29 protein-coding genes and 5 pseudogenes are annotated in these 41,839 nt (G+C 55.6%); 29 read left to right on the top strand and 5 right to left on the bottom strand.

Annotation, left to right across the window (positions count from 1 at the left end):
• The 6 genes and pseudogenes from GGD53_RS29145 to GGD53_RS29125 form a co-directional block, all read left to right on the top strand.
• Positions 1–201, top strand: a pseudogene (locus GGD53_RS29145) (transposase); the annotation flags it as partial.
• An 857-nt stretch (positions 202–1,058) separates the two neighbouring features.
• Positions 1,059–2,570: a tyrosinase family protein gene (locus GGD53_RS29140; protein WP_029875549.1), complete on the top strand. Its 1,512-nt coding sequence runs from the start codon at positions 1,059–1,061 to the stop codon at positions 2,568–2,570.
• Positions 2,571–2,601: 31 nt separating this feature from the next.
• Positions 2,602–3,057: a hypothetical protein gene (locus tag GGD53_RS29135; RefSeq protein WP_011053334.1), complete on the top strand. Its 456-nt coding sequence runs from the start codon at positions 2,602–2,604 to the stop codon at positions 3,055–3,057.
• Between the two features lie 482 nt (positions 3,058–3,539).
• Positions 3,540–5,069: a hypothetical protein gene (locus tag GGD53_RS29130; RefSeq protein WP_064812014.1), complete on the top strand. Its 1,530-nt coding sequence runs from the start codon at positions 3,540–3,542 to the stop codon at positions 5,067–5,069.
• A 65-nt stretch (positions 5,070–5,134) separates the two neighbouring features.
• Positions 5,135–5,352: pseudogene (locus tag GGD53_RS32055) on the top strand (IS21 family transposase); the annotation flags it as partial.
• A 378-nt stretch (positions 5,353–5,730) separates the two neighbouring features.
• A complete protein-coding gene (locus GGD53_RS29125) occupies positions 5,731–8,121 on the top strand; it encodes a DUF3141 domain-containing protein (protein WP_114950527.1) in 2,391 nt (796 codons plus the stop codon).
• Between the two features lie 223 nt (positions 8,122–8,344).
• On the opposite strand, the pseudogene GGD53_RS32335 reads toward GGD53_RS29125, so the two are convergent.
• Positions 8,345–8,670, bottom strand: a pseudogene (locus GGD53_RS32335) (HipA domain-containing protein); the annotation flags it as partial.
• A gap of 160 nt (positions 8,671–8,830) precedes the next feature.
• Positions 8,831–9,070 (bottom strand): helix-turn-helix domain-containing protein, encoded by a 240-nt coding sequence (locus GGD53_RS29120; protein WP_008534330.1) that lies wholly within the window; start codon positions 9,068–9,070, stop codon positions 8,831–8,833.
• Between the two features lie 674 nt (positions 9,071–9,744).
• Between GGD53_RS29120 and GGD53_RS29115 the strand changes: the two genes are divergently transcribed.
• The 11 genes from GGD53_RS29115 (at position 9,745) to GGD53_RS29065 (ending at position 20,301) form a co-directional block, all read left to right on the top strand.
• On the top strand, positions 9,745–10,425 hold the full coding sequence (locus GGD53_RS29115) for a GntR family transcriptional regulator (RefSeq protein WP_004668612.1): 681 nt from the start codon (positions 9,745–9,747) through the stop codon (positions 10,423–10,425).
• Between the two features lie 311 nt (positions 10,426–10,736).
• The gene (locus tag GGD53_RS29110; protein WP_004668614.1) at positions 10,737–11,621 is read left to right on the top strand and encodes an NAD(P)-dependent oxidoreductase; all 885 of its coding nucleotides are present in this window, start codon (positions 10,737–10,739) and stop codon (positions 11,619–11,621) included.
• 77 nt (positions 11,622–11,698) lie between these two features.
• Positions 11,699–12,127: a carboxymuconolactone decarboxylase family protein gene (locus GGD53_RS29105; RefSeq protein WP_004668619.1), complete on the top strand. Its 429-nt coding sequence runs from the start codon at positions 11,699–11,701 to the stop codon at positions 12,125–12,127.
• Between the two features lie 77 nt (positions 12,128–12,204).
• Positions 12,205–12,588 carry a hypothetical protein gene (locus GGD53_RS29100; RefSeq protein WP_004668622.1) on the top strand — a complete coding sequence of 128 codons (384 nt, stop codon included), beginning with the start codon at positions 12,205–12,207 and terminating at the stop codon, positions 12,586–12,588.
• Positions 12,585–13,481, top strand: a complete 897-nt coding sequence (locus GGD53_RS29095; RefSeq protein WP_004668623.1) for an alpha/beta fold hydrolase — start codon at positions 12,585–12,587, stop codon at positions 13,479–13,481. Before GGD53_RS29100 ends, GGD53_RS29095 begins: the two co-directional genes overlap by 4 nt.
• Positions 13,482–13,506: 25 nt before the next feature.
• A complete protein-coding gene (locus tag GGD53_RS29090; RefSeq protein ID WP_008534334.1) occupies positions 13,507–14,673 on the top strand; it encodes an ABC transporter substrate-binding protein in 1,167 nt (388 codons plus the stop codon).
• A gap of 91 nt (positions 14,674–14,764) precedes the next feature.
• Positions 14,765–16,318 carry a sugar ABC transporter ATP-binding protein gene (locus GGD53_RS29085; protein WP_064823765.1) on the top strand — a complete coding sequence of 518 codons (1,554 nt, stop codon included), beginning with the start codon at positions 14,765–14,767 and terminating at the stop codon, positions 16,316–16,318.
• Entirely contained in the window at positions 16,315–17,289 is a 975-nt protein-coding gene (locus GGD53_RS29080; RefSeq protein WP_008534336.1) for an ABC transporter permease, read from the top strand. The genes GGD53_RS29085 and GGD53_RS29080 overlap by 4 nt, the downstream gene beginning before the upstream one ends.
• Before the next feature lie 11 nt (positions 17,290–17,300).
• Positions 17,301–18,320, top strand: coding sequence for an ABC transporter permease (locus tag GGD53_RS29075; protein WP_004668632.1), 1,020 nt, complete (start codon positions 17,301–17,303; stop codon positions 18,318–18,320).
• A 23-nt stretch (positions 18,321–18,343) separates the two neighbouring features.
• A complete protein-coding gene (locus tag GGD53_RS29070) occupies positions 18,344–19,831 on the top strand; it encodes an NAD-dependent succinate-semialdehyde dehydrogenase (RefSeq protein ID WP_008534338.1) in 1,488 nt (495 codons plus the stop codon).
• Between the two features lie 284 nt (positions 19,832–20,115).
• A complete protein-coding gene (locus GGD53_RS29065; protein ID WP_004668636.1) occupies positions 20,116–20,301 on the top strand; it encodes a hypothetical protein in 186 nt (61 codons plus the stop codon).
• A 68-nt stretch (positions 20,302–20,369) separates the two neighbouring features.
• Here GGD53_RS29065 and GGD53_RS32440 read toward each other — a convergent pair.
• Positions 20,370–20,839 (bottom strand): annotated as a pseudogene (locus GGD53_RS32440) (reverse transcriptase domain-containing protein); the annotation flags it as partial.
• 370 nt (positions 20,840–21,209) lie between these two features.
• On the opposite strand from GGD53_RS32440, the gene GGD53_RS29055 reads away from it, so the two are divergent.
• A protein-coding gene (locus tag GGD53_RS29055; RefSeq protein ID WP_184460158.1) for an IS3 family transposase occupies positions 21,210–22,399 on the top strand; the annotation gives its coding sequence in 2 pieces (ribosomal slippage) (positions 21,210–21,459 and positions 21,459–22,399; 1,191 coding nt in all).
• 252 nt (positions 22,400–22,651) lie between these two features.
• Here the strand turns inward: GGD53_RS29055 and GGD53_RS29050 are convergent.
• Positions 22,652–23,111: pseudogene (locus GGD53_RS29050) on the bottom strand (helix-turn-helix domain-containing protein); the annotation flags it as partial.
• Between the two features lie 398 nt (positions 23,112–23,509).
• Between GGD53_RS29050 and GGD53_RS29045 the strand changes: the two are divergent.
• Both GGD53_RS29045 and GGD53_RS29040 read left to right on the top strand, forming a co-directional pair.
• Positions 23,510–25,519 (top strand): HAMP domain-containing methyl-accepting chemotaxis protein, encoded by a 2,010-nt coding sequence (locus GGD53_RS29045; RefSeq protein WP_011053346.1) that lies wholly within the window; start codon positions 23,510–23,512, stop codon positions 25,517–25,519.
• Between the two features lie 521 nt (positions 25,520–26,040).
• Positions 26,041–26,226 (top strand): hypothetical protein, encoded by a 186-nt coding sequence (locus tag GGD53_RS29040; protein ID WP_004673279.1) that lies wholly within the window; start codon positions 26,041–26,043, stop codon positions 26,224–26,226.
• 70 nt (positions 26,227–26,296) lie between these two features.
• On the opposite strand, the gene GGD53_RS32045 is transcribed toward GGD53_RS29040, so the two are convergent.
• Positions 26,297–26,722 carry a helix-turn-helix transcriptional regulator gene (locus GGD53_RS32045; protein WP_009984005.1) on the bottom strand — a complete coding sequence of 142 codons (426 nt, stop codon included), beginning with the start codon at positions 26,720–26,722 and terminating at the stop codon, positions 26,297–26,299.
• Positions 26,723–28,526: 1,804 nt separating this feature from the next.
• Here GGD53_RS32045 and GGD53_RS29030 point away from each other — a divergent pair.
• From GGD53_RS29030 to GGD53_RS28990, 9 genes are all read left to right on the top strand, one after another.
• Positions 28,527–29,276, top strand: coding sequence for an SDR family oxidoreductase (locus GGD53_RS29030; RefSeq protein ID WP_011053351.1), 750 nt, complete (start codon positions 28,527–28,529; stop codon positions 29,274–29,276).
• Between the two features lie 211 nt (positions 29,277–29,487).
• Positions 29,488–32,001, top strand: a complete 2,514-nt coding sequence (locus tag GGD53_RS29025) for a methyl-accepting chemotaxis protein (RefSeq protein ID WP_184460157.1) — start codon at positions 29,488–29,490, stop codon at positions 31,999–32,001.
• Between the two features lie 184 nt (positions 32,002–32,185).
• Entirely contained in the window at positions 32,186–33,385 is a 1,200-nt protein-coding gene (locus GGD53_RS29020) for an ABC transporter substrate-binding protein (RefSeq protein ID WP_008534366.1), read from the top strand.
• Positions 33,386–33,816: 431 nt separating this feature from the next.
• Positions 33,817–36,375, top strand: coding sequence for a sensor domain-containing protein (locus tag GGD53_RS29015; RefSeq protein WP_004673285.1), 2,559 nt, complete (start codon positions 33,817–33,819; stop codon positions 36,373–36,375).
• 352 nt (positions 36,376–36,727) lie between these two features.
• Positions 36,728–37,612: an MBL fold metallo-hydrolase gene (locus GGD53_RS29010; protein WP_011053353.1), complete on the top strand. Its 885-nt coding sequence runs from the start codon at positions 36,728–36,730 to the stop codon at positions 37,610–37,612.
• 12 nt (positions 37,613–37,624) lie between these two features.
• On the top strand, positions 37,625–38,752 hold the full coding sequence (locus GGD53_RS29005; protein ID WP_004673287.1) for a zinc-dependent alcohol dehydrogenase family protein: 1,128 nt from the start codon (positions 37,625–37,627) through the stop codon (positions 38,750–38,752).
• Positions 38,752–39,546 (top strand): N-acyl homoserine lactonase family protein, encoded by a 795-nt coding sequence (locus GGD53_RS29000; RefSeq protein ID WP_018247149.1) that lies wholly within the window; start codon positions 38,752–38,754, stop codon positions 39,544–39,546. The genes GGD53_RS29005 and GGD53_RS29000 overlap by 1 nt, the downstream gene beginning before the upstream one ends.
• A gap of 120 nt (positions 39,547–39,666) precedes the next feature.
• Positions 39,667–40,356, top strand: a complete 690-nt coding sequence (locus GGD53_RS28995) for a GntR family transcriptional regulator (RefSeq protein WP_004673291.1) — start codon at positions 39,667–39,669, stop codon at positions 40,354–40,356.
• 129 nt (positions 40,357–40,485) lie between these two features.
• Positions 40,486–41,715, top strand: coding sequence for an alpha/beta fold hydrolase (locus GGD53_RS28990; RefSeq protein WP_008534369.1), 1,230 nt, complete (start codon positions 40,486–40,488; stop codon positions 41,713–41,715).
• Positions 41,716–41,839: the final 124 nt, after the last annotated feature.

The raw sequence follows: 41,839 nt of genomic DNA, 5'->3' as shown, positions 1-41,839 counted from the left end.
ACGAATCCAATTGAGCGTCTCAACGGCGAAATCAAGCGACGCACCGAGGTCGTCGGCATCTTTCCGAACGACGAAGCCATCGTCCGTCTCGTCGGTGCATTGCTGCTCGAACAGAATGATGAATGGGCCGTTCAACGCGCCAGGTATATGACGCTTGAGACCATGGCCCAAATGAGCGATGATCCCCAAATCAGCCTGCCCCGCTGTGATGTCGGGTCAGGAAACGAGCGGGACAGCAGGCTAATACACTGCCCGAATTGCCCCGTGTGGACGGCAAGCGTCAAGCCTTGATGCCAAATTCAAACGGATATGAGTGGGGCTTCGCAGCTGCGGCGAGGTCTCGATAGGGTCCGACAGTAAGCCCGAATGAGTGGGCACAATGGGACTGAAAGTGGGATCACTTGGTGAGCCCGTTGTTCCCGCGCGGAGTTCCCGCCGCTATTCTCGCAAATGTCGGACAGCCGCCGCCCTTTGTCGCATTTGTCGAGATCACGACAATCGGTTTGTCCCGCTCTGCTCTACGCACCCGTCAAGCCACGGAGTGGTGCCTGCTTCGCAGCTTTGAATTTGAGAGCGAGCGGGCTACGGCTCCGTCATTGCTGGGGGTCCGATAGGGAAAGCCTGTTCGAGATGCGTGCTTCTCTATCGTCGCACAGGGCGTTTTCAGCATCTTGGGCCCTCTCACCGGTCTGAACAACTGTTTCAGCTTGATCATTTGAGGTTTTCGCAACCGAACGTGCTTGCCGTGGCTGGTCGGCAAGCCGTCGCTCGAACGATCATGGAATGCGATACTAAGTTTTCCGGAATCTGGATTCCAACTGGAATGCAGGAATACGATCGGTAGTAGCGTTTTTAGCTCGCATTTTACGCTGCATTTTCGAGTGGCACGTCGCTTGCTTCATTTCTCGTGCCGCCGATTCACCGAAACTCAGAAAGAGCCAACGCAAGCTCTATGGTGGTGCGAATTGCCCACTGCTCCCGCGCCCAGACGGCGCGGAACCGGCCTAAAAGCGGCATTAATCTTGGCGAAGGACAATTCAAATCCAAGGGAGAGTAAGATGAGCATCACACGCAGACATGTCATCGTTCAGGGTGGCGTCATTGCAGCAGGCCTGCTCGCCAGCGGCCTACCGGGGACAAAAGCCTTCGCGCAGATACCGTCAATCCCTTGGCGGCGCTCACTGCAGGGCTTGGCCTGGAACGACCCGATCATCGAGACCTATCGCGACGCAGTGCGCCTTCTCAACGCCCTTCCCGCCAGCGACAAATTCAACTGGGTCAACCTCTCGAAAATTCACGGCAGCGGTGACGTCGTCAAATACTGCCCGCATGGCAACTGGTATTTCCTGCCGTGGCACAGGGCCTATACGGCTATGTACGAGCGCATCGTTCGGCACGTGACCAAGAACAACGATTTCGCTATGCCGTTCTGGGACTGGACCGACAATCCGTACCTGCCCGAAGTGTTCACAATGCAAAAGACGCCCGACGGCAAGGACAATCCACTTTATGTTTCGTCGCGCACCTGGCCAATCACGCAGCCGATGCCGGACAATATAGTTGGGCCACAGGTTCTCAACACCATCCTAACGGCGAAGCCATACGAGGTCTTCGGCACCACCCGCCCCGAGGGACAGAACTCACTCGATCCTTCCTGGGTCACCACCAGCAGCGGCACGCAGGGGGCGCTGGAATACACACCGCACAATCAGGTGCACAACAATATCGGTGGCTGGATGCCGGAAATGTCGTCGCCCCGCGATCCGATCTTCTTCATGCATCATTGCAACATCGACCGCATCTGGGCGACCTGGAATTTGCGCAACGCCAACAGCACGGATCGACTCTGGGCCGACATGCCGTTCACCGACAATTTCTACGATGTCGACGGCAACTTCTGGTCCCCGAAGGTCTCTGACCTTTATGTTCCAGAGGAACTCGGATACAATTATGGTTTCCGGACCTACTTCAAGGTCGCGGCGGCGAGCGCCAAAACGCTGGCCCTGAACGATAAACTCACGTCCGTGATCGCGGCGACGGCGACCGATGCTGCAATCGCCGGCGTGACGACCACCTCCACGGACAACAGCAAGGCGGCAACGGAAAACGTGCCGCTTTCGCTGCCGATCAAGATCCCGGCGGGCGCATTGCAGGAGATCGTCCGCCAACCGCCTCTGCCATCCGGCATGGATACAATGGATTTCGGCGCGGCACAGGAGCAGGCGGCCTCCGCTCCTCGTGTGCTGGCATTCCTGCGCGATGTCGAGATCACCAGTGCCAGCACGACCAGCGTTCGGGTGTTTCTCGGCAAGAACGACCTTAAGGCCGATACGCCCGTCACCGATCCCCATTACGTCGGTTCTTTCGCCGTTCTCGGTCATGACGGCGACCATCATCGCAAACCATCCTTCGTCCTCGATCTGACGGACGCGATCCAGCGGGTTTACGGCGGAAGGGGGCAGACGGATGGCGAGGCCATCGACCTGCAGCTCATTCCTGTCGGATCGGGAGCGGGCAAACCCGGCGCCGTAGAGCCCGCAAAGCTAGAAATAGCCATAGTGTCCGCCTAACATCCGGACTGGCTGGGTTGTGGAGACATCGATGCGCTATCATCGTTGGGTGCTTATCGCTATTCGTGCGGCGGCATTATCGATGCTGCGCATCGTCAGCCCGGTTCAAGCTAACGAGAGCGACATGCGGGCAACGACCAGTAAGCCCGCGACGATAACCATATCGAGCAGAGCAGTCCACTCATCGGTTGATACCAGTGCGCGGGTCGTCCTTACTGTCACTGGTTATGAACCGTCGACTTCAGGACCAGTGACGACGGTCGTTTCGCTTGACTGCGGCAGTAACGTTCGCGAAATTGGTAGGTTTGGTATTTTTCCGAACAAGGCGTTTTCGGTATTGGACGGGGCAAAGCCTCAACGATTTGGGTTTCCCTTGCCCGATGACCCGTCTTGCCGTCAGCCACAGACCGTCATTATCCGGCTGGAGCCTCAAACAGGCGGCGGTTCGGGCGCCAGCATCACTATCAGCGACGCTAGCATTGAATAGATTGGCAGTCGGGGCTGATTTGCCGCTAGCTCCAGAACCTTGGCGGCAATGAAAGTCCGCCGGATAAAATAGAGGGTTTTGATAGGTTGTTGTGACAAAGGTCCAACGCGCAGCGCCTATCGTGGTCAACAGTTTACAGTCTTGCCGCTGCATTCGGCGACTGATGGTCGTCTGCAAGCAGGCAAAGGTTTTTGGCCGACCCGAGACTAGGCTCAAGATAAAGTCGCTCTTAAAGGCATTGAACCAACGACGCGTTCCTAGATCAGTAAAGTGACTCTTCAACCACTTCAGATGCTTGCGCGGAGTCTGTCCGAAAGCTGCATTGACTTCGCACGCGGTCCAAAACCGATTCAGACTGCGCGTTCAATTCAAAACTGAAGATTAGACGTGTGCTTTTAATGGCACTGGATTTGCAAGGACACGGGCGGCGTGCGGCCATAGGTATCGCTTCCATTCGTGATAGAGAGGCGCGGAGGTTAGTCTTGAAACGAAGAGATTTTTCGACTGTTGGGCTCACTGCTCTTCTCGCCGGGATCGTATTCCCGGCTTTTCCCAGCACCGGATTCAGTGAGCAGCGAAAGCCGTCCATCCCCGCACTCCCTGATCAGCGGAAACTTTGGAGTTGGATCAAAAGGCTCAACAGTTTCGGCCCCCGATTGACCGGCAGCCCGGCGCAAGCACGGGCAATCGATTATCTTGCTGGTGAGTTGAGAGGGATGGGCCTTGAGGTGAAGCGCGATCAACTCACGATGCGCCGGTGGATGCCACGAACCACCGCGTTCAAACTGTCAAATGGTGAAGTAATTGAGGTAGCGGCGCCGTTCCCGTATTCCGGGCTTACACCTCCCGGCGGTATCTCGGGTAAGATGGTTCTTTTCAACGGTCGGGTTCAGGCGTTTGAGAAAGCCCGCGGCAAAATTGCGGTGGTGACGGTAAAGCGTCGGGATCTGGCGGCATTCCTCGAACTGGTGACCAATCGACGCGGCAGCCTGCCGGAAGGCATAGACTTTCCCAAAGCCGTAACCACGCCGCTTATCACCGGTTTGCTTGGCGTACCGATCGACAAGGCGCGTGAAGCAGGGGTTTTAGCCGTCGTTTGCATTTTCGAAGGCGTCTCGGAAGTGCAGTTGAAGGGGCAGGTGCTGCCATTCACCACACCGTATTGGGGCTTACCTGCAATATGGGTGGCGCAATCTGAAGGAGAGCGGATCAAAGCCGCGAGCAAGCACGGTTTGAGCGGTCGCCTGACCTTGGATGGCACGTTGGAAGACGTTGCGACCGATACGATTTATGCGGTTTTGCCGGGCTGCAACCTGCTTGAGACAATCATCATCAACACCCACACCGATGGACCTAATGCGTGCGAAGAGAACGGCGGTGCTGGGGTACTCGCTCTGGCGCATTATTTCTCCTCGCTACCGAAATCTGCCCGCAACCGGAGCCTCGTCTTCGTACTCGTCACGGGTCATTTCCAGCTTCCCCAGTTCGGCCGCCACGGGAATCAGGCGACGGCGACCTGGCTCGAAATGCATCCAGAATTGTGGGACGGCAAACCCGGCCATGCTAAAGCCGTTGCAGGAGCTACGATTGAGCATCTTGGATGTACCGAGTGGCGAGATGACTTTGCAAAAGGGCACCCCGCGCCCACCGGGAAGCCGGAACTCGATTTGATCTATACCAGTAATAAGTCGATGAGTGACGTGTACATCGCTGCCGCACGCGGGCGCAAAAAGGTACGCGCGCTGATAGTCGCCCCAGCGGCGGCGCAGGTGATGTTGGGCGAAGGACAGCCATTATACGCATCAGGAATTCCGACGATATCAAGCTGTCCGATACCGGACTATCTTTGCCAGGTCTTGCCGGGCGGAGGCTTGGACCGGCTCGACCCTGATTACGCCTTTCAGCAAGTCGAAACCTTTGCCCGCACGGTCGACTTGCTCGACAGGATGCCGCGTGGTGAGATCGGAATCGTTCCGTTTAACCTGTCCACTGTTATCGGTGATCTGCTGTAAACCTGACCAACACTAACGCCAGCGAAAATGGCGGTGTCACGCGGTCGGCACTTTAACTGGCGCCGAGGATCATCTGGCTGTTCACGATAGTGCCGGGTCATAGCCGTCCCATCTGGGCACGCTTCGTCATGCATCAGATGACCGGCCTGCGTTTCCACATCGCGGCCTTCGAGGCTCTCGGCGGCGCTCCGCGGGAGTGCTTTGCGACCGGATGAAGACTGCCGTCATCGGTGAGCGTCAGACAGAAGGCATCGTCTATAACCGTGCCACCACCAGCCTTAGCCCCAACCAAAGCCACGCGGACGGCCGCTGAAACATCCTAGTTGGTGGGATCCCACACCGCAGGCGAATCCATCACCTCCTGTCCTCCGATAGTCTCCAACGAGCTGGGAGAAACTGCTGATCCAGGCTGAATGAAGACTTTGTGTGGCTTTCCCTGGCGACGAGCTTGCTGCCCCCTCTCCCGGCGTAGCTGGCTGACCCAGTGCTTGGCATAGACATTGCAGGGGATGAATGCGGCGGTAACTCGTTGGGGTCGGAAGTCGTCAAACTGCTTTCCTAGGCGTCGGCATTGCCTACCGAGCACCTCGCCAGACGGAAGCACGATCGATCTGGCACGTATGTATGCGTACGGGATCATAACCATAGAGGAGTTGAAACGATGGCGGATATTCTTACATCTCTAAACCCGCTCCGGTGGATTGAAGCGCCATCCACGGAACTGGACAGCCAAGTGACCCAAAGTCTATTCCCGATGTTCCAACGCTTGGCGGCAGCGGGCGCTGAAACCGCTAAAATTCTGCAGGTTGCCTTATTGCGCCGCGTGCAAGTCATGTGCGACACCCACTCTACCCGCCAGGGAAAGCTCTTTACTGAGGCCGAACGTCTTGCCGAGAGTCTACGCGAGGTGCACGGCAATGGGAATTTGGGCCACGCTTGGGCGGAATACCTGCGCGACGCTAGTGAGCGCGCCATATTGTGCATGGATCTTCTCCGACAGCGCGGCGACATCTTCCTCGAACATGAAGCGGCAGGCTGTCCGCCGGTTTTCTTCTGCGACTACGAGACAGTTATGGATGGAAACGATCTGCCCTTGAAATCCAATTACGTGTTACTTCGAATGATCCCGCCCCAAGGTGTTAACGTCGATGACACGAAGCGCCCCTTCATAATCATTTGCCCGCGCGCCGGACATAGTCCCGGCGTCGGTGGCCACAAAGAAGACAGCCAGGTCGGCGTGGCGTTCCGGGAAGGTCACCCGGTTTATTTGGTGTCCTTCCGCCGAGAGCCAGAGGGGGGGCAGTATCTCTCTAATGTCACGTATGCGGAAGCGGCCTTTGTTCGTGAGGTCATGCGCCTGCATCCGCTTGCCCGCCTTCCAGTCGTAGTCGGCAACTGCCAAGCTGGCTGGGCTACCCTTCTGATGGTTGCGACAAATCTCGACTTAGCTGGCCCGATCATCCTCAACGGATCGCCGGTGACACCTACCTCGGGAAATATCGGCGAAAATACCCTCCGCTACATGGCGGGCCTCTTCGGGGGAGCTTGGATAACCATGTTTTTGTCAGATCTGGGCGGAGGCATCTTCGACGGCGCCCATCTCGTACAGAATTTCGAAACGCTCAATCCCGAGCGCCAGTTATTCATGAAGTATGTCGAACTGTTCCGAGATGTGGATGCGGCGAGCGAAGCCTTCCTTAAGGCTGAGAAGTGGTGGGGCGGCTTCTGCCTGATGCGGGGAGACGAGATCCGCTGGATAGTTGAGCACCTCTTTGTTGGTAATCGACTGGCGCACAACAAGGCGTATGGGGAGCCGGACCGGCGGCATTTCGACCTTAAGAAGATCAGGGCGCCTATTATCATATTTGCCAGTCATGGCGACAATGTAACGCCGCCGCAGCAGGCGCTGAATTGGATCCCCGAAATCTATGACAACGAGGAGGAAATCCGCCTTCTCGGCCAGCACATTATTTATATGGTACACAACGACGTCGGTCACCTCGGTACATTCGTTTCCTCGAGAGTAATCAACAAAGAATACAATGAGGTTGCAAGCACGCTCGAGGCAATTGAGGCGTTGTTGCCTGGCCTTTACGAGATGCGCATCACGGACATTCAAGAAGATGCTGGACACAAGAGCTATAGTGTTGAACTGATCGAGCGCACCTTCGAGAATATCCGTGAGTTTAACGACGGCCATGACGATGGAGGTCCCTTCGCTGCCGTCGCCCGCGTCTCTGAACTGCAAGCGCAGATCTATCACACAGTTGCCCGCCCCTTTGTGCAGGCCGCGGTCACAGACATCTCAGCAGACGCCAGCCGAATGTTCCATCCAAAGCGGCTGGAGCGATCGCTGCTGTCTTCTCAGAATCCGATCATGGTTGGCTATAAGTCAATTTCAGAGCAGGTACGGAACTCCCGGGCGAACGCAGCAGCGGAAAATCCTTTCCTGGCTGCGGAAGCGCTCTATTTCAAGGCTGTCGAACAGGCGATCGTGGTCATGCGCGACTGGCGCGACATGGGTTATGAGCTCGCGTTTCACATGATCTGGAACAACCCTTGGCAGCGATATTTTGACAATCCCCACGAAGCATACCGCAAAGGGACGACACTTGACGATATGAGATGGCAGCCGGACATCGCCAATGCGCTCAGGAGGATCGCGATCGGCGGACTCGCCGATGCCATCATCCGTATGGTCGTACTCCTGGTGAGCGATCGTGGCGGGATCCGACGCGACCGCCTGGCGCGCTGGTCACGGGTGCTGACCGAGGACGAGCCCTTCCGCTCACTAAGCGCTGATCATTTGGCCGAAATCACTCGCGTGCAGACGGCTATCGTCACCTTTGAGCCGGAGCAAGCAATCGAGACGCTGCCGCTGTTGCTAACGGAACCGAGGCAACGGCAACTCGCTTATGCAGCCGCTTGCTATATCCCGGGCTCCAGGGCGGAGATGTCATCGAGTACTGTTGCCATGCTACAGCGCTTCGCGGACGTGCTTGGCCAGCCATCGATCGTCGATGTGATTGAGGATCCGCTGGCAGTGACATAGTTTGTTCGTAGAGTAGCGTCTCGATCTCACCGAATCACATAATTATTGGTTTTCGCTCGTTGGTCACGGAGGCGCTTGAAACAATTCCATCGCAAATCCAGCCAGGACCGCAGATCGGAAAATTGCCATTGGACATCCGTCCTTTACAACGCAACGATGCCGTAATCCGGTTCAGTGATCGGGCCGGCAGAGGGCGGATTGAAACTGTGGAGGAAGGCTCTCGTCATAGGGCTGGCGCTCGCTGCAAATCATCGTGATCGAACGCACTGGCCATACGGTTGATCTCGGCTGACCGCGCACCGACCGCCTTGGCGGTCTCGCGCCACCTTGCGGTGTCGCGACTTCCTTAATGATCGCGCGAGCCTCGGCGAGCGTTAGGGCGTAGAGCCCTGCAGGTTCTTCCAGCAGGTCAAGGGAGCAGGTGCCTTCATCAAGATCAATGTTTGTCGTCAGCGCGCGCGCCTTGACATCCGTAGGCACTGGATTGAGGTCATAGGCAGGGGACAACGACCAGCTGGCTTTATTGAGCCACAGAAAGCCGTGATTTTTCTCCCCAGCTCAGAGCTAGAGCGGGCTGCAGCGAGAAGCGGCCCGGGTCCTCGAGCCAGGCACGATCATACTCAAACACGATTGTTTCGGCACCACGGGCGCGATTGCTCCGGGCCAGATGGGACGTGTGCGGCCGTGAAGGTCGAGATGAACTTCGAAATCAGCCATCGCGTGACGATCCCGGTGATCGCCTTGGGTGAGCGTGCTTGGGCAACTCTGCATTGGCCAGAGACTGGCCGACGCTGTCGTCACCGATGTCGGCGACTTGGCTCAGCCCATCTAGCAGGCCGAGTGCCTGGAGGACGCCTGCATAGATGCCGATGCTGACATTGGTGTCGCCGGCCTCGATCTTTTGAAGCGTTGAGCGTGAGGTGAAGGCACGTTCGGCTACTACCGCCATAGGCAGGCGGCGACGTCGACGTGGATGTCTGCGCCCAGTTTGCGCAGCGCGCGCCGCACCCGGAGGGTTGTGAGGTGTCGGAATTTGTCACCTTCGCACTACAGATTGCACTAGATATGTAGCACGAAGGTTACAATTTTTCAAGAGAGATGGTCAGAGAGAAAAGTGGTTAGAATGGGAATTGCGGATAGCGCAAGTACGAGCCAGGCTGGCAGGCGAAGAAAGATGGCGGATCTTGAGGCGCTCAAGATCGATGCCGCCTCCGGACCGGAGGCGCGATCGGAACCACTATCGTCTGCTGATGCGGCTTTTGCCGATTGCCAAGCTGCACCCGGCCGTTAGTCGAACGGGTGCTCCTGGAAGATGCGGTGGTGTCGGTGACCGTGGACACCTCGTCGATCAGGGTCGCAACGTGGCTGGTTTTGAGAAATCGGCGGGCGGACATTGTCGGCCATCAGGACACCAATTGAACTAGGCCATTTGGACTAGAATTTCCACTTATGGCGCGCCAACCGATCGGTTCCTCATGGATCGGGAAGCCGACCTCTACACAGCGGGCTCAATCCTCGAGAATAGTTGCTAATGACCGCTCATCAGACAATCTGATTGAAAGTTCCCCGCGAAGCAGCCATATATTTAGCTCAAATTCATTAGTGCTACGTAGGACATTGATCATGGTAGATGTGGAGCTGCAGGTCGCTCGGCAAAATGCCTCTCTTCGAGTGCAAGTCGAAGAAAGGCTCAGACAGGCTATTGCGACGGGCAAGTTCAAGCCGGGGCAAAGGCTCGTCGAGCGCGAGCTTTGCGAAATGATCGGCGTGGGTCGCACGTCCGTCCGTGAAGCGCTTCGGCAGCTTGAGGCAGAGGGATTGATCACAAGCTTCCCCCACAAGGGTCCAGTTGTCAGTATCATAACCTATGAGGAGGCCGCTCAGCTCTACACCGTCCGCGCGCTGCTCGAGGGGTTTGCTGGTCAGCAGTTCGCCGAAAATGGAACGGCGGAAGATATTGCCACTTTGCAAGATGCCGTTAGAGAATTCGAAGCGTCGGCGGAAAGCGGCGTGGGACACAGGCTCATCGCTGCCAAAAACGCCTTCTATGACTGCTTGATGGATGGCAGCAAAAACGTCTTCGTCAGGCAAATGCTAACATCGCTGCACAACCGGATCAATCTTCTGCGCATGACTTCGATGACACAACCGGGGCGCCTCAAACATAGCATTGCAGAAATCAAAGAGATTGCCGAAGCGATCCAAAATCGCAACGGACCCAGGGCTGCGGCCGCTTGTAAGCACCACATTGATATGGCTGCGAAAGTCGCACTCGAGTACCTGCGCAACAACACCTCAGGCTGATGCCATAAGATTTTCCGAAAATTGACAGATTGTCTGATGCTGGAGGTGGCCGGTGTAATTAAATCCTTCAGGCACGGTGCTTTTGACAACGCAACAACCTCTCTGGTGTCCATCGGACGATAAGATGGGTGCTGCTTGCACGTCATTTTAAGTGAGGTGATTGAAGAAGCGACGGCAAAATTGGCGTCGTAGCGAGGGCGCGCCGGCCCAAGCATGAATTTTCCGATTGACAGATTGTCTGATAGGTCGTTAACTACTCCTCACTAACGGAGGTAGCTGATTGTGCTTGCCTCACATTCGGGAGCGGGACGTTGTCACCACGAAAAAATCTGCGCGTCGCCTTTATTGGTCTCGGCGCAATGGGCGGGCCGATGGCACAACATCTGTTGTCGGCTCAATTCGAAGTCACTGGCTTTGATCTATCGGCCGAGGCTAGGGAAAGGTTCGCGGCCGTCGGCGGCGTTCCGGCAGAGACGGTAGCGGAAGCATTCAATGGGGCCGATGTTGCGGTTACCATGCTTCCCAACGGCAAGGTTGTTCAAGACGCGCTCTTCAAGGATGGGGCCTGGCAATCCCTGAGTGCTGACGCGCTTGTCATCGACATGAGCTCATCGGCGCCCAATGATACTCGTGAGCTCGCAGAGCGCTTGCATCAGAAGGGCTTGCGGCTGGTCGATGCTCCCGTGTCAGGCGGAGTGAAGCGAGCCGTCGAAGGCTCTCTTACTATCATGGCAGGCGGTGCTTCTGACGATATCGATCAAGCTGATCCCATCCTGTGCGCCATGGGCGGCCAGATTTTTAGGACAGGCCCGATCGGCTCAGGGCACGCCATGAAAGCCATCAACAATTTCGTATCGGGAGCCGGGGTTCTGGCAGCTATCGAAGGCGTTCTTCTTGGCCGAACGTTTGGTCTCGATCCTAGAACGATCGTCGATATTCTCAACTCGTCGTCTGGCAAGAACAACGCAACAGAAGTGAAGATGAAGCAGTTCATCCTCTCGGAGACTTTTGGCTCTGGTTTTGCTTTGGGGCTTATGGCGAAAGACATTAGGATTGCAGCGGACTTGTCGAAGGCGCTCAATCTCCAGCTGCCGACATTGGCCGGTACCGCTGATGCCTGGGATGCTGCTCGGCATGCTTTAGGCCCCGATGTCGACCATACGAAAATTGCGCAGTTCGTGAAAGATCAGGCCTGACCGCGAAAAACTACGCCAAACTGACAGTTGAAAATTGTCTGATAATCTGTCAAATATGATGAAGGGAGCGAAACCCAATGGCCACTTTGGACAGGAAAGATAAGGGGTCTAAGGCCGGCGAGCGAACAGCTCCATCGGAGCAGTTCAAGCGCGGACTTGCTACTCGTCGGCAGGTGATGGGGGACGCTTACGTTGATGCGGCCCTCGGAAAGGCGACCGACTTCACCTGGCCGATGCAGGAACTCGTCACCGAGTATTGTTGGGACAATATCTGGAACCGACCTGGCCTCGACCGTCGCGCTCGATCGATCCTCAACCTTGGAATGATAGCGGTTTTAAACCGACCGCACGAGCTCAGAGGCCACATCCGCGGCGCCATCAACAACGGTGTTACGAAACAGGAGATCCAGGAGATCTTCCTTCAGGTGGCTATCTACGTTGGTGTGCCAGCAGGCATCGACAGTTTCAGGCATGCCCAGGAAGTATTCACCGAAATGGGCATTTGAGAATGTGCTGTCCCGTGAGGGGGCATGTACAACATGCGCGGAGTTCTCAGCGCTTATCAACAAGGGAGGAGCCTAAAATGGCGATAGATCTCAAGAAATTCATAGAATTCGTGCGGGAGGATTTCGAGTTCAAGCGCGAAACTCGTTATCTTAACGGTATATTAAAATGCGATTTCCCTACCCGCAGTGTAGCGCTTCATTTCGAGGACGGTACGTTGCTAAAGGTGGAAGAGGCCGAATACGACGACGACAAGTGCACTATCGTCATACGCGGGACCGGTTCACAGTGGGAGGCGCTGCTTCAGCACAAACCCTTGCCGTTTTATCAGTGCTTGCAGTCATCAAACATCAAGCATGGCCTCTACCTTAGCAGTAACAACGAAACCTTCGCGTATCTGCCTGCTCTCAACCGCATGACCACCCTGATGCGCAATGCCCGTTCTGAAGGAGCAGCAGCATGACCAAGTTTGACCCCATTATCGGCCGTTATCTCTATCTCACCGTAGAAGGTATCGAGTACCGCGTCTATTACGAAGAAGCGGGCCAGGGGATTCCGCTTCTCGTCGGTCATACGGCAGGGTCCGACGGTCGCCAATACCGTCATATGCTTTGCGATTCCGACGTGACGAAAAATTTTCGCGTCATCGCGTTCGATCTGCCGTATCACGGCAAGTCCCTTCCCCCCTACGGCGTTCGCTGGTGGGAGAAGGAATACAACATGACCAAGAAGTTCATGATGGACTTCCAGCTCGAACTCTCAAAAGCGCTCGACCTAGACCGCCCCGTTTATTTGGGCAGCTCCATGGGCGGCCATCTCGCGATCGACCTGGCATCGAACTATCCGGACAACTTCCGCGCCACGATCTCGGTCGAAGGTGCGTTGCGCTCGGCGGCGGAGTACGTCGACGTCGGTATGGCTGGCATCCGCAGGGAGTTCGACAATCCAAACGTCAATCGCACCTCCATCGGTGCGGCGATGATGCTGAATATCTCACCGTACTCGCCAGAAGCGAATGTCCGTGAAATCCAGTGGGAATACAGCTGCGGTGGACCGGGAATCTTCGCGGGTGATCTTTATTACTACTACTACGACCACGATGTGTCGCCAGAAGAAGCCAGCAAAATCGATACGTCGAAATGTATGCTATACTTCCTCACGGGCGAATACGATCCAAACACGTCCCCGGCCGATACCAAGATTGCTGCAGACCTGGTCAAAGGCTCCAAGTTTTGGACAATGGAAAAGCTCGGACATTTTCCCGTTACTGAGGACTATAGCGAGTTCCGGAAGTATCTGTTGCCGATTCTTGAGGAGATCCAACAGTCATCAGCAGCCCGGTCTAAGGTTGCCTGATCCTTTTCTCGGGAGGAGAACTTCAATGAGGTGCATTCTGAATGTCACACTTGGGGCGCTGATCTCGGTTAGCGCCCTGGCGACAACCGCTTACGCGGATGGTGTCGATCAGCTACCGGCTACAGAAAAGAAGATCTATGAAACTGTAGATCCGCAGATTCCATTGGGGGCGAGCGCCTACAAAGACTTCAAGCCCAAAAAGGGTCCTCCGTGGAAGATCGGCTATGCAAGCAGCTACGCTGGCAACACCTGGCGAGCCGCAGCTCTCGATGCGGTCATGAGCGATCTTTTACCGCGATCAAAGGCTGCGGGCCTGGTGTCTGATGTCGTGGTCACCCAGTCGGATCTTAAAGACGCCGTTCAGATCCAGCAGATGCGTCAAATGGTGGACGAAGGCGTCGATGCAATCATCATCTGCTGCTCGAACGTCACGGCTCTTAATCAGACGATCGAATATGCCTACAAAGCCGGTGTGCCGGTGTTCTCATTTTCGGGCTACGTGACGTCGCCATACGCCATCAATGGCGCGGCCAATCACGCGCAGGGCGGTGCCGAGATGGCGACGTGGCTGGCGGAAAAAATAGGAAAGAAGGGCAATATCCTTCTCGTTTCTGGTATTCCCGGTTTCGCTTCTTCGGACAGCTTTGACAAAGCGGCTAAGGAAGCACTTGCTAAGTACCCCGACATAAAGATCGTCGGTGAAGTTGCAGGGAAGTGGACCGACCAGGTGGCCCAGGTCGAAGTTCAGAAGTTTCTTGCGACGAACCCGACGAAGATTGATGGGATCCTCACGCAGGGGGCCCAAGAGAACGGCGTTCTCAACGCAATGCTGCAGTCAGGTCGAGACATGATCCCGATTACCCTCGGGGGGGAAGCTTCCGCCGCGTGCTACTGGCGCAAGAACCCCGAGTTTGTGGACAGGAGTTTCCATATTTGGCCGCCGCGTCGCGAGATGCAACAGATGTGGGAGATCATGCTCCGCACATTGGAGGGACAAGGCCCTAAGGTTCAGTCCTTCCTTCGACCCGTCTTGCCTTACACCATCGATGAAGTCCGCGCGGCAATACCAGAAGATTGCGACTTGAACTCGACAGACTTCGTGGAGCCCAAGGCGGACGGGTGGTTTCCTGCTGCGATTGCTGCAGACTACTTCGAACGCCCGGCTGATCCCTGGAAGCCTGTGTCGAAGTGAAACTGTTCTGCCCGGTGGGTCTTGCCACCGGACAGAAGTTTCTCTTGTGGGAGGACCGCCTCGCGCGGCCGTTGGGATTAGAGGATCTCCGATGCAAAACCAAACTACGATCAAGTTGATCAATGTTGCCAAGTCTTTCGGCGAGACTAAGGCCTTAAAGAAGTGTGATTTTGAAGCCCGGGCCGGAGAAGTGCACGCCATCGTCGGAGAGAATGGAAGTGGCAAAAGCACGATGGCGAAGATCATGTCTGGAGTGTTGCACCCAGATTCCGGGAGCGTTTCGGTCCTTGGAGAAGAGATTTCGACTCCGACTGACGCCAAGCGCATCGGGCTGACAACGATCTTCCAGGAAGTGCTGGTGGCCGACGAGGCCAGTGTATTGGAAAACCTGTATGTCGGGCGCGACGGCATCTTCCGCTCGCAGGGCGGCAGTGGTCGGCGTACCGAGGCTGAGGAGATCCTGAAACGCCTCGTCGGCAAGCCCGTGGATCTCGATCAGAACGTTGGGGCATTGCCTCTGAGCGTCAAGCAATGGATAGTTATTGCGCGAGCGGTCTTGCGCAGGCCGAAGGTCCTCATCCTCGATGAATCGTCTGCGGCATTAGACCTCGATTCCACGATCCGCCTCCACGAGGAAATTGATCGTCTCCGTAGGGAAGGTGCGACCGTGCTGATCGTAACGCATCGGATCGCTGAACTTGTCCGCATCGCCGATCGAGCCACGATCCTTCGCGACGGCGTCACCATTGGTACGCTCGAGAAGCATGAAATAACTGAAGAGAACCTGCTTTCAATGATGACGCCCGCGGACCGAAACGCAAGCGACGCGAAGGCGTACGAATCAAAGCAAGTAGGCGCCGCCGCGCCGGCCGTGGTAGCGGTAAGAGACCTCGTTACTCACAGCGCGGCAGCGCCCTTCGATTTCGATCTACCGAAAGGAGCGATCATCGGTGTTGCAGGACTCGACGGGCAGGGGCAGGACGCTTTCGTACGCGCCGTTGCGGGTATCATCCAGCCTTTTGGTGGTAATGTCCAAGTCTGGTCATCCAGCACCGAGAGAATGAAAAAGGTCGCATCGCTCGAAGACGCTACCAAAGCAGGAATCTCGTATATTTCCGGCGACCGCAAGCGTGAAGGTATCTTCCCTCAGCAGAGCATCTTCGAAAATCTTGCCATCGGCGTCTATCGCAAGAACCTCGGTCCTCTTGGTATAATCAATAAGGCCGGCCTCAAACCCATGTTCAAACGCGAGGTGGATCGGCTCCGGATTAAGATTGGAAGTCCGGCGAACAAGATCACCTCACTGTCGGGCGGAAATCAGCAAAAAGTTTTGATCGGCCGTGCCTTTGCCAACCAACCGTCCGTCATCGTCCTTAACGATCCCGCTCGCGGTGTCGACCTCGGAACGAAGCGCGATCTCTACCGCGAACTGCGCCTGTTCACGGAGAAGGGTGGCAGCGTGATTTATCTATCAAGCGAAATCGAAGAGTTCATCGGCTTTGCGGACCGCGTCGACGTCTTCTTTGCTGGAAGGCTTTTCCGGTCGCTAGCAGGCGAGGACATAGCGGAAGAGCCAATCTTGGCCGCAATGTTTGGAAAATCGCCAAACGCCTCCATCGAGTTCGATCTGGAAAGGACTGCATGATGTCTGGAATCGCATTCCGTCAAATCACCCAGGACCGTTCCCTCTTCGTGCCGGCCGGCCTATTCATTGTCCTTTTGGTCGCCGTTGCCCTACGCGGACACGGGCTATTCACGAACAACGGCCTCGCAGGTGCAATCCTTGTCGCCACGCCCTTGATTCTAACGGCGCTTGCCCTCACCCCCATTGTCATGGCGGGTCGTGGAGCAGTGGACCTTTCAGTTGGCCCCTTGATGGGGTTCATCAACGTTACCCTTATTACCTGGCTTGTGGGTAACGGAATTACCAACCCTATCGCAGTGATAGTATGGGCAGTCGGCCTGGGAGCGGCATTCCAGCTACTCCAGGCGCTGGTTATCATTTATGTGCGTGTCGCTCCGATAATCGTTACGCTGTCGGGTTTTCTTGTCCTCTCCGGGTTGAACCTGATGGTGATGTCCCGACCGGGTGGAGTCGCGCCCGACTGGATGCTTAGCTGGGGGGCGGGGACCGACATCATGTCACCTGTTTTGCTGTTGCTGGTTGCAGCGTATGCATTATGGCTCCTTCTCAGGGGGACGATGTTTTACCGCAACCTTCGCATGACGGGTGCGGATGAGCGCATGGCGTATACGAGCGGCGTTCGAGTGGACGCAGTCCGCATCATCGCCCACGTTGTTGGTGGAGCATTCGCTGGACTTGCCGCCCTCAGCTACACGGCGCTGATCTCCTCTGGTGATCCGACGCAGGGCAGCACCTACACCCTTCAGGCTGTTACGGCCCTGGTTCTCGGAGGTGCGAGCCTCTCCGGTGGTCGTGGTGGAGCACTTGGATCTACGCTTGGCGCGATCAACATGTTCCTCATCTCCTATCTCCTCTCCACCTTCAACTTCGGCACGGTTTCGGGGTTCGTTACCCAGATGGCATTCGGCTTAATCCTCGTCGGATCACTTCTCGTGAACGTCTTTGTCATCAGTCGCCGCGCGGTTGTGTAAGGAGCAAGATAATGGTCGCGACAGTTATGAATTCCGAAATCAAATCGGCTCAGAAGTCTAACCCGCTCAAGGCTCATCGGAGCATCGTCATTGGCTTTGTTCTTCTGGCCTCTCTCTTAGCACTCGGTGCATTGCTGGTCCCCGGCTTCGTATCATCCCAAAACGCGCGTTCAATCCTTCTTCTCGCAGCGTTTCTGGGGCTTGCCTCCATTGGCCAGACCCTGTGCGCTCTGGTCGGTGCGCTCGATCTTTCGATACCATATATTATTGGAGGCGCGAACATCCTCCTTCCCAGCCTTATGGTCGCAGGTATTCCCGCTCCCCTCGCGATGCTGGTTGTCATGCTCCTCGGTGCGCTTGTCGGGGCCGCCAATGGCGCCCTGAGCTTCCGTCTCCAAGGGCAAGCGCTGATCATGTCGCTCGGAGTTGGCTTCGCGGCCGTCGGTGCGGTCCAGATCTACACCTCACTCGGCTCGGCGTTTGGTGGTACAGTGTTTGCTCCGGTACCCGAATGGCTGAGGAACATTTCGGCGTTCAACGGAAAGTTTTTCGGCCTGTCGCTGCCTCCGGTCATCGTGATCTGGGCTATCGTCGCCATCGCGCTTGGATGGTTCATGTACAACACCTGGTTTGGCCGCAGCATTTACGCCGTCGGCGGAAGCCGGACGGCGGCCGCCCGCCTCGGAATCTCCGAATTCAAGGTCTGGACCGTCATCCATAGCGTCAGCGGTGCCATGTCTGCAATCACGGGCATGCTGCTACTAGGGTTTTCCGGTGGTGGCTTCGTCGGCGTGGGCGACCCTTATCTTTTCACCACCGTAGCAGCGGTGGTGATTGGAGGGACGTCGCTTCTTGGTGGGGCGGGCGGCTATGGCGCGACAGTGCTCGGTGTTCTTGTCCTGACTGTACTGACCTCGCTTCTAGTTGGCCTCGGACTGAACTTTCCGGCGCAGCAGGCTGTCGTCGGTCTGCTCATCGTTCCGATGGTCGCGATATACGCACGGTCACCACACATTCGAAATCAGATATGATCAATGCATAGAAAGGAAGATCCATGGCAATCTCCAGCACCCTGCTAGGCCGTTTAAAGGACCAGACTCTCGTTCGCGAGCAGATGCTGGTTGGAGGAAAGTGGTCGAGCGAAGGGGTAAACGGCACACGCATCAACGTGCTAAACCCCTCCACGATGGACGTCCTTGCCTCTTTGCCTAGCGCTGGCCTTGCTGAAGTGCGAGCCTCTATCGATGCTGCAAAGGCTGCACAGAAGAAGTGGGCTAAGGTTTCGGCGAAGGAACGCTCGCTGATCATGCGGAAGTTCTACGAAGAGGTGGTAGCTAACGCTGAAGACCTGGCCGTAATTCTGACATCGGAAATGGGCAAGCCACTGGCGGAAGCGCGTGGCGAGATTGCTTACGGCGCTTCCTACATCGAATGGTTCGGTGAGGAAGCCAAGCGTGTCTATGGTGACACCATTCCAGGTCACCAGGCCGACAAGCGACTGCTTGTCATCAAGCAGCCGGTTGGCGTTGTGGCCGCCATCGCTCCTTGGAACTTTCCGTCGGCGATGGTGTGCCGCAAGATCGCGCCGGCGCTCGCGTCCGGCTGCGCGATCGTATTCAAGCCTGCTGCCGAGACTCCGTTATCGGCGCTTGCATTGGCGATCCTCGCGGAGCGTGCCGGAATACCCGATGGCTTGTTCAGCGTCCTCCCGACGGATAATGCAAGAATGTTTGGCGAGGAGGTCTGCTCCAACCCGGTCGTCAAGAAACTGACCTTCACCGGTTCGACCGAAGTTGGCCGTATCTTGATGGCGCAAGGCGCCCAGAAGATCATGAAGCTGAGCCTGGAACTCGGCGGCAATGCGCCGTTTATCGTTTTCGACGATGCAGATCTCGACCAGGCGGTCGAGGGGGCTATGCTTTCTAAGTTTCGTAACGCGGGTCAAACCTGCGTGTGCGCGAACCGTATTTACGTACAGAGCGGGATCCATGACAGGTTCGTCGAGAAGCTGGCAATGCGCGTGAGTGCCTTGCAGGTTCTTGACGGGTTTGAGAGCGGGGCGACGATCGGCCCGTTGATCAACGATGAAGCGGTAGCAAAGCTCTATGGTCATATCGATGACGCTGTGACCAAGGGTGCGACTGTCGTGGTTGGTGGTGACCGCGATGCTCGCGGAGGCACGTTCGTCCAACCAACGCTTCTCTCGGGTGCCACAAAGGATATGAAGGTTGCGCGTGAGGAAACCTTCGCGCCTCTGGCTCCGGTGTTCAAGTTCGATACTGTCGAGGAAGTCATCGAACTCGCGAACGATACGGAATTCGGCTTGGCAGCCTACTTTTTCGCCAACGACCTCAGGAACGTTTGGAAGGTCACAGAGGCGCTGGAATACGGCATGGTTGGCGTGAACACGGGTCTGATTTCCACCGAATTAGCGCCATTCGGCGGCGTCAAGCAATCCGGCTTCGGCCGAGAGGGCTCAAAGTACGGAATGGATGACTTCTTATCCATGAAATACGTCTGCATGGGCGGGATCGGCGCATAGCGATCGCCCAAGGGTCGCTCGCCGACTGAACTTAAAGGGGGAGAGGTCTGTTGAATAGAGGCAGGACAGCAACATCCTCTCCGCCGGTTGCGAGGTCTCAAAAGGCTGGACTTTTCTAGAGGTTTCGCGGGAGCTGTCCTACGGATCTTCCCTTCCGACCCCTTCTGGGGCCGGCCTTGCAGACGAGATTTCTGCCTGTCTTTTCGATTGTCGATCCTTCCGCCAATGCCCTACAAGGTAAGTCTTTCCCAGATAGCTTGTAGCCTTCGAAGAGGTAACACGACATGAACGAGCTGTTGCACCGTGGCGTTGTCGTTTCAACGTATCGGAGTCCTGAGCAGGAGCATGATCACCACCCGATCGATGCACGCGTTCGTCCTGAAATCGATCAGGCCGACGATGCTGCACGTGCCAGCGTGGAGGGTCAAGCGAAAGCCATTCGCGTCAACCAGCGACGCGTCAAGGTGTAGTTGTCGGCGGCCGCACCCTCAGTGTCGGTTTGACGTAGCCGCCGATCTTCGCCGGCGCCAGGCCTTTATGGTAGATCCGGATGCGTCCGGGTCATCCAGACGTCAAACGCGTAATGCAGGAAGAGATTCGATAGGATCGGGCTGACCACGCCCCCTTGCGGGGTACCACGCATCCGCTCAATGACTTCTCCGTTCTTTTCCATAGGCGCGGTCAACCATCTTTCGATGTAGAGCAGAGCCCAGTTGCATTTAACGTCTTTTCTGACCGTCTTCAGCAAGAGATCATGCGGAAGATTGTCGAACAGCTTTGATGTCGGATTCCGGATCAATCATCTGCTTGACCACCATCTGCGCGATCCGATCACTGACCGCCGGTTCCAGATCTTGTAGAGATTTCTCGCAAGGTCTTTGTCAAACATCTCCAGGGTCTCACCGTCCACCCGGCTGCACCACGGTTGGCTTTGACCGCTTTGTAAGCTTCGTACACTTGCCGCTTCTCAATCCGAAACGGCTTGTCTGTCGTACCTATCGAAGTCATCCTGTTTCCAGTTGTTCCAAACAATACGACCACCTGATCCGATCCCTTTGCTCCTGCCCCATTACAGGGCCCTCAACGCTCATACGGATCGGTCCGCCCCAGTCTCCTGCATCGGTACTCTCGCCTTACGGTTTCTCCGCTTGGGCTTCTCCCTTGGCATCAGGAGCCTGGTTCCTGCAGTTCCGGGTGAAAGCCTGTGTCCAACTCACGCCCCCTCTACGCCGGTCGCCGCCCGCCCAATCATCAGGCACCCGGCGGACTTGTCCCAGGATGACGAAACAGTCCTGGTTTCGACGACGCTTATATTGACCTTGCCCCGTTGAAATAATCCATTTTGAAGTAAGCTCTGGCCCATTGAGAGGACCAGGGAATGAAGCGCAATCGTTTCACAGATGAACAAATCATCGGCATTCTGAAGGAGCACGAGGCTGGCACGCCGGTCTCGGAGCTTTGCCGCAAGCACGGCGTCAGCGATGCGAGCATCTATAAATGGAAAGCCAAGTTCGGCGGCATGGACGTATCCGAAGCCAAGCGGCTGAAGACGCTGGAAGACGAGAACACGAAGCTGAAACGGCTCCTGGCAGATGCGATGCTCGACAATGCGGCTTTGAAAGAGCTTTTGGGAAAGAAGTGGTGACGCCCGCAGCAAGGCGGAAAGCTGTCGCTCATCTGATGGATCACCACCAGATGAGCGAACGGCGGGCGTGTAAAGCCATCGGGTTTTGCCGAATGACGATCCGTTATGAAACCAGCCGCGGCGACGATCATGGCCTTCGCGAGCGCATGAAGGCGTTGGCGAATGAACGCCGCCGCTTTGGCTATCGACGCCTTCATGTGCTGCTCAGGCGCGAGGGACACCTTGTGAACCACAAAAAGCTTTTCCGGCTCTATCGGGAGGAGAAGCTCACCGTGCGCAAGCGCGGCGGGCGGAAGCGAGCGATAGGCACTCGAGCACCGATGCTGATCCCGCTTGCCGCCAATGATCGCTGGTCATTGGACTTCGTGTCGGATCAACTCACCGATGGACGCAGGTTCCGGGTGCTTACGGTCGTCGACGATTGCACCAGGGAATGCCTGGGCCTCGTCGCCGATACGTCCCTTTCCGGCCTGAGGGTTGCCCGTGAGCTGGACCGGATCATCGAGGGACGAGGCAAGCCGACGATGATCGTCAGCGACAACGGCAGCGAGTTCACCAGCAACGCGATCCTGCAATGGACGGATCGGACCAAGGTGGAATGGCACTACATCGCACCGGGCAAACCGATCCAGAACGCCTTCATCGAAAGCTTCAATGGGCGGCTGCGAGACGAGTTCCTGAATGAAACTCTCTTCTCGTCACTGACCCATGCTCGATCAGCGCTTTCAAACTGGCGCAGCGATTACAATGATCATCGACCGCACTCTGGACTCGGCTGGATGACACCTGCCGAGTTCGCTCAGACAATCAACCCGCGACGTGATGCGGTGCTGCGCAGCCGGAATGGCTCCGCACCGCAACCCGCCGCTACCGCCCCGAATACAGCAACCCAAAACCGCTGGAGCGAACTCAAAACTGGATAAAACTTGGGGGCAAGGTCAATATTCATAACGGCGCGTCTTCGGAGGGTTCACTTTCGTTCGTCTTCGGACACGCACCTGCTCGGATCTCGTCCGAACTTTTCATCCGGCGCTCACCACCACGGCTCTTTACCGCAGCAGCTCGGACTGGTTTGAGACCCGCTCCTGAAAGCCGATCCCGGAGGGCCATCCTCCATCATTCACGCAGCTTCACGTTACGGGGTTAGCTCACACTGAACTCCTTCCGTGCCTCTGCAGCACACTTTCGTCGATGAAGATCAGTTTCTCCGGATCGAGGTCCAATTGACCATCGAACCAGGCGCGCCGGCGCTTCAGGACGTCCGGTCGGTCCTGCTCCAGTGCGTGTGCGGTCTTTTTTAAAGGTCCACCCACGGCTTCGAAGCCAAGCGCCAAGTGCGCTGCGGCTGATCTTCACCTGCCGCTCGACGGACAAGCGCTCAACCATCTCATCGAGCGTCACATCCCTACGCTCGTTGATCAACGCGACAACGAATTCCTCGTGTGCATCCACTGCCGAAGGTCGTCTCCAGCCCTGTGGCCGAGCAGTCAGCTCACCCTCTTTCGCTCTTGCAATCCAGCGGATCGCCGTCGAAATCCCAACTCCGAAACGAGCCGCAGCCTGTCGAGCCGACATGCCCGCCGCAGACGCTTTCAAAACCCGTATTCGAAGATCATCGCTCAGGGCCTGTCCCATCATCCACCTCTTCTCTGTGGAGTTGAATCAGCTTCGATGGACGCCGTCACATCACAATCGATTCATCGATCGCAGGACTTGCTCTAGGTCGCTCGTGGCGGGGCGAAACTCGGTTGCTGAAAACGATGATGCTCTTCGAACGGCGCCAAATAAAATTTTGCCGGCTGCATCCTCCTTGTAAGCGCGGACGATCCATTGGACGCCTGACTATCCTTAAAACGTCGTCTTTTTGCATTCGAGACGGGCAGGAAAGGCTTCATTAACCAACGCAACCAATAGGTATTCTCAGCTATGTCACAGACCCACAAGATTGATCTGCCGTTCGAATGAATGAAACGGCAATTGGAAGATTTGAGTAGACAAGTCGATCGTCCACCTCACCTAAAAGGTTTGCCTTTATGCCCAAGTCCATTAGACTCGCTTTATCTTTGATATTTGTTCTGCTCTCTCTTCTCGCGGCGGGCCAGGGCATCGTGAGTATCGTCAAGCTGCTGTCCATTAGGAGCAATATATCCGAAGTTGCCAGCAACTGGCTGCCATCGATCGATGTGATAAATCGGATCAATACGATCACCGCGGACTACCGCATCCTGCAGTTCAGGCTGGTGACAAACTCATCAGATTCGACGAGCCTTGCGCATAATATCACCACCTTCCGCCAGAAGATGGAGGATCTCGCGAATGCCCGTGGTGAATATGAGCCGATGGTGACATCCGGCGAGGAGCGTCAGGCCTATGACGCGTTCTCCGCTTTGTGGACGCAATATCAGGAGGATGGCGAGCGGATTGTTAAACTAATGCAGGCAGGCAAGAAGGATGAAGCATTTGCTCTTCTAACGAGTGACGCCACGACGAAACTGTATAATGATAGCGGAGCGCTCCTTGACCAGGATGTCGCAGTTAACAAGCGTGGTGGAGTCGCGGCCGTCGGAAACACGATGGGCGCCGTTTCATCGACGGTTTTGGTCACCATTCTTGCCATGGCGCTGGCAACTACGACGGGCATTATAGCCCTGCTTTACTGCATCCGGAAGATTACCGATCCGATCTCGCGGTTGACTACCACGATGGGCGTACTGGCAGATGGTAATCTCGACACTGAGGTTCCTTTCGCAATGCGCGCCGACGAAATCGGCAAGATGTCGAGAGCCGTTGAGGTATTCAAGCAAAACAGCATCAAGGCCCGCGATCTGAACGCGCAGGAGGCCGCGTTGCAGGCCAAGAGCGCCGACTTGCAGTCGAGCATTGCCGAGGTGGTGTCAGCCGCCGTAGCCGGTGACTTCACCCATCGCATCACCAAGAAATACGGCGATGCGGCTCTCGACCGTTTTGCAGGAAGCGTCAACGAGCTGGTCACCTCTGTTGACCGGGGCATCGCCGAAACTCGCCGAGTTATCTCAGCGCTTGCCGATGGGGATCTGACGGAAAACATGTGCGGCGAGTTTCAGGGAGCCTTTGGTGAACTGAAGAGTAATGTCAACGCCACCATGGCAGCCCTTCGATCCGTATTAGGCGAGGTTCGCTCCGCCGTCGACACGATCAACGGCGGAGCCGGCGAGATGCGCATCGCCTCAGGCGACCTTTCAAAGCGCACGGAACAGCAAGCCGCGGCCCTGGAGGAGACCTCTTCGGCGCTTGAGGAAATCACGGTGGCGGTAAAAAGCTCGACAGAAAGAGCCACGGAAGCCAGCCATATGGTCGATGAGGCACGCAGAAGCACCGAGCAGTCGAGCGCGGTTGTCAAAGACGCGGTCGCCGCCATGGGCCGCATCGAGCAGGCCTCGGATGAAATCGGCCAGATCATTAACGTCATTGACGAGATCGCCTTCCAGACCAATCTTTTGGCCCTTAACGCCGGCGTCGAGGCGGCGCGTGCGGGTGACGCTGGAAAGGGTTTCGCCGTTGTGGCTCAGGAGGTGCGTGAACTGGCACAGCGCTCCGCCACTGCCGCCAAGGATATCAAGGCGCTGATCAACCGGTCCGGCGACGAGGTCAAAACTGGGGTCAGGCTGGTAACGGCCACAGGCGATGCCCTTGGTCTAATCCGAGGCCACGTGATCAAGGTGAACGAGCACGTTCATACGATCTCGACGGCGGCACGAGAGCAATCGACCGGGCTGGCGGAAGTCAGCACTGCGGTCAACCAGATGGATCAGACGACCCAGCAGAATGCGGCGATGGTGGAAGAATCGACGGCGGCCACCAACCGGTTGGCGGATGAGGCTTCCAATCTGGCGCGGCTTATTGCGCGCTTCAGGCTCGACGGTTCGACTGTTGTACGGCGTGTTGCCCACCAGAACGGTAAGCCGGCCGCCTCGCCAGCGCGTGCCCTCTCCCAGAAGCTTGCCGGCGCCTTCGGCGGACGTACTACAGCCGCTGTCGCGACTAAGGAATGGGAAGAGTTTTAATGAATCATGTCATAATTCACCGCAGGATATTATCGGTTTCCATCTGGCAGCCAGCAGTTCTGCATGAAGACGACGTTGATCCCGGAAATCCGGGGGTTAGCAGAGGCGACGCCGCTGCCCCTAACGCATGTTCTCGGTTCAGGGATCTGCCGGTTCTGTCATTCCGGTGATAGAGCTTGCTGCCGAGATAACCAATCCCATCGGTCTAGCCACAGCGCCATTGTCGTCGTTGAGGTAGCAGATGGTATCATCGGCCCGGTCGTCGATCAGGTCTCTGGCATTCTATCGATCAACGGCGATCGGATCCAACCGGTTCGGACTTAGGCGCGACTTCGACCCAACCTTCAGCTACGGAATCACTCCGCTTGAACAAGGGATGGAATGCTTCCTTAGTTTTGAGCAAAGGTTTGGCACCAATCAGGACGCATCGCAGCTGCCTAGCAGACTTTTGCTTTTTCACCTTCCGCGACTGTCTTCCTTCAAGACGCGGAGTATTAACGAAATTCAACGAGAGTTCGAAGATGTCCAAAGTTATCGCAATCAATTTCGGGCAACAGGCTAAGACAGATACCCACTTAGAAAGCCACGAAGATGCACAGTCGCAGCGCCTGGAGCAAGAGCGGCTGCAAATGATCCAAATCACCAATCACCTTGAAGCACTGTACGCTCGGCTGCTGACCGTCTGTGGCGACAGACCGAAAAATTAAGGGCGCAGCGATGGTATAGCCCGGTGGAGCGCTGCGAACCACAGCGCCATCGCGAAGGGCTATTTCCGGGTCAGCTTTCGGGCGGAGAGGCCTGCGAAGCACACATAGATCGCCTATGCGGCAGAACATCGCTCATATGCACTGTTTTAGATGGCAGTTCGCCGTAACGTCTCTTGTACTCTGCAGCAAAACGGCCGAGGTGTGTGAAGCCCCACTTAAGCGCTATTTCCGAAACGCTGATTTTAGCGCCGTTTTGCAGCAGTTCCTGTCGAGCTGCGCACATACGCAAGTCTCGGAGGTGCATTGTGGGGCTGGTATTACGAAATTGTCGGAAGCCGTGCTGCAAAGTCCGCACGCTGACCTTGGCCGCAGCGGCGATATCGTTAAGGGAAATGGGTTGAGCCATATGCTCTTCCATAAACTCCATTGCCCGTTTCACGTGGCGAGGCGTGGGAGACGGAGACGGACGACGAAGTTCATCGGTATAGCGATGCATACAGCTTTCGATCAAAAGGTACTCTATCGCGTCGAGGAGCGAGCTATAGGCCGACGGGCATTGTCGCAGAGCCCCCCGGCACTGAGGCCGCGATGGGCAGACAGGGCTAGTTCTCGCATGAGCGTTCCCGCGCTCGATGCAAGATCAAGGGTCGGCTGAATTTGCAGATTTCCGCTGATCGTCCGATCGAGCATGCGAGAAAGCTTGTCACGCAAGGATTGCGTATCGATCGTCAATGACAGTTGAGATCTTATGCCATCTTGTCGGGCATTCAGCGGAGCATTTGCAACATGCGGCGACTCTACCTGTTGCCCAGACCAATGAAAGACTGCATTCCCGGACGCCGGCAGGAAGACCGTTACGACGTCAACTGGGGAATCTATCATGACCGAGAACGCCCCTTCATGATGGGCATCCGCAACGCCAAAACCATCAAGGGAAATTCGACTGCAGCGAGAGTTAAGCGATCTACTGTCGTGTTGAGCAAGGTCAGAGGACGCCAGGGGCGATGATATCAAAGGCAAAAGACGTTCGGGATCGGAGCCCTCGATAAAGTTGTCTTTCACTAAGGTCCCTTCATCGGGCTTGCTGAACAAACTTTCGGTCATCCAATATAAACCTATCTATGAACACCAACTCGCACATGCCGGGACTAGTTTTCCAAACCTTCAAAGCTCGAGACCGGATGGCGTGCGAGCGATTTTGATCGCGTACATGACCGATTCGGACCTTTGTGGAGGCCGGTTGAATCTCTCATTCCCTAGGCTTTCGTCATGGCGGATCATCACCAGCACCGACATCCACGTTCTCCCGCTCGAGATGGCCTCCTAGTTTTTCAGCGCTGCAGTTGGGAAGCCTCTAATGATGCGATGACTGGCTTCCACAAGCCTCGAACAGATTGACAGATTGTCTGATATACGTTAATGCTATTCCTGATCAAAGGCAAGGCAGCATCAGGGAAATCTGCCACGGTTCTAGTGGAGTTCCCGCACGGCAAATCAATCTAAAGATGCCTCCCAAGGCGAGGGGTGACGGGCTGCTTTCGATCGCAGCCCGTCACGGGAAGGGTGGGAGTGCTATGAGTGGGAGAGAACCTACGCCAACCGACCTTGGAGGCCGTTGAGTCGACACGGAGAAAAATGATTGTGCTGTAGGATGGCCCCACGATTTCGCCACGCGCTGGTCCTCTTAACCTGCGCATCAGCATACTTCGGTTATGACGTATAAGAGAGGCACGCTCCAGGCTCAACACTCGGAGACGCAAAGACGTCGACGAGTTCTTTTGGCCTACTAAGCGAGGCGGTCGCGGCAAATATCAATGCGTAAGCCGCGCCTCGTCGCATTGAGTTGACTTTGCGCTCTTCTTAGCGGGTACGGACTCCGGGCGTCTGATTGGGCAAAAGAAGAGCTTAAGGACGAAACCTGATGATGGTCAAACAGCTTGTGCTGCCATAGGCGTGCTGTTGTCTGTGCCGCGCGAACGCGAAAAGCGCGATCAAATCGGAACGTGGCGGCGAGAGAAGACTAACAGGAAAGACCACATCAAACTCAACCGGGTGTCGGAATACCGATGCTTACGGCATTGCGTGCATGAGGCCTCAAAATGACGCCGGTCTCGACATGTGTCCGCCGAAAATCGCAAAAAAGGAATTGACAGATTGTCGGACAAAAATTTTACTATATCGCCCGCGCATTGCTTGTTCGCGGGAGACGCAGCGACGGACCGGGAGTTATAAGTGCTAAACTTGGCCAAAAATGCACAAATTGTCGACCTTCTTAATCTGCCGGAAGCGGCGACCGGCGCGTGATACAAGCGTCTCTGACTCACAAGGCGTGTCATACTCCATCGACCGAGGTACTGGTTGAACGTGACAGTGACGCCAACATTTCTCCTGGGGAAAAAGTCTGTGTCTTGATAGGCGCGTCAAATCCTGTTGGTCTTTGTTTGGCGCGCTCATTTATAGAAAAAGGCTATCGGGTCGCCGTAGGCGACGCCAATCCCGCCGACTTCGCCTCCCTGGCTGAAGGCCAGGGAAACAATTTTTTACCGGTCAAAGTCAACCCGAACAGAGACGTTTACGTCAACTCAATGGCTGACCAGGTGTATTTGCGCTGGAGACGGGTCGACGTTCTGGTGAACATAGTTTTCCGCAGAAATGAAACAACCCAAACTGTAACGGGATCGCTATCCAGCGCGAATCTGGGGCTTGATGCCGTATCCAATCTAATCAGAGTTACAGGTGCCTTTAGCTCTCGACTTCAGGGCGCGGAGCTTGCCGTAGTGGACGTCGCATGGTTCGAAGAGACGACCTCGCTGGAAGCAGAAGCCGTCCTTCAAGCGGCGTTGCGCACTACTACCTCCGCAATTGCTAGGCAATATTTCGGTTCCGGGCTGAGGATAAATGCTGTACACGCCAGCGATGTGAACTCTACGTCTTCAAGCGAAAATGACGTGCTTCGAACAGTGATCCACGCCGTGCAATTCCTGGCGAATTCGGAACTGTCCGGAAAGCTGACAGGGAACGTGCTGGAGATCGATCCTCGGTGCAGATAGATCCACTCCCACGTTCTGATCCGGCAAATCTGCAGGTATTAACCTTCCGTTAAGTTTCTCGAAAGACGCAATGGGTAAGAGGTCAAATCCTAACAACACGTAAAAAAGTTTCGATTGTTTTAGTGAAACTCTTATCCATGTTCGTTCAGGCTCAAACATTACTATTCCAAAAGCGAGGCCCCAGCACCGTTTGAGCCCTTTGGAGGTAAGTATGTTCGTCGATCGCCTGTTATCCACCTTTACCATAAGAGCAAAGGTGTTATTGGTACTTGTACCCTTGATCCTGATATTGGCGGCAGTTGGTGGGGTCGGCTTAAAAGCAACTGGCTTGCTTCAGACTCGTCTTCGGCTTTCAAATGAGGTTCTTCAGACCTTGAGCGGGTTTCGAAGTGTCGCGGAAAGCATGAACCGCTTTTTGGCGCAAAGCTCAACGGAGTACCGAGATGAGGCGCTGACAAGTTTAAACGGGCAGACCGCAACCATGCAGTCGCTCCAGGAAGCGGCGGCAGGTAGCGGGAGCGAAACTGGTGCGCTCGAAAACAGTGTATCGGCAATGTCCGTTATCTCGGGCAGCATCGGCCGCATGTGGTCTTTGCATAATGACGAGGAATCCGTTCGCAGCGACATTGTTTCCAACTTGTCGAAGATCAAGGAGGTCGGAGGCGCCCTTAAATTGGCTGCGGTTGATGTGCGCTCACAAGTACGCAATCAGGAGAACTCCGGGAAAACCATGCTCCGGGAGGCTACCCGCTCACTCGATACGGCATCAGTTATGCAACACATGGCGGAAGACTTGGTGAGCTTGCCGGACGGAGCGAAGCAGCCTCCGACTGTCGCCCAGCAAGGGCTTGTGATCAAAAAGTCGCTAAAAACAGTTAAGCGGGTAGTCTCGACTGCTGACGAGCAGGCCGTTACTAAAATTGAGAGGACTATCGCCAAGCTAATCGCCAACCCCGAATTTGTCGACCCTTCCACACGGCTTGCCGGCTCTGACCTACAGAGCTTTGCGACGAACCTGCGAGTGGATGCGATCCAGCACATGATTGAAGGAACAAATGCGATCCGGGCGTTGGATAAAGCGTTGACGGATTCCGAAATGCTTGTTGCGACGGCGACAACGATCGGCCAGGACGCCGATTCGATCGAAATCGAAATCAATAACCTGTTCCGTACAGCCAACGCAGAGAATCAGCAGCGCCTCGTTGAGCAACTTACAAAATTGGCGCGTGACACCGTGGCAGTTGGAGGCGTTGCCAGCTCGATATCTGGCTTCGATAAAATGCAGGAAGATCTATTCGCCCAGGTGGATTCTATCCAAGAGAACACAGAGAAGCTGGTCAAGATAGCGGAAGCCCGCCAAGCGCAATATTCTGAGGCGGACAAAACCGGTCAGGAGATCTGGAAAAACCTCGTAACTTTTGCAGCAACTCAGGAAAACGATGCTCGCAATGAAAGCAATCTTGCCCGCTTGCTGTCAACTATCGCCACAGTGTCCGGCGTCTTGGTAGCCTTGGCGGCTGGCGCCGGCCTGATGGCGACACTTCGCGCCCCGATCGAACGGATCGCGAAGCGCATGCAAGAGCTGGCAAAGGGCGATCTTCGATCGCAGATTGTCGGACGTGACCGGAGAGACGAAATAGGTGAAATGGCTCGCGCACTCGAGGTTTTCCGTGAAAATGCTGTCTCGAAGATGGACATCGAGACACGAACGGAAGCCGATAGGAAAACCGTTGAACAGGAGCGGATGGATCGTGAACGCGAACGCGCTCAGATGGAGGAGGAGGTCGCAACTGCCGTCACCATTCTAGGAGAGGCGTTATCTCGATTGGCGCGTGGCGACATCTCTCAAGAAATTGACCGCCAATTCCATCCCAATCTTGAGCCGCTGAGGCGCGATTTCAATCACTCGCTTTCGATCCTGAGAGAGACAGTGTCTCATATCGACGAGAATACCAATCAAATTCAATGGGGAACCAGCGAGCTTTTCAAAGCCTCAGATGATCTGTCGCGGCGAACTGAATTGCAAGCCGCCTCACTGGAGGAGGCTGCGGCCGCCGTCGAACAGGTGACGGTCACGGTCAGAAAATCATCCGAGAATGCCTATGAAACCCAGGCTTTCGTGTCCGTTGTTAAAGAACACGCCGAGGGTGCGGCAACCATTGTGACCGATGCGATCAACGCAATGGGCAGAATAGAAGACGCGTCCCACAAGATCGGCCAAATCATTGGTTTGATCGATACGATTGCGTTCCAGACAAATCTTTTGGCACTAAATGCTGGTGTCGAGGCGGCTCGTGCTGGAGATGCCGGAAAGGGTTTTGCAGTCGTAGCCCAGGAAGTGCGCGAACTTGCCCAGAAATCATCAGCTGCAGCCCGCGAGATTCGCCACCTGATTTCGGAATCCTCTTCGGAGGTGGCGATCGGCTCAGATTACGTGGGGAAAGCAGGTGAGGCGTTACACAACATAACGGCGTCGATCTTGAAGATTTCCGATCGGATTGATCAAATCGTCAATTCGAGCCGCGAGCAAGCGGCGTCCCTCGCCGAGATCAACAATAACGTCAATGTACTTGACCAGGGAACACAACAAAACGCTGCCATGGCCGAGCAGACAAATGCCGCGGCAAAGACTCTCTCGGATCAGACTAACGAACTCAGCGAGCGGCTCGCTTCATTCAAATTGACCGAAGATAAGTCGACGCGTCGGGTTAGGTTAGTGGCGTAAGCTACGCATCGAACGGGACTGCCACGCGTCGGATGGCCACTGTGATAGCGGCGTTCTACTGAAGGGAAATCCGCTTACGGAAGCGAAATCCGGCCTTAGGCTCTTGGTCTCCCTTTCGCCGCCCGTCTGACTGTAAAAAACCCACCTAGAGCCGATCAACCTTCAAGAGATCAACTGCTTTGCAATGCTCAGAGACACGAGAGGTATCAAATCCGTGCGCATACGTGAAATTACAAGAGCCATTATTCTAATCACCGGCTTGGTGATCCCTTCTGTAGCGGCCGCCGGTGGCCTTACGGAATTGCCGCGGGAGGAACGAAAAACCTACGAGTTGCTCGATCCAAAGTTGCCTACAGGTGAATCTGTCTTCCGCACGTTTAAGGCACAGCGAGCACCGCCGTGGAAAATTGGGTACGCATCGACATATGCTGACAATTCTTGGCGTGCGAGTATTCTTGATGAGTTCACAAACAAGATTGTTCCAGCTTTCAAGAAAGCGGGGCTGGTCTCCGAGTTCATCGTCACCCAGTCAAATCTTGAAGACGCTGTCCAGATCAGGCAGATGCGGCAGATGGTAGACGACGGCGTTGATGCAATTATTATCTGCTGTTCGAACCTCACGGCGCTTAATCCTACGATAGAGTATGCGTATTCAAAAGGAGTGCCTGTGTTCTCGTACTCTGGTTACGTAACATCGCCGTTCGCCGTCAACGCAACTGAGAACAACATGCAAGGCGGGTTTGAGGCGGCGAAGTGGCTCGCTGAAGAAATCGAAGGAAGTGGCAATGTGCTTCTCGTTTCGGGGATCTCCGGCTTTGCCTCCTCGGACAGCTTTGACGTCGGCGCAAAGAAGGCTCTGGAGTATTATCCCGAGATAAAGATCGTAGGTCATGTCGACGGGAAGTGGACAGACAAGGTCGCGCAGGCCGAGGTGCAAAAATTCCTTGCAGCGAATCCCGGTCGAATTGATGGTATTATCGTTCAGTCGGGAGCTGAGAATGGTGTTATCAACGCGGTGCGCCAGTCCGGGCGCGACATGATCCCAATCGTTCTAGGGGGCGAAGCTTCGGCAGCCTGTTACTGGCGACGGAACCCCGACTTCGTAAGCAAGAGTTTTCATTTCTGGCCGCCGCGCTCTGAGGCGGGTTTCGTATGGGACGTAATGATGCGAACTCTTGAGGGACAGGGCCCCAAAATTCAGACAATCCTGCGGCCAGCAATTCCCAGTACCATAGAGGATGTAATGGCGGATTTGCCAGCTGATTGCGATCCTAACTCTGAGGATTGGATCGAGCCGAAGAATACAGCTTGGTGGTCTGCCAGCGCTGCTGCTAAATATTTCGATAACCCAGCGGATCCGCTCTCCTGGAAGCCGGCCGATTGAAGATCGCATGCGGGGTCTGTGTGGAATGCGGTGCCTTCATGATCGGCTCTCGTGCAAGGTAGGCTGCGCTAAGGAATGACAGTTCAAATTGGGAAATGCCCGGGTCGCCTCAGGAGACATGAGACAAGCGATCCGGTTCCAACGAACATATTTGCTCCGCGGTAGCATTCTTCCTCCGGCCCTCCTCTCGCCAAACGGGACAACATACTCATTGCGCCTTTCAATCTACGTGCTGCCGCGAAGGTTGTTGCTTCGAATGTGAAAGCAAAGTTCATTTCCGACCGCACTATCCGGCTCAGGCCGACGCGCGGTTCGACGCCTTACTGACATATCTGCATCAATTTGTTGCTCGAATGATTTGGGTGGCGTTCCCGGAATTCCTGATCGGATGGATGATGCATCTGTCTTGGCCCTCGGTAAGGAGCTTCACGATGAATTCGACTTTACAACCGCTTTGGCAACGCTCCTTTTTTCAGAAAAGGCGCAATCGCCGGAGAGACGAAGCGCTGCATCATGATACCTCAGCCGACCGAGGAGCGCTGCTTGAAGCATTGATCGGCGTGTTGCCCCTCCCAATTTTCTTCAAAGATCTGCACGGTCGCTATGTCGGTTGCAACAAGGTTTTCGAAGATCTCCTCGGTCGCTCGCGCGACGAGATCATCGGGAATACAGATTTTGATCTCAGTTCAACGCAACTGGCGGAAATTTATTCTATTGAAGAGAAAGGCCTTCTTGAAAGGGGTGGAGCCCAAGTCTCCGAGCGTAAGATCGCTCTCGCAAACGGCGCCATCCTGGATGTTGTCTGCAACAAGGCAGTTTTCAGAGGTCACGACGACGAGCCCGCGGGTCTGATTGGCGTTATCATCGACATAACCGAACACAAGTTGGCGGAGCAGGAACTCAAAAACGCTCTCGAACTAGCCCAAGGGATCGTCACCGCTATTCCAGACGTTCTGTTTGAGGTCGACGAGGATGGGCGATATCTTCAGGTCTGGACCAGAAATCCCGAACTACTAGCCCAGCAGCGGGAAATGCTACTGGGTAGGACGGTCGACCAAGTTCTTGCGCCTGATCAAGCGGCTATTGCAATGGAGGCGCTTCGAACTGCAAGCAGTGAAGGAGTTGCCTACGGTCGATGCATTAGCGTATCCTTGCCAAACGGCGAGACCCGATGGTTCGAGTTGTCGGTGGCTAGACGACCAAGCGCCGATCCTGACGCCGCCACCACGCTCCTGGCATTTTCGCGTGATGTCACGGAACGAAGGCAGGCGGAAGACGCCATCAACTCCGTGCGGACGCAATTGCTAAGTGTGCTGCAAACCATTCCTGACATGGTTTGGGTAAAGAATGTCGATGGCGTACACCTGTTGTGCAATCATGCATTTGAGCGGCTGACCGGGAAATCGGAGGCGGAGGTCGTTGGAAAAACGGACCTTGAATTGTTCGGGGCTGAGAGAGCTCACATTTCCGGAAAATCTGATGAGGCCACGATCGAAGCCGGTGGCATACTTATCGACGAGAATTGGGTGGTTTCCCCGGAGAACGGTCAGTCCATTCTTCTCGAAACACGTAAACTTGCGGTCCTCGGCGCCGGGGGAGAGGTTACAGGAGTCCTCGGGGTCTCTCGCGATGTCACGGAACTGAACGCCTCGCGGGAAAAAATCAGGCAAATGGCCTTTTACGATCCGGTGACTTCTTTGCCGAACCGCTTGCTGTTTAACGAGCGATTGCAAAAGGTCGTCAGTGACGCGTCGTCTCAACGTCGGCGGACAGGGGTAATGCTGATTGACATCGACCATTTCAAAGTCGTGAACGATACGATGGGTCACCCTGTGGGTGATCAACTACTCTGCCAGGTCGCTACCCGGCTTAAGAAATCTGTCCGCGATCTCGACACGGTTGCGCGTCTCGGCGGCGACGAGTTCGCGATTCTGTTGCCGGAAATCCAGACAACCGACGATCTCGATTGGGTTGCGTGCTCGATCCTCGAGAGATTCAAGGAATCTTTCCTATTGGATGGCAAGGAAGTCTACGTGTCATGCAGTGTAGGCATCGCGATCTCGCCCGACGACAGCACAGATGTCAACGATCTGGTGAAATACGCCGACTCTGCGATGTATCTTGCCAAACGCTCGGGGAGAAACAGTTTTCGCTTTTATTCGAAGGATTTGACTGTGGGCGTGGAGGAGCGCATGCAGTTGGAATCTGAATTGCGCCGCGCTATCGAGCGCGAAGAATTGGAGCTGCACTACCAGCCCAAGGTGCTTCTGGACAGCGGCGTAATGATAGGATCGGAAGCGTTGTTGAGATGGCCTCATCCCGAGATGGGCATGATTCCGCCGGTTCGATTCATTCCGGTCGCTGAGGATACCGGGCTGATCGTTGAACTCGGGCGATGGGTGCTGCGTGAAGCGTGCAAGACGGCGAAGGAGCTGAACGCCGATTGCCACCACCTGCACAAGATTGCAGTCAACCTTTCGGGTAAGCAATTCCAATGCTCACGGTTGGTAAACGAGATCGCTGCAATCCTCGGTGAAACCGGTTGCCGCGCGGAATGGATCGAAATCGAAATCACGGAGAGTCTGCTTCTCGATCGGAAGGGCGAGACCCTGCAGACGCTTCTTAAGCTGCGTCAAATGGGATTTTCGATTGCTATCGATGATTTTGGCACCGGTTACTCGGCGCTCAACTATCTAGCCCGCTTCCCGATCGACACGCTGAAGATCGATCGGTCATTCATAAATAGCTCGGACAAAAGGAACGAAGAATTGGTCAAAGCGATTCTGTCCATTGCACAATGTCTTGGGCAGGACGTGGTGGCGGAAGGTGTTGAGACCGCCGAGCAGGCAGCATTTCTCGCAGCGAACGGATGCGGTTCGGCGCAAGGCTTCTTTTACAGCAAGGCCCTGCCGAAGATGGAATTGATCGCTCTTTGGGTGCGCGCGTCCGCCACCGGCTTCGTTTCAGATCGTTACGCCGCTTCGCGATGATGAGCGCGAATAAGGAAAAATGTCACCTGTCTGATGGACGGTGATGCGGTGCGCGCTGTGAGACAACTCAACTTGAGCCTCGTCAATCTCTGAATGTCTGCGGTTTTTCGCGGAACAGGGGGCAACGCTGGGTCAACGACCATGCGTTGTGCGGCCCCGCGAGCCGCATTCTCGAATGCTCTGCTCCTACTGCGCGGCATTCGGTAGGCCGGGGAAAACGCGGTACACCGGCTCCTAAAGCAAGGCAGTCGCTCTCGATATGGCTTTCTTCAAAAATATTTGACAGATTATCATACAATCTGCCAAAAATGTCGCCAAGCACCTGATGGGAGGAAAATCAGTGTCTCTTAGTATGCATCACCTGGCCAAGCTTCCGTATTTTTATCCGTTCGAATTTGGCGATGGAAAAATCACGGTACTGTCCGACGGGCCGTTAGAGCTAGGAGATCCTCGCCTGAACTTCTTGGGGGTAGAGCCACGCACGGTCAGCCTGATGCTAGAGGACAATTTCCTGCCAACGAACAAAGTTGTACTCGAGCAAAACGTGCCGCTTGTTGAGATAAATGGAAGAACAATTCTATTTGATACCGGGATGGGGTCTTCCAAAGCTTTCGGGCCCACCACAGGTCGACTCCTAGCCAGCCTGAGAGAGGCAGGTCGAGATCCGACGGAGATCGATGCGGTGGTTCTGTCGCACGCCCATATCGATCATATCGGCGGTCTGTGCGATGCCAATGGAAGGTTAAATTTCCCGAACGCCGACATCTTCATCAGTGAGCGAGACTTCACGGACTGGACGGACGGGTCGTCGATCGATTCTTCATTTCAATTTCAAATCGATAACGCTCGGCGAAACCTGCTTCCCCACAAGGATCGGACCTTCTTTTTCAAAGACGGCGAGGAGTTCTTGCCGGGCGTTCACGCGATTTCGGCCCCCGGCCACACGCTCGGTCATCATTGTTTTATGCTGCAGTCGGGAAACGATCGCCTCTGTTTTCTCGGCGACCTTACGCACCATCATATCCTGTTGATGGAGAGGCCGATGATGGAATTCCGATACGACACGGACCCGAAGCTGTCAGCTAGATCCCGCACGCGCGTGCTTGATATGCTGGCGACAGATCGCATTGCGGTAATGTCCTATCACTTCGCATGGCCAGGTGCCGGGCATGTGGTGCGAAACGGAGACGGATTCCGCTATATCCCCTCTCCAATGCAGTTGCTTGCACATCGATAAGGAATTTCAAAGATGCAGATGCGTTCGGTAATCCTCAGGGAGTCGGGTCTGCCGAAGCCCTATTCAAATTCGAAACCTCTTAAGATTGAGCTTGTGGAACTGACGCCGCCTGGCCCCATGGAGGTGTTGGTCAAGATCAAGGCTGCCGGTGTCTGCCACTCTGACCTGTCCGCAATCAATGGGGACAGACCGCGTCCGCTTCCAGTCGCTCTAGGCCATGAGGCATCTGGCGTCGTCGCAGCAATCGGACCGAGTGTCGAGAAGGTTGAGGTTGGTGACCATGTAGTCATGTCATTTCTGCCGGTTTGTGGCCATTGCTCATATTGCGCTGAAGGCCGCGCCAGCCTCTGCGAACCGGGCTACCAGGCCAATGCTGCAGGAACGCTTCTATCCGGCGGCAAGCACATCCGTTTGAGAGGATACGAAATTAACCACCATAGCGGCGTTTCTGCGTTTTCCGAATATGCTGTCGTGTCGGCGAGCTCGGTAGTCAAAGTGACCAAAGATATCGATTTGGCGACAGCTGCTCTCTTCGGCTGTGCCGTTATGACCGGCGTTGGAGCTGTGATGAACACGTGTGGGGTCCGCCCAGGCCGTAGTGTGGCGGTAATCGGGCTCGGCGGCGTAGGCCTTTCGGCGATACTTGGCGCTGTTGCGAGCGGTGCAAGCGATATCGTGGCGATCGACCTAATCCAAGCGAAGCTGGATCTTGCCAAGGAGCTGGGAGCGACGAAGACTTTTTTGGCCACCTCGCCGAATATTGTTGCCCAAGTAAAAGGCGCGACAAGCGGCGGGGTAGACTACGCGATAGAGATGGCTGGATCCAAAAAGGCATTCGAGCTTGCATATGAGATTACCCGGCGCGGAGGGATGACCGCTACGGCCGGACTGGCCAGCGCAAATTCCCGTTTCGAGGTTTCGCCCTTGCCGTTGGTCGGAGAGGAGAGAACGATCAAGGGCAGCTATATGGGTTCCTGCGTGCCATCGCGCGACATACCCCGCTATATCGACCTTTACCTCAAAGGTAAGCTGCCAGTGGACAAATTGCTGTCGAGCACTGGCCCCCTTGATGAGATCAATGAGGTTTTCGACCGTCTTGACAGGGCCGAGATCAATCGACACCTAGTCTTGATGGACTGATGGCGGGGAGAATTCTCTTGAACGAGTGGACAGTGCTCGCCATCCATTACGGCACCGCGCAAAGACCAGTAAGTGACCTGATACTAGAGACGAATGACATTCATGATCGTCCATCACAAATCGACTACTTCGTGTGGCTGATCCGTCTCGAGGACCGATTAATTCTTGTTGACACTGGTTTCGAAGCCGGAGAGGGCGCGGCCAGAGGGCGGACCCTCTTGATCCATCCGGTGGCAGCACTGAGCAGCCTTGGCATCAAATCCAGCGAAATTACTGATGTCGTTGTGACACACCTGCACTACGATCACGCCGGAAACCTCCCGGCCTTTCCTAACGCCACTTTTCACATTCAGGATCGGGAGATGGCGTATGGAACGGGGCGGTGTATGTGCCATGAGCGAATGCGTCGGCCTTTTGCTACAGAAGGTGTCGTCGACGCGGTCCGGCTCGTTTTTCAGTCACGGGTACGGTTCCATGATGGGGATGGGGAAATTGTTCCTGGATGCAGGGTGCATCTGGTTGGCGGTCACTCGAAAGGTTTGCAAGTTGTTACGGTGGCAACAGGCGGCGCTTTGCTGGTTATCGCTTCCGACGCGCTTCATTTCCAGCACTATCTTGAAAATGACGGCGCGTTTCCCCTGTTTGCAGATTACCTAGAGGTCATCGAGGGTTACAACAAGCTCCGCGTCCTTGCCGGAGCAAACGGACTCATCATTCCGGGTCATGACCCTGAGGTGCTACAGAAATTTTCTCCCCTTGCGCCAGACCTCCAGTTCGCTAGAGTTCTCCTGTGACCCACAATAAACCGATTGAAATTTTTTGCTGTTTGCAGACAATCGGGTTGTCCTACGAAACGCTCCGGCAGTATATTGATTCTGTGCGTCACTAGAAATTTCATCGAAGGTTTGTTGTGAATGGGAACGATCGACCTCCAGATTAGACGTCAAAACGCCTCTCTTCGAATCCTTGTTGAGGATAAGCTCCGGCAGGCTATTTCAAGTGGCCGTTTCAAGCCCGGGCAGCGGCTGGTGGAGCGCGAGTTGTGCGAACTTATCGGGGTTGGCCGAACTTCAGTTCGCGAGGCGCTACGCCAGTTAGAAGCTGAAGGGCTTATTACTAGCTATCCGCATCGGGGGCCGGTTGTCAGCACTATCAGCTACGAGGAGGCTAGGCAGCTTTATAGTGTACGCGCGCTGCTTGAAAGCTTTGCCGGCCAGGAGTTCGCCGAGAACGGTTCGAATGAAGAGATCGTTGCTCTCCTCGAGACCGTGGAAGCGTTCGAAGCCGCAGCCAAGAGCGGTTCCGGAACGCGGATCATCGAAGCCAAGACCGCTTTTTACGATTGTTTGATGACCGGCAGCAAGAACGTGTTTGTGAAGCAAATGCTCACGTCGTTGCACAACCGGGTCACATTGTTGCGGATGACATCGATGACCCAGCCAGGGCGGCTGCAGAACAGCGTTTTCGAAATAAGAGAGATTGCGGCCGCTATTGCGTTGCGTGATGGCGACAGGGCAGCCGCGCTTTGCAAGCGCCATATCGAAATCGCGGCTAAGGTGGCGTTGGACTACTTGAGCAAGAACCCCGTCGAAACCTCCGAGTAGTTCCACAAAACGAAGTTCAGGCGACGGCTAAGGTTGACAGATTGTCTGAAAATCTGCTTACCTCTCTTATGGGAGGTGAGACACAGGAAGTGCGGCTTCCCAACAACATCATTTTGTTAGGGAGGACGTATGGGCGCCCATGCCGAGCTGATTAAACGCGTAACCCTGGCGATCGAAGATCCGGAGCTACCGCGACTGACCCCAGGTCTTACAACACGGATCTCGTTGCAAGTTGGACCAGAAAAGTCATCACTTGCTGTGGGAGGCGGGATAGTCGCACTGGACGGCGCGGACGAAAATGCTGACGTCATACTGAGTGCCCCAGAAGGAGCTTGGGAAAAGGTTATGCAGGTGCCGCCGCCGGCAACCTACCATTCGTTCACCGCCTTTCAACTCGCTAACCCTGAGTTCACGTTATCTGGTTCGCCCGTAGCAATCGCTCAAGCGCGTCCCGCTCTGGAGCGACTGTTCGAAATCGTCGTAGCGTCTCCGCCCCTAGTTGCGCCGAAGGTCGATCGAAATATTGAACAGGTCACCGGACGCTATAAGCGGGTAGAGGTCGGCGGCGTAGAACACGATATCTTTTACGAGGAAGCCGGTGCAGGAACTCCTATCCTTTTCCTCCATACGGCTGGCGCAGACGGCCGTCAGTTTCTACCGCAACTCTCCGACACTGGGTTTGCGCGTACGAACCGATTGATCTCAGTTGATCTGCCGTTTCACGGACGTTCGATGCCTCCTTTAACTTGGGACGGCTCGCCCTATCAACTCACAACGGATCTCTACCTGACCTGGTGCACGGCGATACTCGACCAGCTCGTCGGAGACAGAGCTATCGTCGTTGGAGGATCTATGGGCGCGGCGATGTGCATGGTGCTGGCGGCGGAGCGACCGGAACGTCTAATGGGTGTAATTGCGGTCGAGCCGCCGTTGAAGTCAAAGGGCCGTCGCAACCCCTTTCAACACAACGTCAACGTTCATGGGTCGCTTCATAACTCAGCCTATGTCCGCGGAATCATGAGCCCGCTCAGCCCGCAAGAAGAGCGACGCCGCGCCAGTTGGATCTACTCGCAGGGTGCTCCTGGAGTTTATCCCGGCGATCTTTCGTTCTACAGCGACGAGTTCGACGGTGCCGTCGTCGGTCCGAAGATTGATGCCAAGCGAACACCGACCGTTCTTCTCTCCGGGACCTATGACTACTCTGCGACGCCTGCAGACGGAGCAGCGCTAGCGGCCCTCATTCCTGGCAGCCGTCATGTCGTTATGGAGGGGCTTGGGCACTTTCCGATGTGCGAAAATCCTGACTATTTCCGGAGCTTCTTGCAAGACGCTATTCGGTTCGTCGAAGATAACGGCTGATCACAAAGCAACCGCGTTGGCCATTTACCGATCGTGTCCCAGCACCTGGTGTAGCTGACGGTAGGGAGTAAAGCCGAGCGCCCGCGCGCTTCTCGTTGCGCTGTAGCGGGTGATCGGCTTTGCG

This window comes from Rhizobium aethiopicum (assembly GCF_014197535.1).
Lineage (GTDB): Bacteria > Pseudomonadota > Alphaproteobacteria > Rhizobiales > Rhizobiaceae > Rhizobium > Rhizobium aethiopicum_A.
This window is presented reverse-complemented; position numbering and strand designations above follow the sequence as displayed.

Coding starts and splice junctions, on each gene's coding strand:
- GGD53_RS29125 (WP_114950527.1), top strand. CDS start 5,731: ATGGCGGATATTCTTACATCTCTAAACCCGCTCCGGTGGATTGAAGCG.
- GGD53_RS28995 (WP_004673291.1), top strand. CDS start 39,667: ATGGGAACGATCGACCTCCAGATTAGACGTCAAAACGCCTCTCTTCGA.
- GGD53_RS29105 (WP_004668619.1), top strand. CDS start 11,699: ATGGCCACTTTGGACAGGAAAGATAAGGGGTCTAAGGCCGGCGAGCGA.
- GGD53_RS29080 (WP_008534336.1), top strand. CDS start 16,315: ATGATGTCTGGAATCGCATTCCGTCAAATCACCCAGGACCGTTCCCTC.
- GGD53_RS29000 (WP_018247149.1), top strand. CDS start 38,752: ATGGCGGGGAGAATTCTCTTGAACGAGTGGACAGTGCTCGCCATCCAT.
- GGD53_RS29020 (WP_008534366.1), top strand. CDS start 32,186: ATGCTCAGAGACACGAGAGGTATCAAATCCGTGCGCATACGTGAAATT.
- GGD53_RS29135 (WP_011053334.1), top strand. CDS start 2,602: ATGCGCTATCATCGTTGGGTGCTTATCGCTATTCGTGCGGCGGCATTA.
- GGD53_RS29005 (WP_004673287.1), top strand. CDS start 37,625: ATGCAGATGCGTTCGGTAATCCTCAGGGAGTCGGGTCTGCCGAAGCCC.
- GGD53_RS29095 (WP_004668623.1), top strand. CDS start 12,585: ATGACCAAGTTTGACCCCATTATCGGCCGTTATCTCTATCTCACCGTA.
- GGD53_RS29025 (WP_184460157.1), top strand. CDS start 29,488: ATGTTCGTCGATCGCCTGTTATCCACCTTTACCATAAGAGCAAAGGTG.
- GGD53_RS29115 (WP_004668612.1), top strand. CDS start 9,745: ATGGTAGATGTGGAGCTGCAGGTCGCTCGGCAAAATGCCTCTCTTCGA.
- GGD53_RS29085 (WP_064823765.1), top strand. CDS start 14,765: ATGCAAAACCAAACTACGATCAAGTTGATCAATGTTGCCAAGTCTTTC.
- GGD53_RS29015 (WP_004673285.1), top strand. CDS start 33,817: ATGAATTCGACTTTACAACCGCTTTGGCAACGCTCCTTTTTTCAGAAA.
- GGD53_RS29040 (WP_004673279.1), top strand. CDS start 26,041: ATGTCCAAAGTTATCGCAATCAATTTCGGGCAACAGGCTAAGACAGAT.
- GGD53_RS29010 (WP_011053353.1), top strand. CDS start 36,728: ATGCATCACCTGGCCAAGCTTCCGTATTTTTATCCGTTCGAATTTGGC.
- GGD53_RS29090 (WP_008534334.1), top strand. CDS start 13,507: ATGAGGTGCATTCTGAATGTCACACTTGGGGCGCTGATCTCGGTTAGC.
- GGD53_RS29065 (WP_004668636.1), top strand. CDS start 20,116: ATGAACGAGCTGTTGCACCGTGGCGTTGTCGTTTCAACGTATCGGAGT.
- GGD53_RS29075 (WP_004668632.1), top strand. CDS start 17,301: ATGGTCGCGACAGTTATGAATTCCGAAATCAAATCGGCTCAGAAGTCT.
- GGD53_RS29045 (WP_011053346.1), top strand. CDS start 23,510: ATGCCCAAGTCCATTAGACTCGCTTTATCTTTGATATTTGTTCTGCTC.
- GGD53_RS29120 (WP_008534330.1), bottom strand. CDS start 9,070: ATGGCGGTAGTAGCCGAACGTGCCTTCACCTCACGCTCAACGCTTCAA.
- GGD53_RS28990 (WP_008534369.1), top strand. CDS start 40,486: ATGGGCGCCCATGCCGAGCTGATTAAACGCGTAACCCTGGCGATCGAA.
- GGD53_RS29070 (WP_008534338.1), top strand. CDS start 18,344: ATGGCAATCTCCAGCACCCTGCTAGGCCGTTTAAAGGACCAGACTCTC.
- GGD53_RS32045 (WP_009984005.1), bottom strand. CDS start 26,722: ATGCATCGCTATACCGATGAACTTCGTCGTCCGTCTCCGTCTCCCACG.
- GGD53_RS29140 (WP_029875549.1), top strand. CDS start 1,059: ATGAGCATCACACGCAGACATGTCATCGTTCAGGGTGGCGTCATTGCA.
- GGD53_RS29100 (WP_004668622.1), top strand. CDS start 12,205: ATGGCGATAGATCTCAAGAAATTCATAGAATTCGTGCGGGAGGATTTC.